Raw genomic sequence first — 54,955 nt, forward strand, 5'->3', positions numbered from 1 at the left:
AGAAGACCAACACCATGGTCATCTTCATCAACCAGATCCGCATGAAGATCGGCGTCATGTTCGGCAGCCCCGAGACCACGACCGGAGGCAACGCGCTGAAGTTCTATGCCTCGGTGCGGCTGGACATCCGCCGCATCGGCAGCATCAAGAAGGGCGAAGAGGTCATCGGCAACGAGACCAAGGTCAAGGTCGTCAAGAACAAGGTCTCCCCGCCCTTCAAGACGGCCGAGTTCGACATCCTGTTCGGCGAGGGTGTGTCGCGCGAAGGCGAGATCGTCGACATGGGCGTCGAGGCCAAGGTGGTCGAGAAGTCCGGTGCCTGGTACGCCTACAACGGCGAGAAGATCGGCCAGGGCAAGGACAACGCGCGCGAGTTCCTGCGCGAGAACCCCGACCTCGCGATCGAGATCGAGAACAAGGTCCGCGAGTCGCTGGGCATCGCCCTGCTGCCGACCGTCGAGGTCGAGGTGCCGAAGGCCGGCAAGAAAGCGGCCGGCGGCGAGTGAGCGTCGCGGTGTCGCGCGAGATCGACCTGGTTCGCGGCCTGTGGGCCGCCTACCAGGCGCGCGACTGGGCCGGGGCGCAGTCGCTCTTCGCGCCGGCCGCGCGCTGCACCTGGTGGACGAGCGGCGAGCGCTATGTCGGCGCCGAAGCCATCGTCCGGGTCAACGCCACCTACCCCGAGGGGTGGCAGATCCATGTGATCGCCGTCGAACCGCTGGTGGACGGTCGCGTCCTCAGCCTCGTGCGGGTCGATCATCCACCGGCGATGCACTACGCGCATTCATGGTTCGGTTTCACCGGTGACGACCGTCCGCGCATTGCCTCGATCGACGAGTTCTGGGCCGAGGTCGTGGCGCCCGAGGCTTGGCGCGACGGCTTTCCCGGTCGCGAACGCGAGGCCGAGCCGTGCCACGCGCTCTCGCCACGCTGAAGGCCAAGGCACTGGCCTGCATCGCGCAGCGCGAGCACAGCCGGGTCGAACTGCGGCGCAAGCTGCTCGCGCATGTCGACAAGCAGCGGCGCCAGGCCGATGACGCATCGGACATCGCACCGCACCACGACCTGCCGCCCGAACAGGCGGTCGACGAACTGCTCGACTGGCTGGTGGCGAAAGACCTGCTGAGTACCCCGCGCTTCGTCGAGACGCGCATCCAGGTGCGTGCATCGCGCTTCGGCAACCTGCGCATCCGCCACGAGCTGGCCCAGCACGGTGTCGAACTCGACGTCGCCGCCGCGGCCGACCTGAAGCGCAGTGAAGTGGCGCGTGCACGCGTCGTATGGGCCAAGCGCTTCGGTGCGGTCGCCGCTGATGCCGCTGGCCGTGCGAAGCAGATGCGGTTTCTGGCGGCGCGAGGCTTCAGCACCGAGGTCGTGCGCCGCGTCGTCGCGGGTGGCGACGACGCGCTCGAAACCTAGGCACCCAGGCCGAGCATCAGACGAATGTTCTGCACGGCGGCGCCCGACGCGCCCTTCCCCAGGTTGTCCAGCCGCGCGACCAGCACGGCCTGGCCGCGTGCCTCGTTGCCGTAGACGCGCAGCTCCAGCCGGTTGCTGTCGTTCAGAGCCTCGGCCTCGAGCTTGCCGCCCGGCTCGGTCGGCACGACGCTGACGAACTCGCAGCCCGCATAGCGCGCGGCCAGCGCCGCTTCCAGGTCACCGGGGCGCGGCTGGCCCTTCAGCAAGTCGAGATGCAGCGCGATCTGGACCAGCATGCCCTGACGGAAGTTGCCGACGCTCGGCACGAAGATCGGCCTGCGCGCCAGCCGGCTGTACTGCTGCAGCTCGGGCAGGTGCTTGTGTTCCAGGCCCAGACCGTAGAGCTCGAAGGCCGGCGCCGTCCCGGCCTCGTAGGCTTCGATCATCGTTCGACCGCCGCCTGAATAACCGCTGACCGCATGCACCGCCACCGGGTAGTCGGCCGGCAGCAGCCCGGCATCGACCAGCGGGCGCAGCAAGGCGATTCCACCGGTCGGATAGCAGCCGGGATTGGCCACTCGCCGCGATGCCGCCACTGCCGACGCCTGCTCGGGCACCAGCTCCGGAAAACCGTAGACCCAGCTGGGTGCGACGCGATGGGCCGTGCTGGCGTCGACGATCCTCGGTCCGCCGCCAGGCAAGCCATCGGCGAGCGCGACCGACTCGCGCGCCGCCTCGTCGTGCAGGCACAGCACGACCAGATCGACCCCGGCCATCAGTTCGCGCTTGGCACCGGCATCCTTGCGTCGGGCGGGGTCGATGCTGACCAACTCGACGCCAGCCAGGCCCGACAGCAGGTCGCGGATCCCCAGGCCGGTGGTGCCGGCTTCACCGTCGATGAAGATGCGGGCGGGGCGAGCGCTCATGACCCGATGGTAGCGTCGCGGCGCCTGCGGTCGTCGGCATTGGTGCAATGCACCATGCTAAAGTCTCTGCGCCTTTTCTCCCGGCGCATCGGCCTCGACCCGCCGCGATCGCATGGCCCTCCCGCCCGCCTCCCCCGACCGCCAGCCCAAGCACCGCCGCTGCATCGACGTGCAGGTGTTCGCGCGCGGCGACGGCCTCTGGGAGGTCGACGCACGCATCACCGACACGAAGGCGCGCGACTGGCCGCTGTCCAGCGGCATCCGGCCGGCCGGCACGCCGGTGCACGACATGCTGCTGCGCCTCGTGGTCGACGAGCACCTGGTCATCCAGGCGGCCGGTGCGCAGACCGACTGGATGCCCTACCCAGGGCTGTGCAACGCCTACGGAGACGCCTACGAACGGCTGGTCGGCTTGTCGCTGGTCAAGGACTTTCGGCGCGCCGTCCAGCAGCGCCTGGGTGGGGCCCAGGGCTGCACCCACATCACCGAGATGGCGCAGGTGCTGCCGACCGCGGTGATCCAGGCCTTCGCCGGCGAAGTGATCAACACGCAGGAAGGCGGGCAGGACCCTGCCCACCCGGGACGCGACCTGCCGCCCTTCCAGCTGGACCGCTGCCACGCTCTCCGCCGCGAGGCCGAGGCCGTGCGGCTCTATTACCCCCGCTGGCATCGCCCGGCGGCGGAGCACAATCCGCAGCGCCCGGCAGGCGCCGGGCAACCGGGCTGAGCGCTCGCCCGACCCGCCCCTGGCTCCGCCAGCCCCGATCCCTTCCCCACCTCACAGCGTCACCATGAAGATCCACGAATACCAAGGCAAGGAGATCCTGCGCCAGTTCGGCGTGCCGGTGCCGCGCGGCTACCCCGCCTTCACCACGCAGGAAGCCGTCGAGGCGGCCCAGAAGCTGGGCGGCCCGGTCTGGGTCGTCAAGGCGCAGATCCACGCCGGCGGCCGCGGCAAGGGAGGCGGCGTCAAGGTCGCGAAGTCGCTCGACGACGTGAAGGCGTTGTCGAGCCAGATCCTCGGCATGCAGCTGAAGACCCACCAGACCGGTCCCGAAGGCCAGAAGGTGCGGCGCCTCTACATCGAGGAAGGCGCGGACATCAAGAAGGAGTACTACGTCTCGCTGGTCACCGACCGCGCGACGCAGAAGGTCGCGTTCATCGCCTCCAGCGAGGGCGGCATGGACATCGAGGAGGTCGCGCACAGCACTCCCGACAAGATCATCACCGAGGTCATCGATCCGCTGACCGGCCTGGGCGACGCGCAGGCGAAGAAGATCGCCGCAGCGGTCGGCCTGCCCGAGGGCTCGCACGCGCAGGCCACGACGCTGTTCCAGAACCTCTACCGCTGCTACATGGAGACGGATGCCTCGCTGGTCGAGATCAACCCGCTCAACTGCGACAGCAAGGGCAAGCTGGTCGCGCTGGACGCGAAGTTCAACTTCGACGCCAACGCGCTGTTCCGCCACCCCGAGATCGTCGCCTACCGCGACCTCGACGAGGAGGACCCGGCCGAGGTCGAGGCCAGCAAGTTCGATCTCGCCTACATCCAGCTCGACGGCAACATCGGCTGCCTGGTCAACGGCGCGGGCCTGGCGATGGCGACCATGGACACCATCAAGCTGTTCGGCGGCGAGCCGGCCAACTTCCTGGACGTCGGTGGCGGCGCGACCGCCGAGAAGGTCACCGAGGCCTTCAAGATCATGCTCAAGAACCCCGAGGTGAAGGCCATCCTGGTCAACATCTTCGGCGGCATCATGCGCTGCGACACCATCGCCGACGGCGTGATCACCGCCTCCAAGGCGGTCGGCCTGAAGGTGCCGCTGGTGGTGCGGATGAAGGGCACGAACGAGGACCTCGGCAAGAAGATGCTGGCCGAGAGCGGCCTGCCGATCATCGCGGCCAACACGATGGCCGAGGCCGCGACCGCCGTGGTCGCCGCCGTCAAGAAGCAGTGAGCCGAGGACACGACGCATGAGCATCCTGATCAACAAGGACACCCGGGTCATCACCCAGGGCATCACCGGCAAGACCGGCCAGTTCCACACCCGCGGCTGCCGCGACTACGCCAACGGCAAGGCCTGCTTCGTCGCGGGCGTCAACCCGAAGAAGGCCGGCGAGGACTTCGAGGGCATCCCGATCCACGCCACCGTCAAGGACGCGGCCCGGGCCACCGGCGCGACCGTCAGCGTGATCTACGTGCCGCCGGCCGGCGCCGCCGCGGCAATCTGGGAGGCGGTCGAAGCCGACCTGGACCTCGCGATCTGCATCACCGAAGGCATCCCGGTCCGCGACATGCTCGAGGTGCGCAACAAGATGAAGGCCAAGGAGGCCGCCGGCGGCAAGAGGACGCTGCTGCTGGGCCCCAACTGCCCCGGGCTGATCACGCCGGAGGAAATCAAGATCGGCATCATGCCGGGCCACATCCACCGCAAGGGCCGCATCGGCGTGGTCAGCCGCTCCGGCACGCTGACTTACGAGGCGGTGGCCCAGGTCACCGAGCTGGGCCTCGGCCAGTCGAGCGCGGTCGGCATCGGCGGCGACCCGATCAACGGCCTGAAGCACATCGACGTGATGCGGTTGTTCAACGACGACCCCGACACCGAGGCCGTGATCATGATCGGCGAGATCGGCGGTCCCGACGAAGCCGAAGCGGCCCGCTGGTGCAAGGCGAACATGAAGAAGCCCGTGGTCGGCTTCATCGCCGGCGTCACCGCCCCCCCGGGCAAGCGCATGGGCCATGCCGGCGCGCTGATCTCGGGCGGCGCCGATACGGCCGACGCCAAGCTCGCGATCATGGAAGAGTGCGGCTTCAAGGTCACCCGCGATCCGTCGGAGATGGGCAAGCTGCTCAAGGCGCTGCTCTGACGCCGGTCGCGGCCCGCGCGCCGGCCGGGGCGGCGGCGCGTGAGTAGTCTCCGCAACGCCCGGCCCGGCGCCGCCTCCTACACTGCCGTCTTCCCGCCCGGCGGGCTCGCAGCGCAGCACGACAAGGACGCCTCATGGAAACATTGATGACCCCGGAGTTCTGGGTCGCGGTCGGCCAGATCATCCTGATCGACATAGTGCTGGGCGGCGACAACGCGGTCGTCATCGCGCTGGCCTGCCGCGGGCTGCCGCCGCACCTGCGCACGAAGGGCGTCCTCTGGGGCACGGCCGGCGCGATCATCCTGCGCGTCATCCTGATCTTCTTCGCGCTGACGCTGCTGGCGATCCCCTACCTCAAGATCGTCGGTGCGCTGCTGCTGGTCTGGATCGGCGTCAAGCTGCTGGTGCCTGACCACGACGATGCGCACGGCGACATCCAGGCCAGCGACAAGCTCTGGGGCGCGATCAAGACCGTGGTCATCGCCGATCTGGTGATGAGCATCGACAACGTGATCGCGATCGCCGGCGCCGCCGAGAGTGCCGGGGGCGACCACAAGATGCCGCTGGTGATCTTCGGCCTGCTCGTCAGCATCCCCATCATCGTCTGGGGCAGCCAGCTGGTGCTCAAGCTGATGGACCGCTTCCCGATCATCATCACGGCCGGCGGCATGCTGCTCGGCTGGATCGCCGGCACGATGGCGGTCACCGATCCGGCCGCCACGTCGCTGGTGCCGCAGACCGACGTGGTCAAGTACGGGGCCGGCCTCGCCGGTGCGCTGCTGGTCCTGGCCATCGGCAAGTGGATCCAGAGCCGGCGCTCCACGGGCGAACCGGCTGCCGGCGCCTAGCGGACCCCGGCGCAAGCCCCGCGACCGAGCGGTGGCTGCGCCGTGCCGGCGTGCTACCGTCATGGGCATGCCTGTTGACGCTGCCTCTCGCCCGACGTCCTCGAAGCTGGCGCGGCGCGTAGCGGCCTCGCTGGCCACCGCCACGCCCTTCGCGCTGGCCGACGGGCTGGGGCCGGCCACCGAGTCCGGCGGCAACTCCCTCTGGGTCGGCGTGGCCTTCGTGCTGGCGGCGATCGCCGGCCTGGCCTGGCACTGGCGCCCACGCACCACCGTGCCGCCCGAACTGCAGCGGCGCCGCCGCACCGATCGGCAACGCTCGCGCTCCGGCTTCAACAGCACCTTGATCGACTCGACCGTCGACACCGTGCTCGATCCACGCATCGCCGAGCCGCAACGCCGCATCGGCCCCTACCTCGTCGAGCGCGACATCGGCCGCGGCGCGATGGGCATGGTGCTGCTGTGCCGCGACGAGCGCACCGGCGAGTCGGTCGCGCTCAAGACGATGGCGCTGGGCCGCGAGTTCCACGGCGACGCCCTCGAGGAGGCCCGCGAACGCTTCTTCCGCGAGGCCGAGACCGCCGGCCGGCTGCAGCATCCGGACATCGTGGCCATCCGCGAGCACGGCGAAGAAGACGGCATCGCCTACATCGCGATGGAGTTGCTGTCGGGCCGCGACCTGAGCGAGTACGCGCAGCCGACGCGGTTGCTGCCGGTGCCGGTGGTGCTGGGCATCACGGCGCGGGTCGCCCAGGCCCTGGCCTATGCGCATCGCCAGGGCGTGACGCACCGCGACATCAAGCCGGCCAACATCATGGTCGAGCTGGTCAGCGGCATGGTGCGGGTCACCGACTTCGGAATCGCACGGATCATCGACTCGACGCAGACCCGCACCGGCCTCGTGCTGGGGACCCCGTCCTTCATGTCGCCCGAGCAGATGGCCGGTTCGCGCACCGACGGCCGCAGCGACCTGTACGCTCTGGGCGTCACGCTGTTCCAGCTGCTGACCGGCACGCTGCCCCACAAGGCCGAGTCGATGGCCGAGTTGATCCGCTCCATTGCCAACGACGTGGCGCCGGACGTCCGCAGCCTGCGGCCCGAGCTGCCGGCGGCGCTGGCCGACATCGTCGCGCTGGCGCTCGAGAAGCATCCCGAGGTGCGCTACGCCGACGGCGACCAGATGGCCGCCGACCTGCACGCGGTGCTGGTGCAGATGCGCAACGACGGCCGCCCCGCGGCCTCCGGACCGGCGGGCGCCGGCGGGGGTCCGACGGCCGCCGCCCCGGCCGAAGCCGGGCACAATCGCTGACGACTGCGCGCCGCCGCGCGTTCCCCCTGCTCGCCGATGCCCACGCTGCCGTCCACGCCTGCCCTGCGCTTCGAGTTCATCGGACTCACGGACACCGGCCGTGCGCGCAACAACAACGAGGACTCCGTCGTCATCGACGAGACCGCGGCCCTGGCCGTCCTGGCCGACGGCATGGGCGGCTACAACGCCGGCGAAGTGGCCAGCAGCATGGCCACCAGCTTCATCAAGGCCGAACTCGGCCGCTGGCTCAGCGAGGCCAGCGCCCAGGCCACCGACACCGACGTGCGGCGCGCGATGGACATCTGCGTCGACAACGCCAACCGGGCGATCTTCAACGCCGCCAACTCCAATCCGCAGTACGCCGGGATGGGTACGACGCTGGTGGTCGCGGTGCTGCGCGAGGCGCGGCTGCTGCTCGGCCACATCGGCGATTCGCGCGCCTACCGCCTGCGCGACGGCGAGCTCAGCCAGATCACGCGCGACCACTCGCTGCTGCAGGAGCAGATCGACGCCGGGCTCATCACGCCGGAACAGGCCGCCGTGTCCAACCACAAGAACCTGGTGACTCGCGCGGTCGGCGTCGAGGACACGGTCCTGCTCGAGACCCACCTGCACCAGACCCAGCCGGGCGACCTGGTGCTGCTGTGCTCCGATGGCCTGTCGGACATGATCGACGACGCGCAGATCGCCGCCGTGTTGCGCCAGCACGACTCTTTGTCGGACGCCGCCCAGGCCCTGGTGCAGGCTGCCAACGACGCGGGCGGACGGGATAACATCTCCGTCATCCTGGTGCGCGCCACGGGGACGGCGCCTGCGGCACGGGCCTGGTGGCCGTTCCGCCGCTGACAGCCGACGAGGGGCGGCTGGCCATCGGTTTACCAAGACAGCAGAACACAAGCACGGGGTCACGCATGGGCAAGCTGGTCGTATCGCTGGACGGAGTGGTCATCAAGGAGGTCCAGCTCACCAAGGACAAGACGACGCTCGGCCGCCGCCCGTACAACGACATCGTGATCGACAACCTCGCCGTGAGCGGCGAGCACGCCGTGCTGCAGATGGTGGGCCAGGACGTCTTCATCGAAGACCTCAACAGCACCAACGGCACCTACATCAACGGCAAGGCCGTCAAGAAGCAGCTGCTGCAGCACAACGACACGGTCGAGATCGGCAAGTACAAGATCAAGTACCTGAGCGTCGAGAGCTCGGACTACGAGAAGACCATGGTGATCAAGCCCGGCGCCCCGGCCGCCGCGGCGCCCCCGGCCTTCGCGCACACCGCGCCGATGGGCAGCGGCAGCAACTCAGGCTTCGGCGCCCTGTCCGGGGCGACGGCCGCGTCGATCCGGGTGCTCAACGGCGCGGCGGTCGGCCGCGAGGTGGCGCTGACCAAGGTCGTCACCACCGTCGGCAAGCCCGGCGTGCAGGTGGCCTCCATCACCAAGCGACCCGGCGGCTACGTCTTCGCCCACGTCGAGGGCGGCGGGCGGCCGATGGTCAACGGCAACCCGGTCAGCAGCGACCCGGTGCACCTGAAGAACGGCGACGTGATCGAACTCGCCGGGACGCAGATGCAGTTCGTCCAGACCTGACCCACCGGGCATAGTGCCGCCGCCGGCGCTGCGGCCGGCACGACGATGCAGCCAAAGGCGTGACGCGTGAGGCTTCGCACACGGCGCCGCTTGCCGCTCCCGCAGCCCGCAGGCACCATCGTGGAGTAACCGTTCACGTGCCTTGCGCGCTCCCCTGGCCGCCATGAGTTCTCCGCGCCTGCAGGTGCTCGGCTGTTCCGGGTCGATCGCCGCCGGCAGCCGCACCACCGCTTTCCTGCTCGACGACAGCGTACTGATCGACGCCGGCACCGGCGTGGGCGATCTCGCGCTGGACGCGATGGCCCGCATCGACGACATCCTGGTGTCGCACTCCCACCTGGACCACGTCCTCGCGATCCCTCTGCTGGCCGACAGCGTGATGAAGCTGCGGCTCGCCCAGCCGCACCGCGGCCCGATCCGCGTGCATGCCCTCCCCGAGACGCTGGACGCGCTGCGCGCCCATCTCTTCAACGGCCTGCTGTGGCCGGACTTCACCAGCATCCCCAGCCCGGCGCGGCCGATCCTGAAGCTCGAGCCGTTCGCCGTGGGCGACACGCTGAGCTTCGGCGCCGGCCCGCAGCAGCGGCGCGTCAAGGTCCTGCCGGCCGCACACACCGTACCGGCCTGCGGCTTTGCCGTCGAGACGCCGGCCGGGTGGTGGGTCTACAGCGGCGACACCGGCGCCAATCCGGCCCTGTGGGCGGCACTGAAGGGCAAACGCATCGCGCACCTGATCATCGAGACGGCGTTCGGCGACGACGAGCGCTGGCTGGCCGACCTGAGCGGCCACCTGGCACCCAGCAGCCTGGCCGCCGAGCTGGCCCAGCTGGACGGCAGCGTGCCCGTGCACATCACCCACCCCAAGCCTGGTGAGGTCGCCGCGGTCGTGGCGCAGATCCGCGCCATCGACACCGCGCACCGCGTCGAGCCGCTGGTCAAGGGCCTGGTGTTCGAGTTCTAGCCGGTCCATGGCCAAGAACCCGCTGCCGCACGACGCGGCCTTCGAGCTCGACCGCCATGGCGTGCTGCGCGTGCCCGCCTTGCTGTGGGTGGCGTTCGCCCTCATGGCGCGGCACTGGGTGCTGCTGATCGTCATCGGCGCCTCGGCGCGGCGCGAGGGCTCCTCGGTGCTGCTGCTCGGCGATGGCGGCATTCCCTGGGTCGCCCTGTCGATGGAAGTGCCCATCGTGCTGCTCGCGCTGGCCGCCTTCAACCGGCAGCCCGGTGCCGGCGCCTGGGCCCGCGGGCTGTGGAAGCGCGGCCGCGAGATCGTCGCGCTGACGGCGGCTCTCAACGTCGGGTGGACCGCGAACCTGCTGATAAAGTCAGACTACTGGACGCCGTGGCCCGAGCTCTTCCTGGCAAGCTGCTCGCTGATCGACGCAGCCATCGCGCTGAGCATGTACACGACGCCGTACTACCGGCAGCTGTTCGACGAATTCCCCGCGCGGCCTTGGGCCGAGCCGCCGACACCATGATCCGCGTCTTCATCGGTTTCGACGCCCGCGAGACAGCCGCCTGGCACGTGCTGTCGCACAGCATCCTGGCCCGCGCCTCCCAGCCGGTGAGCCTGATCCCGCTGGCGCTCGACAACCTGAAGGACGTGTTCCGGCGCGAGCCCAATCCGCTGCAGTCCACCGACTTCTCGTTCTCGCGCTTCCTGACGCCGCACCTCAGCGGCTACGAGGGCTGGTCGTTGTTCATGGACTGCGACATGCTGATGCGCGAAGACATCGCCAAGCTGTGGGCGCTGCGCGACGAGCGCTACGCGGTCATGTGCGTGCAGCACCAGCACCAGCCCACCGAGACCACCAAGTTCCTCGACAAGCCGCAGACCACCTACGGCAAGAAGAACTGGTCCAGCGTCATGCTCTTCAACAACGCCAAGTGCAAGGCGCTGACGCCCGACTACGTCAACACCGCCAGCGGCCTGGAACTGCACCAGTTCAAGTGGCTGGCGGGTGACGACCTGATCGGCGCGCTGCCGCACCGCTGGAACCACCTCGTGGGCTACGACGCCCCCGATCCGGAGGCGGCCAACGTGCACTTCACGATCGGCGGGCCGTACTTCACCGAGTACGCCGGCTGCGAGCATGCGGCCGAATGGTTCGCGGAGCGGGAGGCGATGCTGAGGGTGGATCAGCGACGGGCTTGAGCGCAAACGTCCATTGGACTCGCGACCGGCCAGAGGCCGAAGTGCTGACTCCTCGACGGCGCTTTCTGACTCCCGATCTGCCTCTCGGAGCGCGCCTCGCGAAGGCCCGCTATCGTCCGACTCTGCCGACGGAGTGTTGGCACTACAACGGTGAGGGCATTGCTCGCCGGCAACGCAGACTGGTCTCTGCGCTGAGTTCTATGTGGCTCCCACTGTGCTCGGGTCTCGTGTGCGACGAGAGGGGCACCATCTTATCCATCATGTAGGCATTGACCACGCGGCAACAGACAGCGGCGCCCAGAGTTCGCGAGTCGCCTCAATTGGCGCATCGTCTCTCACGAGTTCATCCGAATCCCGAGCAGCTCGGCCACCACAAAGCACCTCTGAAGAGGCATCACCGAGTTCAATGTGTGACCGAGTTCAACACCCGAATGTTGTTGATGAGCAGCGGGCGGTTGACTCCGGTACGTGTGATCTCGGGAACTCCGTGGAACGACCGTTCGGTCTTGGGGAAGGACAGCAAGCGGTTCGGCAAGAACTCGACCATGCCCACTCTCTCGAACAGCTCGAACTTGTGGTGTGGTCCCCCCCAGCACACGAAGTCAGGATCCTTCGCGCGGTAGATCGACGTGCCGAGCTCGCGCATCGAGTCGTCCTTGGGCAGATAAAACAGGAATGTCACCAGTCGATGCGGCGCATCGGTGTGGGGGCCAATCGCATAGTTGGTCTGGTCGTTGACCAACAAGGCGTCGCCGCGCGCCTTGAGGATCTCGTCGGCCGCGAGAATGCGCTGCAGGCGTGGTTCGAGAGATCGGGCGAACTTCTGCACGAAGAAGCTCAGAAAGGCGTCGCTGTACATCCAACTCGAGAGGTTGCGCCAAAAAGTTTGCTGCTCGGTCGACATCCGGGCGAACTCCTCGTCGGTGAACAGCACGACGTTGCGCTCCTGATAGGCTTGACTAGACACCCGCCCAGTCTCGCCAATGGGCCGCAAGCTTCCCGGCGCTGGGAAGTGCGCCAGCATCTCTGCGTAGTAATCTTTCGGGAAGACCTCGTCGACAACAAGGTACGGGAACGGGTCCTCGACTATCTCGGCCCTCGCCACTCGCCCGAGCACATGCTCCAGCACCAGGCGACCTCGCCGGTCCGGAGGCAGACCGATCGAGAAGGTCTTCTTGAAATCGATGCGCTCTGCAACACCACGGCGGAAAATGAACTCGCCGACGCCCTCAAAGGCGCCAGTGCTGCGCAGCGCGCCGCGCACCTGCTCCGGGTCGTACGCGAAACCCAACGATTGCAGCATCTTGATCACTGCATTGTGTTCGGCGAGATGCGTATTCAGTTCGACCAGCACCTCACGAACGCGCGAATCTGCTAGCGTGCGGCGCGCGCCCTGCAACACCTTGTGTTCGATGCCGTCGACATCGAGCTTGACGTAGTCGGGTACCGGGACGGCGCCGCTCTCCACCAGCTGGTCAAGCGTCACGCTGAACGCACCCTGCGTGAAGGCGGCCTTACGCGGCTTAAGGTCGAAGCCGACCTGCTCGCCGAACGAGTGGCACGACCCGCCACCCGAGAACTTTGAAAGGTAAAGCTTGTCGAGCTGCATCGTGTCCGAGAGCGCCAGGGGGAAGGCCAGCACTTGCTCGGACATGCCGTTGTCGGCGATATTGGCATTAAGCAGAGCGTAGTTCTGCGACTCGGGTTCGAAGGCAAAGACCTTGATGCCGAGCGTCACAGCCGAGAACAGGCTGTACATGCCGACGTTTGCGCCGATGTCGATCAGCGTGCTGCCCGGCGCCATCTGCTCGATCCAGCGGATCGTGTCGGGCTCTTTCTCGAACAGAGTCCGTACCCGCCAAGCAGTCATTTCATTCGGCGTGTTGAACACGATACGGCGACCGTGGTACTTGAGCACGGTCTGGGGGGGGCCTTCCGCGACGTCAGCCATCGAGGCTGATTCACCGGCGCCGGCTTGTGCCGAGGTCGCAGTTGCCGAGACGCGCGTGACAACGGCCGCCGCGGGCGCCGGAGCGAGTGCGAGCCGCGACGGCCTCGGGAGCTCTGTATCCGACTGCAGCGACCGAACCACGACCACGAAGCCGCTTGGAATCGGTTGCCTGTCAATGACTTCGAAGCGCTGCTGGAGCCGAGGCAGCCACCAACTCGGGCCTTGCTGGGTCAAGTGAGCGTTCCGCCCGTCGCTCAGCACCTTCACGGCCGGCCCTGAGTGCACGGTGAAAAAGCCATAAGGGTCGCAGAGCCGGGCAAGATGGTCCAGCACGTTGTCTAGAAATGTCGGCTCGATGTGCTCGAGAACGTCGATGCAGCACACCAACTCAGCCGGCATCGGATCGCCAGCGTAGTCAGGTATGGCTGGGTCGTATCCCTCGTAGACGATGTCGTCGGGCAGGTTCAGCGCTTGCAGCAGGCTGCGCTTGCTGCCGCAGCCGTAATCGAGGATCGATCGCGCGCCCGTGCTGTGGAGCAAGCCCGCGACGACCTCGCCGTACTGGAGTGCGGCTGTGCCGTAGTTGCCCTTGGCATGCAGTGCGGCCTGCTCGGCCCGGTACTGTTCTGTGATCAACATCGAGAACCTCTAACGAATGGCTCACCCAGTCGGAGCGGAGTCCAGTTTCAACGATACGTCCAAGTGTAGGGCGGTCCCCGACTGATGCCAGCGGCCATAGTGCACACCAAGGCGCCGCGGCTTCGCGCCACAATGGCACCATCTCCAGCGCCCACTGCTTTCCGGGCGGCCCCCAGCGGCCCGGACGCATAGGACCCGAGGGTTCATCGATGAAGAGCATCCTGCGCAAGATCACCAACGCCCAGGGACAGGAGTTGACCGTGTCAGTCCACGTGCCTGCACGGCTCGCGTCGGGCTCGGGCGTCGTAGCCGCTAGCCCCGAGGAGCGAGACGCTGTGGCCGCGGCGCTGCGTGCCTTCAAGGCAAGCCGCTTCGACGAGGTGCTGACGCTTCTTGCCGCATTTGCGTCGGCGCCGACCCAACCGCAAACGTTGGTGACGCTTGCCCGAACCCGCATCGCCGAAGGTGATTTCGGTGCCGCCGAGCAGCATCTTCGGCAAGCAGAGCGACTCTTTCCGCAGGAGCCGCAGGTCTGGAAGGCGCTGGCGATTGTGCTTCGTCTGCAACGTCGACCTGCCGACGAACTCGTCTACCGGCGAAACCTGATCTTCCTGGTCCCGCGTCCCGCCGCCGGGGCCTATTTGGCCTTCGCCCAGGCCTACGTCAAGGCTTACCGCAAGGATCCGGCGCCGCCGATGGCGGAGCTCCAGTTTGTCGCCGCGAAGCTGGCCGCGCACGCGCCGGATGATGACGCTGCGCGACGCGAGCGCCTCGAGTTCGCCCAGCAACTTTACGAACTGAAGCCGTTGCAGGGCAAAGGGATCGGCCACTACAAGGCCGTAAGTCCATGTCCGGAAGACTCGCGCGACGTCAGTATCGCGTGGCTGTCCATGGCGACTTGGTGCAAACGCAACGCCATCGAGTGCCGGCGCGCGACCGAGCTGGGGCGGACGGGCCATCGCCCGACATTGGCCGAGCTGACCCGCGTGGCTGTGCTGCCGAGCTTCCAGTGGGCTCCGTTACTGGACGAAGAGATGGTGGCGATCGACGGCTTCCTCATACACCGAGTCAAGCTGCAGACCGAAGTGGCGAGCAGTCCGATACTGCTCAACCGTCCTGGGCAGCGGGCCGAGTTGCGGATACCGCGAGAACTTCCAGTGGTCGATACACCTGCGCTGCTGCTGGGAGGAATGGCGCAGTACTACCACCAGACCATCGACTTCCTGGGTACCCTGGCCATCGCCGAGGCGCTGGGCGCTCCCGACGACCTGCGGCTGGTCGTGAACGACGATCTCTCCCCCTTCCAGCAGGAGCAGTTTGCGCTGCTTGGCATTGCTGAGGAACGACTGCTGCGAGTCAAAGTAGACGAGCCGCAACGCTTCGCGCGGCTGTGGGTGGCGTCGCGCCCTGTGCTTGGCGGTCAGTGGATCGATCCTCTAGTGCCCCGATGGCACCGGCAGCGGCTCGTCCCTGCCGGCCTCCAGCCGGTGCGCAAGCTCTATCTCTCCCGCAGCGCCGTCGGCCGTCGGCGTGTGATTAACGAAGATGCCGTTGTCGCGTTGCTGAGCGAGCGCGGATACGAGGTGGTCCGCCCGGAAACGCTGAGCGTGGCCGAGCAGATTCGTCTGTTCGCCCAAGTAAGCCACATCGTGGCGCCAACCGGCGCCGCCTTGACCAACATGGTCTATGCGGCCCCTGGAGCGCACGTCGTCGTGTTCTACAACCGATACAGCGTCGCCGGCGGCAGTGACCGCTACTTCGACGCGCTCGCGGAAGCCTGTGGTCACTCATTTGCGCAGATCGACTGCAGACCTGTCGAGCTGCACCGTGTGCAACGGGAGGCTGATGCCGACATCGAGGTCAACCTCGAAGCCTTGCGCGCAGCGCTCGACTGAGTACAGCTCAGGCCTTGGGTGCCTTCCGACTCACGTGCACGATCACCGCTTCCGTGGCGAAGTCGACGAAGTCTCTCTGGTAGCCCATCTCCGTCAGCTCCCAGCGGAAGCTGTTGCCGAGCCTGGCCTTGCCCAACCACCCGAGGCGGTTCGCTTCCTGGAATTCGACCGCCTTCTTGCAGGCGTCCTCCATGATCCGCGTCAGTCGGTTGACCGACGGGCGCTTGCCGGGTTGTTGATCTAGCGCCGGGGGATAACGCTTGCCGATGTCCTGTGCCAGCGACTTGGCAAAGGCGGTCACCGGCGAACTGGACCCGAAGGTGGAAAGTAGTCCCATACGCTCGTTCATAGTTTCTCGGCGCGAGTGTGCCCCAATAGAAAGAGGCGCCGAAGCGCCTCTCGGACCGAATCGGGCTCGATCAGCCGCGGCAGGAAGCTGGCATCAGGCGCAACGGGGCGCCGGTGCAGCTCCAGTCGGCCGTGTTGCCGTTCCAGCTGGGCGACAGCACGACAGAGACGCCAACCGTACCGACGGCCGACGTGCCCGTCACGTTGATCGTGCCGGTGGCATCGATGGCGGCGCTGGCGATGAACTTCGTGGTCGAGATCACGATGGCCGCGGTGTTGATGCCCGAGCAGCCGTTGTTGTTCTGGCAGACCTCGGTGATCGAAGTGCGCGCCGACGACCCGCCGAGCAGGATCTCCGAAACGCGGGCCCGGATCGTGTAGTCCTGGTACGCCGGCAGCGCAACGGCTGCCAGGATACCGATGATGGCGACCACGATCATCAGTTCGATGAGCGTGAAGCCCTGTTGCAGCGATCTCTTCATTCAGTTGCTCCTTTGGATGGGGATGTGTTGCGACAGAACTTTCGCAAAGCCTGTGCCGCCACTCGAAGCGACAAGAATGGTCACTAGTTGCCAAGGAGTTGTGCGCCACGTCACGGGTGTTGACCCGCCTGTGATGTCTTGCTGGACCTTCGGCGTGGTGGCGCCTGCCAATGTTTGGCAGTCCGGGTGCCAACCACAGCAGGTCGTAGCACCAACAAAAAGAGGCGCCGAAGCGCCTCTCGGACCGATCGGGCTCGATCAGCCGCGGCAGGTAGCCGGCATCAGGCGCAACGGGGCGCCGGTGCAGCTCCAGTCGGCCGTGTTGCCGTTCCAGCTGGGCGACAGCACGACAGAGACGCCAACCGTACCGACGGCCGACGTGCCCGTCACGTTGATCGTGCCGGTGGCATCGATGGCGGCGCTGGCGATGAACTTCGTGGTCGAGATCACGATGGCCGCGGTGTTGATGCCCGAGCAGCCGTTGTTGTTCTGGCAGACCTCGGTGATCGAAGTGCGCGCCGACGACCCGCCGAGCAGGATCTCCGAAACGCGGGCCCGGATCGTGTAGTCCTGGTACGCCGGCAGCGCAACGGCTGCCAGGATACCGATGATGGCGACCACGATCATCAGTTCGATGAGCGTGAAGCCCTGTTGCACGGATTTCTTCATGGCCTAGCCCTTTGCGGTAGTTGAGTTGCGGAATGCGAGATTAAGACCGCAAGGAACGTGCCCTTCGGAATCCGACGGGTTTCGTCGCTCCCTCAGGCTCAACCGTGAGCTTGATCACGCTTCCGCCTCCACGCCTTGAACTCGTCGTCTATCGTTTCGAGCACTCTTTGCCAGTTCTCGGTCTCGTCTTGGCGGAAGACCCGAGATGATGGGTACCACGGCAGAACCTTGGAATGAAGGCCGTAACGCCACTCCGGAATCCGCGGCGCCATGATCCAGACTGGACGGTTCAGGGCGCCCGCGTAGTGGACCGTCGTGTTGCAGACGGTGATCACAAGATCAAGAGCCGTGATCAGGGCGGCGAAGTCGTCGAGAACCTTGATGGACTCCGCCCAGTAGTGGAGCGGCATACCGTGGGCAGCGGTGCGCGCCAAATCGTCCTTGACATCGCCGTACTGCAGGCACACCCACTCGGCGCGCTTGCCCTGAACCAGCGGCGCCAGCTGCAGAACGTCCATTGTTCGCAGTGCACGCCGCGTCGCTTCATTGCCACCGCGCCACGACACACCGATGTACGGGCCCGGCCCGCGCGCGGCCAGCTGCTCGCGCCAGTAGCGCACGCGGTCGGGATCGGCGCGCAGATAGCCCTGGTGGGCGGGGAAGTCTTCATGCCGGCGCCGGAACAGGCGGGGAAGATCGCCGATCGCGATGAAGTAGTCGATGCGGCCCAGCCCGACCACCCAATCAAAACTGTTGTCCTGCCGGGTCGCCACGATCTCACAGGTCGGAAAGGACCGAGCGATGGTCGGCGCCACGCGATCGACCACTTCGACGATCACGCGGGTTGGACTACGCGCCAGCAGATCTGGCAGGCACGAGGCAAACATCACCTGATCGCCAAGGCCCTGCTCAGCGAGGAGGAGGATGGTCTTGCCCTCGAGCGGCTCGTGCCCCTGCCACATCGGGAACGGAAGCATGCGCAGGTGCTTCACGGAGCTTAGCGTGCGCATGGCGTAGTCGTCCCACCCTTCGGCGTAGCGCTCGTGCAGCAGGTGGATGGTGGCGCGCGGGAAGCGTCTGATGGGCTCCCTGGGCGCCTCGGCGATCGCCCGGTCGAGGATGGGCAGCGCTTCGTCATGTCGGCCGGCGTGCGTCAGAGCGTGCACACGCATGGCCAGCAACTCTTCAGCCATGTGCGGCCATTCCGCGAGCAACTCGTCGATCAACTCGATGGCTTCCCGGTACCTGTAGCGCGCCACTAGGCTGGTTGCCAGATGTGCGCGGTTGGTCGCGCTGGGTTCGATCTCGCAGGCCTTCTCGATCAGCACTCCAGCGTCGGCAAAGCGATCCTGCTCCTGCCGGATGTCGGCCATCGCAAGCAGCAGTCGCACATCGTTCGGCCACTGCTGGAGTGCCGACTCGACCAGAGGTTTACCCTGTCTGTACTCCTTCTCCTTCACAAGAGCCCGACCCAACACCGAAACAACGTTGGTGTCATCGGGATGCACTGACAAGTAGGCCCGCAAGGCGTCGATCCCCGTCTGCGTGTCACCTTGTTCCCGGTACAGCTCGAACAACTCGATCGCCGTCAAGCCATCGTCTGGGTGAGCCAAGTAGATCGCCTCACACTCCTCGATCGCACGCATCAGGTCGCCAGTGGCGCGCAGGCGCCTTACCTCCTCGAGGTGGGGACTACTGTCCGAGTCTGCCGCTTGCTCGTCTTGCGCAACCGGCTTCCCGCCCGCTGCGACATCGGCCTCGAGTGCTTCCAGGTTGCTGCGCGCGGTCGTGAAGCCAGGGTCGATTTCGAGCGCCCGCCGGAGCGCCGCGCGCGCGCCACCGACGTCGCGTCGCGCGCGCAGCGCTATGCCCAAGTTGCTCCACGAGGCCTTGTCCAGCGGGTCGAGCCGGGTCGCTCTAGTCAGGGCGGTCGTCGCGAGTGCGTAACTTCCCCTTCGAACATGGCAGAGACCGAGCTGGGCGCTGAAGCGCGGCTCGGTGCCGTTATTGGCCGCGAACTGAGCATGCAGAACTGCCAGCTCTTCTTGCCCCTGCTCCACCAGGACAAGCGCGAGCCCGTAGTGGGCGTCGGGTAGGCCAGGCGCTCGGCTCAGCGCCTCGCGGAACATGCGCTCGGCATCCGCATCTCGATGCTCGTGAAAGGCGACTTCGCCCTTCAGGCACAGGGCCACGAGTGCTCGCTGAGCAATAGTCTCGTGCAAGGCCTCGGCGGCCAGCGAGGCTTCCGTCAGCTTTCGGCGCGAGATGAGCTCGCGCACCTCCGCCGGTGTCCAACGGCGCTTGGCAATTGAGCCAGACGTCAGGCTACGCAGCACGCTGCCGATCATCCCCATTACGGTCCTTCCGTAGCCCGACTTGACGGGCACTCTGGCGAGGATAGCGGGAAGACACCCGACCAGTCGTGTCGTGCTGCGCGGTATGGGCCCCTCTGTCGAGTAACGTCTAGCCGCCTGCTTCCGCCTGCCACCGCACCGCCCCATGCCTCCCGCAGCAACCCAGTTTCCTGCGCGCGACGTCTCCGCCTTCTTGGCTGTTGCACTGCCCCTGCTGCTGGCCCGCAGCGCCGTGCCCGACTCGGTCTTCTACAACCAGGTCGCCGCCTGCGCCGGCTGGGCCTTGTGGCTGCTGCTCGGGCGCGGCGCGGGCGCGGGCCGGATCGCGGGGCTCGAGCCGGCCGTCGCCGCCTTGGCGCTGTGCCTGGCGTTCGCGGGCGTCGGGCTCGATCGCGGCCAGGCCGCACCCGCCCTGCTGCTCGCAGCCGCGCTCGCCGTGCTGGTGGCCAGCGCCCGGCGCGGCAGCGGCTCGACCGAAGCCATGGCCTGGGCCTGGCTTGTCGGCGGTCTCGCCTGCGTGGTCGTGGCGCTGCTGCAGTACTTCGCGCCGTCACTCGCCGACGGCTGGTTGGTGGCTGTCAACGGCTCGCCGGGCCGCGCCATCGGCAACCTGCGCCAGCCCAACCACCTGGCCACGGCGCTGCTGTGCGCGATCGTGATGACCGCCTGGCTGTGGCATGCGGGCCGGCTGCGATCCATCGGGGCCGGCGCGGCCATCGTTGCGATGGTGCTGGCCGTTGCGCTGAGCGCCTCGCGCACCGGCGCGCTGTCGCTCGGCGTGCTGCTGCTGTGGGCCTTGCTGGACCGCAGCCTGCCGCGCGCGGCGCGCTGGACGCTGGCGCTGACGCCGCTGGCCTACCTGCTGTTCTGGGGCGCGCTCGCCGAGTACGCGCTGTGGCAGCAGGCGCACTTCTATGCGGCCGAACGATTGCAGAGCAGTGGCGACATCAGCAGCTCGCGCTTCGCGATCTGGCGCAACGCGCTGTCGCTGGTGGCCCAGAACCCCTGGACCGGCGTGGGCTGGGGCAACTTCAACTTCGCCTGGACCTTCACGCCCTTCCCGGACCGGCCGGTGGCGTTCTTCGACCACACCCACAACCTGCCGCTGCAGCTGGCCGTCGAGATCGGCGTGCCGGCCACCGCCGCGGTGCTGGGCCTGCTGGCCTGGGCCCTGTGGCGCGCACGCGGTGCGCTGCGCGTTGACGCGCAGGCGCCGGGCCACCCGGGGCGCGCGGTCTTCGTGATGCTGGTCGTGCTGGCCGTCCACAGCCTGCTGGAGTACCCGCTCTGGTATGCCTACTTCCTGCTGCCGGCGGCCTGGGCGCTGGGCGTGCTGGTCGGGTCGGCGGCCCCGGCGTCCGCAGCGACCGACCCGCGCGCACGCGCCACCGCGCAAGCGCCGGCGCGGTCGGCCGGGGAGGCCTGGGCGTCCGGCCTGGCCGGCGTGCTGATGCTGGCCGGCGCCGTCTACGCCACCTGGGACCACCTCCGCATCGAGGCCATCTATGCCCCCGCGCCCGGCGCGCCGCCGCTCGGCCTGCGCATCGCGGAGGGCCGCAGCAGCCTGCTGTTCGGCCACCACGCCGACTACGCGGCCGTCACCAATCCTCCGCGCGACCCGGCGATCTCGAGCTTCCGTCGTCCGCTGCACCAGCTGGTCGACGTGCGCCTGCTGATCGCCTACATCGAGGCGCTGCGGGCCGAGGGTCGCACCGATGCAGCGCTGTACGCCGCGCAACGGCTGCGCGAGTTCCGCCGCGACGACGCGCAGGCCTACTTTGCCGCGTGCACGCCGCAGAACCCGGCACTGCCCTTCCAGTGCGAGACGAAGCCCGTGGCCTTGAACTGGCGGGATCTGGAGCCCTGAGCGCAGCGCGCCGCTCAGGCGCCCGCGACGAAGGACCCCGACTTCCCGCCGTGCTTCTCGAGCAGCCGCACGCCGTCGATGACCATGCCGCGGTCGACGGCCTTGCACATGTCGTAGATGGTCAGCAGGCCGACCTGAACGGCGGTCAGGGCTTCCATCTCGACGCCGGTCGGGCCCAGCGTCTCGGCCGTCACGCGGCAGGCGATGCGCGCGCCGGCGGCGTCGAGTTCGAACTCGGCCGCCACGCGCGTCAGCGGCAGCGGGTGGCACAGCGGGATCAGCTCGGCGGTGCGCTTGGCACCCTGGATCGCGGCGATGCGCGCGATGCCGATCACGTCGCCCTTCTTCGCGCTGCCCTCGGCGATGAGCTTCAGCGTCGCCGGCAGCATGCGGATCCAGCCTTCGGCGACGGCGATGCGGTGGGTCGGGGCCTTGGACGAGACATCGACCATGTGGGCCTGGCCCTGCGCGTCGAAGTGGGTCAGCCCGCGGGGGTCGGTACTCATGGCAGCAGCAACATCGGGAAACAAGGCTGCGGCATCATAGTCGCAGGCCCTCCGGAACCGCAGCGCTGCGTCAGTGTCCGACCCGGGCCGTGCCGCACACTCCCGCGATGGAACAGACCCTCCCCCCCGCTGCGTCGCCCCCGCCGGCGCGCGGCTTCGGCCTGCGCTCGCGGCTGCGCGCCGCCGGCATCCACCTGGGGCTCAGCGCCCTGGTGGCCGCCATGGCGGCGGCGCTGGTGTTCGGGCTCTGGTACCCGACCCCGTTCCGCGAGATCTCGGGTGGCCGCGAACTCTTCCTCCTCGTCGTCGCGGTCGACGTGGTGCTGGGGCCGCTGATCACCTTTGCCGTGTTCGACCGTCGCAAGCCCTGGGGCGAACTGCGTCGCGACCTCGCGGTCGTGGCACTGCTGCAGCTGGCCGGCCTGGGCTACGGGCTGCACACCGTCTTCGAGGCGCGGCCGGTGGTGCTGGCCCTCGAGAAGGATCGCCTGCGCGTCGTGCGCGCGATCGACATCGAGCCCGCCGAGTTCGCCAAGGCGCCGCCCGAGTGGCAGCGCCTGCCCTGGTGGGGTGTGCAGACGCTCGCGGCGCGCATGCCGACCGAGGCCGAGAAGCTCGAAGCCATCGACCTGGGCCTGCAGGGCCAGGACATCGGCATGCGGCCGCAGTTCTGGCTGCCGGCCGCCGCCACGGCGCAGGCCTTGATCGACGGCAGCAAGCCGGTGGCCGAGCTCAACCAGCACTACCCGGCGCGTGCGCCCGAGCTGCAGGCCGTGCTGGCCGCCACGGGGGTCGCCATCGATCGGCTCAAGTACCTGCCGCTGCTGGCGCGCCGCACCGACTGGATCGCGCTGGTCGACGGCAGCAACGGCCGCATCGTCGGCTACGCCCCCTTCGATGGCTTCTAGCGCCCGCACCCCCAGGCCGAAGCGCCGTGCGCTGCCGCTGGCCCTGAGCCTGGCGCTGGCGGCGCAGTCGCTGGCGCCGGGGGCGCTGGCGCAGCAGCCCGCGCCCCTGCCGCGCCCCGCCGACAACCGCAACGCCCTGCCGGCGCTGGGCGATACCGCGTCCGAGGACGTGTCGGTCGGCACCGAGCGTCGCGTGGGCGACCGCATCATGCGCGACATCCGGCGCGACCCGGACTACCTCGACGATCCGCTGCTGCTCGAGTACCTGCAGCGCATGTGGAGCGGTCTGGTCGACGCCGCCCGCGCCCGCGGCGAGATCCCGGCCGAGCTGGACGAGCGCTTCGCCTGGGAGCTGTTCCTGGTGCGCGACCGCAGCGTCAACGCCTTCGCGCTGCCCGGTGGCTACATCGGCGTGCACCTGGGCCTGGCCTCCGTGACCGCCACGCCGGACGAACTGGCCTCGGTGCTGGCGCACGAGCTGGCGCACGTGACGCAGCGCCACATCGCGCGCAGCGTCGGCGCCAGCAAGACGACCTCGCTCGTCAGCCTGGCCGGGCTGATCCTCGGCGTGCTGGCGGCCAGCCGCAGCCCCGACGCCGCCAGCGCGCTGATCACCGGCGGGCAGGCGGTCGCCGTGCAGGGCCAGCTCAACTACTCGCGCGACGCCGAGCGCGAGGCCGACCGCGTCGGCTTCAACGTGCTGACCGGCGCCGGCTACGCGCCCAGCGGCATGGCCGCGATGTTCGAGAAGCTGCTGCAGGCCTCGCGCCTCAACGACAGCCAGAACTTCCCCTACCTGCGCAGCCACCCGCTGACGACCGAGCGCATCGGCGACGCGCGCTCGCGCCTGGGCGTCAACGTGGCGGTTCCCGCCCAGCGGCCGGTGCTGCACGCGCTGATGCAGATGCGCGCCCGCACGCTGATGGACCCGCGCGATGGCTCACTGCAGCGCATGCAGGATCTCGACTCGGAGCGCGCCCTCGGTGCCGTGGCCACGCCGACCGACCGGCTGGCGGCGCTCTACGGCAGCGCGCTGGCGTCGATCGTGCGTCGCGACTTCGCGCGGGCCGATGCGGCGCTGGCCGTCGCGCGCCCGCTGGCCGACGCCGACCCGGCGGCGCGCGATGCGCTGGCCATGCTGACGCTGCAGGGCCTGATCGCCCGCGGCGACGCGGCGCGCGCCGGCGTGCTGATCGACGGCCTGCTGGCCTCGCCGGATGTCGCTGCCTCGCGCCCGCTGCTGCTGGCCCAGGCGCAGCGCGCGCTGCTGCCCGGCGGCAATGCCGAGGCGCAACGCGCTGCGGCGGATCGGCTGCAGACCTGGGTGGCGGTGCACAACGGCGACGCCGCTGCCTGGTCGAGCCTCGCGCAGACCTGGGAGCGGCTGGGCCAGCGGCTGCGCGCCGCGCGCGCCGCCGCCGAGGCGCGCGCCGCGGTCGGCGACGTCCAGGGGGCGGTGGAGCGCCTGCGCATCGCGCAACGCCTGGCGCGCACCGCGACCGGCGCCGACTTCATCGAGGCCTCGGTGCTCGATGCCCGGCTGAAGGACCTGGAGGCGCAGCGCCGCCAGATCATGATCGACGAGCGCGGCGGCGGCTTCTAGGCCGCGCCGGCGTTCAGCGCCTGCGGGCGAACAGCGCTTCGAGCGCCGCGTCGATGACCAGCCCGCACAGGCTGTAGATCAGCGAGCCGATCAGCGCTGCGACGAAGCCGCGCACGCTGAAGCCGTCCAGCACGTTGGCGGCAAAGTAGAACATCAGCGCGTTGATGACGAAGAGGAAGAGCCCCAGCGTCAGCAGCGTCACCGGCAGCGTCAGGATGACCAGCAACGGGCGCAGCACCGCGTTGAACAGGCCCAGCACCAGGGCCGCGATCATCGCGCTGGTGAAACTGGCCACCACCACGCCCGGGTAGAGGTGCGCCACCAGCAGCAGCGCGGCGGCCAGCAGCACCCAACGGATCAGCATCTTCAGCATGCCGTGCAGGATACACGGCATGCCCCCGGATCACGCTCGGGCATCGCCCCGCCGCCACAATCGCGCTTGTCGAAAGGGGAGTAGCAGGTCACGCCCGTGACCGCGGCCCCCCGTCAGTACGGCGACCGCCGCCCGGTGGTCGCCCGGGACCGCAGAGGAATCCTTCCCTCCGCAAGACCTTTCGGCGCTTGGCCCTCGTTCCCTTCCTCTTCAGGAGAGTTCATGAGCACCATGGCGCCGCAATGGCTCTGGTTCGTCTTTGTCGCGACTGTTCTCGTCGCGCTGTTCGTCGATTTCGTCCTGCTCAGTCGCCGCGGCGCCGCCGAGGTGACCGTGCCGCAGGCCGCGCGCTGGTCGGTCGTCTGGGTGCTGATCAGCCTGGCCTTCAACGCGCTGTTCTGGTGGGCCATGCAGGCCGAGCACGGCAACGCCGTCGCCAACGTCAAGGCGATGGAGTTCCTGACCGGCTACCTGATCGAGAAGTCGCTGGCAGTCGACAACATCTTCGTCTTCCTGATGATCTTCAGCTACTTCGCGGTGCCGCCGGCCTACCAGAAGCGCGTGCTGATGATCGGCATCGTCGGCGCGATCGTGCTGCGCACGGCGATGATCCTGGTCGGCGCCTGGCTGATCGCGCAGTTCCACTGGCTGCTCTACCTGTTCGGTGCCTTCCTGCTGGTCACCGGCATCAAGATGTGGTGGGCCGCCGGGCAGGAGCCCGACCTCGAGAGCAACCCGGCCCTCAAGCTGCTGCGCCGTCTGTTGCCCGTCAGCAAGGACTTCGACGGCGAGAAGTTCTTCACCGTCGAGAACGGCAAGCGCATCGCCACGCCGCTGCTGATGGTGGCCGCGCTGGTCGGCATCACCGACGTGATCTTCGCCGTCGACTCGATCCCGGCGATCTTCGCGATCACCGAGGACCCGTTCATCGTGCTCACGTCCAACATCTTCGCGATCCTGGGCCTGCGTGCGATGTACTTCCTGCTGGCCGCGATGGCCGCGAAGTTCCACCTGCTGAGCTACGGGCTGGCGGTGGTGCTGGTCTTCATCGGCGGCAAGATGCTGCTGATCGACGTCATCAAGATCCCGGTGCTGCTGTCGCTCGGCATCGTCGTCGCGATCCTGGCCGTGACCATGGTGTGGAGCCTGCGCACCGCGCGGCCCGAGGATCGCGGGCCCGCGCGGCGGCTGACGGGCTGAGCGCCCGCCCGCCGCGACCGGGCGTCAGATGACGCTCAACACCTCTTCGTCGGCGGCCGGGCCCGCGGGTGCCTTGCTTCGCGACGGCCGCCGCGACCAAGCGTCAGATGACGCTCAGCCGCACCTCGATGTTGCCCCGGGTCGCGTTCGAGTACGGGCAGACCTGGTGGGCGGCGTCGACGATCTGCTGCACCTGGGCCTTGTCCATGCCGGGCACGTTGACCGCCAGGTCGACCTCGATGCCGAAGCCCTGCGGGATCTGGCCGATGCCGACCTTGCCGGTGATGTTGGTGTCGGCCGGCAGGGCGATCTTCTTCTGGCCGGCGACGAACTTCATCGCGCCCAGGAAGCAGGCCGAGTAGCCGGCGGCGAACATCTGCTCGGGGTTGGTGCCGACGGCGCCGTTGCCGCCCAGTTCCTTGGGCGTCGTCAGCTTGACGTCGAGCACGCCGTCCGAGGACTTGGCGCTGCCTTCGCGGCCGCCGGTCGCGGTGGCCTGGGCGCGGTAGAGGACCTTCTCGATCTTGTTCATCGTGTTTCCTTTCGGGGGGTGGGAAGGGTCGCGGCCGTTCAGGCCGCAGCGGGGGCAGGGGAATCGGGCGCGGCCAGCGCGTCGCGCAGGCCCTGCAGCGCGCGGGTCAGTGCCGCCAGCTCGTCGAGCGCGCAGCCGGTCGCGCCGGCCAGCATCGCCGGGACGCCGAGCGCGCGGCGGCGCAGCGCGCGGCCGGCCGGGGTCAGGCCGACGACGACACGGCGCTCGTCGTCGGGCGCGCGCTGGCGCTGCAGCAGCTGCGCCGCCTCCAGCCGCTTGAGCAGCGGCGTCAGCGTGCCGGAGTCGAGGAAGAGGCGTTCGCCGAGCGCCGAGACGCCGAGGCCGTCCTCTTCCCACAGCGCCAGCATCACCAGGTACTGCGGGTAGGTCAGGCCCAGCGCGTCGAGCACCGGCCGGTAGCGCTTGGTCATCGCCAGCGAGGTGGAGTACAGCGCGAAGCACACCTGGGCATCGAGCCGCAGCGACGGCCCGGCGCGCCGGGCCGCCGGCCGGGCCGGGGCCCGGGCGGTGGATCGGGCAGGGGAGCGGATCGCAGCCATGAGGGGACTGTAGCGGTTTTCAGCAATCCTATTGCACACAATCAAATTGCCAGCAATCGCGTCAGGGGCATGCTTTCCGCCGCCACCGGTGATGCCTTGCAGCGACACCGGGTGCGCGAAGACGTGCGGCGGCGTGATTTCCATGGAGAAACTGCTTCTCAATGCAGCACCTGCGCAGTACCATCCGCGCCGCAGGGTCGCTGTGAGAAAGAGAGTCCATGTGGCTGTCGCCCGGGACCCGGCACATCAACAACTCTTGATGGAGTGATTCAAATGGCAACTGCGAAGAAGGCCGCCAAAAAGGTGGCAAAGAAGGCTCCGGCCAAGAAGGCCCCGGCCAAGAAGGCGGCACCGGCGAAGAAGGCGGCTGCCAAGAAGGCGCCGGCGAAGAAGGCTCCGGCCAAGAAGGCGGCACCGGCCAAGAAGGCCGCCGCCAAGAAGGCCCCGGCCAAGAAGCGCACCCCGAACGCCGCGTTCATGAAGGCGATGACTCCCAGCGCCGCGCTGGCCGCGATCGTGGGCAGCGCCCCGCTGCCGCGCACCGACGTGACCAAGAAGGTCTGGGAATACATCAAGAAGAACAAGCTGCAGGACGCCGTGCAGCGCCGCGTCATCAACGCTGACGCCAAGCTGAAGGAGATCTTCGGCAAGGCCAAGGCCGACATGTTCGAGATGACGAAGATGATCAACGCCCACCTCAAGTGATCCCTTGAGGCGCTGAGCGATCGGCCCTCCGGGGTCGACGAGCATCGAGAAAGGCCCGGCACCCGCCGGGCTTTTTCTTTGGGCCGGCCGGATCAGTCGGCGCCGAGCAGGCTGTCCAGCTGGGCCAGCACGCGCCCCACGTCGATCGGCTTGGTCCAGTAGTCGTCGAAGCCGGCCGTGCGCGCCGCAGCGATCTGCGATTCCATCGCATCGGCCGACAGCGCGATGCAGCGCAGGCCGCGCGTCGCCGGGTCGGCGCGCAGCGCCGCCACCAGCGCCAGGCCGTTGGTGTCGGGCAGGTTCATGTCGACCAGCACCAGGTCGGGCGTCAGCTCTCGCACCCGGCGCAGGCCGCTCGCGCCGTCGTCGGCGACGTGCAGCCGCCAGGCCGGCCGCGCGCGGAACACCTCCTGCAGCAGCATCTGGTTGAGCGGCTCGTCCTCGATGTAGACGACGCGCCGCGGCGCGTCGCTGGTCGGACCGCCGTCGATCGCGACCGGCTCCTCGGCATCGGCCGCGCGCGCCGGCGGCGCCGCGACCGCCGCGGTCGCCGCCAGCCGCAGGCTGAAGGTCGACCCGCTGCCGGGCCGGCTGCGGACGCCGATGCGGCCGTCCATCAGCTCGGCCAGCTGGCGCGCGATCACCAGGCCCAGGCCGCTGCCCTCGATGCGCCGCTGCTCGGCGCCGAGCCGGTCGAAGGGCTGGAACAGCCGCGACTGCTGCTCGGCGCTGAGGCCGGCGCCGTGGTCGCGCACGTGGATCGCGACCTCGTCGCCGAGGCTTTCGACCTCGATCGCGACCGCGCCGCCTTCGGGGCTGTACTTGATGGCGTTGGACAGCAGGTTCACCAGCACCTGCTCGACCGCACGCGCATCGCCGCGCACCCAGGCGCCGCTCGGTGGCGCCGGGCGCAGGCTCACGGCGCGGGCCGCCGCCAGCGGCTGCACCAGCTGCAGCCCGGCGCGCAGCACGGCGTCGACCTCGACCGGCACCGCCTGCACCGACTGCACGCTGCTCTCGATGCGACTGAGCTCCAGCACGTCGTTGATCAGGTCCAGCAGGTGGCGCCCGGCACGCTGCACGCTGGCCAGGCGCTGGGCCTGCGCGCCGGTCAGGGCGTGCTCGCGGTCCAGCGTCATCAGCTGCGCAAAGCCCAGGATGCCGTTGAGCGGCGTGCGCAGCTCGTGGCTGACGCGCGACAGGAACTCGCTCTTGGCCCGGCTGGCGCGCTCGGCCTCCTGCTTGCCGCGATGCAGGTCGGCCGCGATCTGCTGCTCGTGCACGTCGCGGCAGATGCCGATGACGCCGGTCGCGGCGCCGGCGTCGTCGTGCGTCGCGCGGACCAGGAACTCGAGCCAGCGCAGGCTGCCGTCGGGCTGGTGGATGCGGTAGCGGCCGTCGAACGGCACGCCGCTGTGGATCGCCCGCTCGATGCCGGCCCGGGCCACGTCGCGGTCGACCGGGTCGATCTGCGCGATCCAGTCGGCCAGCGTGAACTGCAGCTGCGGGTAGCTCAGGCCGTGGTTCGCGCAGGCGCGCTGGTCGAAGCGCACGCGACCATCGGCCAGCGTCAGCTGCGCGATGCCGATGCCGGCAGCGTCGGCGGCCATCTGCCAGCGCTCCTCGTGGGCCTGCAGCGCCTCGTCGGCGGCGCGGCGTGCGCTGACGTCCGCCGTGAAGCCGTGCCACAGCGTGCCGCCGTCGGGCAGCCGCGTCGGTGCGGCGCGCGTCTCGACCCAGCGCAGCGACCCGTCCGGCGGCTGCAGGCGGTAGGTGTGCTCCAGCGGCATCGCGCGCCCGGCGGCCTGGCCGATCGCCTGCACCAGCTCCGGCAGGTCCTGGGGATGCACCCGCGAGAAGAAGGCATTGGCGTCGGTCTGCAGCAGGGCGGCCGGCATGCCGAAGTGGCGCTCGGCGCCGTCGCTGACGAAGGGATAGGCCGCGCTGCCGTCGGGACGCTGCTCGAAGATGAACAGCACGCCCGGCACCTGCTCGGCGAGCTGGCGCAGCGTCAGGGCACCGCGCCGCGCCTCGACCGCCGCGGTGATGACGGCGGTCACGTCGCGCACCGTGCCGCGGTAGCCGGCGAAGCGGCCACCGGCGTCGAACACCGGCACGGCGCTGCGCGACAGCAGCCGCACGCCGCGCGGCGTGGCCTTGGGCGTGACGACGCGCGCGAACGGCTCCTGGCGCTCCAGCAGCTGCCGGTAGCGCAGCGGCGGCGTCCGCGGTGCGCCGTCGGTGTCCAGCAGCTCGGCGTCCGAGATCTCGCGGCCGACCTGTTCGGCCGCACTCATCCCGGTGGCGGCCTCGAAGGCGTCGGAGATCCAGCGGTAGCGATGCTCGGCATCGCTCTCCCACATCCAGTCGCCGCCGGCCCGCGCGAAGTCGACCAGGCGCCCGCGCTCGCGCTCGACGTCGCGCAGCCGCTGGCGCGACAGCAGCAGCTCGACCGCGGCGCGGCCCAGCTGCACCAGCGCCTCGCGGTCGTCGTCGCTCAACTCGCGCGGCGTGAGGTCCAGCAGGCACAGCGAGCCGACGGCCAGGCCGTCGATCGCCAGCGGCTGGCCGGCGTAGAAGCGCACGTGCGGGCGGCCGGCGACCTGCGGGTTGTCGCGGAAACGCGCGTCGCGGCGCAGGTCGGGCACCTCGACCAGCGTGTCGCCCAGGATGGTGTGCGCACAGAAGGCGTGGTCCCGCGGCGAGTTCTTCAGGTCGACGCCGTAGCGGGCCAGCACGCGCTGCTCGTCGGCGCCGACCAGCGTCACCAGCGCGATCGGCACGCCGGTCAGCCGCGCCGCACCGGCGGCGATCGCGTCCAGACCGGGCTGGGGCACATCGGCGTCGAACAGGTCGAGCTCGCGCAGCAGCGCCAGCCGTTCAGCTTCTCGCGGGTGCAGGGGGAAGCTCATGGTGCGGCGGCCATTGTCGCCGCCGGGTGCGCCGCTGGTGCGTCTATCGTGGCGCCGGTCAGCGCGCCGCCAGGCCGAACAGCGCCGCGCCGTTGTCCCAGCCGATGCGGCGCGCCAGCGGCGCCGGCAGCTCGCCGAGCCAGCGCCGCGCCTCGTCCATCAGCGCCTCGTACTGCTGCCAGCGGCCGTTGACCCAGGTGTCGGAGCCGACCACGAAGCGCTGCGGAAAATCGGTGAAGAGCTGTCGCCACTCGGCCGCGAGGCGACCGTCGTCGGTCAGCCCGGGCCGGTAGGACAGCTCGCCGACCAGCGTCGGGTGGCGCTGCAGCAGCTCGCGCACCCGGGCCGCCGGCACGCCGCCGATGCCGGTGTGGGCCCAGATCAGCTTCGCCTTCGGCGCGTGCGCCAGCAGCTTCTCGATCGCCACGTCGTCGCAGTGCGCCAGCACCACCAGGTCGCGCGCCTCGGCCAGGCGCATCAGCGTGCGCGCGGTCGGGTTGTCGGCGAAGGCGCTGTCGTAGAGATGGAACTCGCCCAGGCCGCGATAGGGCCCGGCGGCGGTGCCGCGCGCCAGCTCGGACTCGACCATCGTCACGATCGACGGGTCGAGGTGCCAGGTCACGTAGTCGTTGCGGTTGCGGTACAGCCGCACGAAGGGCACGACCGTGACGCCAGCCGCGGCCGCCTGCTCGCGCGCGTCGGCCAGCGTGCGCGTGCCGTCGTTCGGCCGGCTGTTGGCGACGATGGCGCGCACGCCGCTGCGCTGCATGCGGCCCAGCACGTCGGGCAGCGGATGCGCCTGCCAGGCCTCGTCGTTGTAGTGCAGGTGGGCGTCGAACAGCGGGCCGTCGTAGCGCGCCTGCGCCATCGCAGCACCGACGCCCAGGAGCATGAACACGAACGCCAACGAGCGCCATCCAGCAGCCGCCGCGGATCCGGCTTCGCCGGTCCGCCAGCGGCGCCCCCTGGGGGGAGGCGCAGCAGGCGCTTCGGGGGGGTTCATTTCAGCTTGCGCTCCAGGAAGTCGAGGCGATCCTGGCCCCAGAAGATCTCGCCGTCGACCACGTAGCTCGGCGCGCCGAAGACACCGGCGTCGATCGCGGCCTGCGTGTCGGCCTCGTAGCGCTCGTGCACGGCCTGGCTGTGCGCGGCCTCCAGGCGCGACGCCGGCAGCTCGCGCTCGCGCAGCAGCGCCGCCAGCACCGCCTCGTCGGCGATGTTGCGGTCCTGCGTCCAGACGGCGCGCAGGATGCTGTCGGTCAGCGCCATGGCGGCATCGGCGCCGTCGTGCAGGTCGACGGCGATGATCAGCCGCGCCGCGTCGTCGCCGCTGACCGGAAAGTACTTCGGTTGCAGCTTCAGCGGCACGTGCAGCCACTCGCTGAAGCGCTGCAGCTCCACCAGCCGGTAGGCCTGGCGCTGCGGTGCGCGCTTGCCCAGCGGCAAGCCGCCCGACACCGGGAACACCTTGCCGCCCAGGTCCACCGGCATCACGCGGATCGCCGCGCCGGCCTTGCGCGCGATGTCCCAGAAGCGCAGGTGGCCGAGGTAGGTGTAGGGCGACTGCGGGGCGAAGTAATAGTCGATGCTGGGGCTCATGGGGTCTCCTCGTGCGGGTCAGTCTAGCCAGCGCTGCCGATCCTTACCGCCAGCGGGGGCTGGTCCGAGTTGAGCATCAGCCGTCCGGCGCCATTGTCTGTGCTGAAATCCACCGCGGGAGGCGGCGCAGACGGATGAGCCAGGTTCTGATCAACCAATACCTTGCCGAGCTCGATCGTCTCAAGAAGGTCGGCGGCACGCACCGTGAATCGGTCGTCCGCGAGGCCTTCAAGGACCTGCTGAAGGGCTGGGGACGCAGCCAAGACCTCGTCTTCCTGGCGGAGTACCCCATCAAGACAGCCGCCAAGAACAACATCGCAGTCGATGGCGCCTTGCTCCACAGCATCCGCACGCCGCTCGGGTACTGGGAGGCCAAAGACGAGAAGGATGACCTCGACGCCGAGATCGAGACCAAGTTTCGCAAGGGCTACCCGCGCGACAACATTGTCTTCACCGACGATCGCGTAGCTGTGCTGTGGCAGGACGGCGACGAGGTCAAACGCTGCGCCGTTGCGGACACCATCGAACTCGCGCGCGTCCTGAAGCTGTTCTTCGGCTACGAGCGCCGCGAGATCGCCGACTTCCGCCAGGCCGTCGCGCAGTTCAAGACCGACCTGCCAGCCGTGCTGGAGGCTCTGCGCGACATGATCGAGGCGCAGCACGCCGGCAACGCCGCCTTCCGCGATGCATCGAGCGCCTTCCTGAAGCACGCCCAGGAGGCCATCAACCCCGCGCTGACCGCCGCCGACGTGCGCGAGATGCTGATCCAGCACATCCTCACCGAGGAGATCTTCTCCAAGGTCTTCGACAGCGAGTTCCACCGCGACAACAACGTCGCCAAGAAGCTCTACGAGCTGGAGGCCACCTTCTTCACCGGCGGCCTGAAGAAGAGCACGCTCAAGGGCCTGGAGGCTTACTACGCGGCGATCCGCGCGGCGGCCGCGCAGATCGGCAGCCACCACGAGAAGCAGACCTTCCTGAAGGTCATCTACGAGAACTTCTACAAGGTCTACAACGCCAAGGCGGCGGACCGGCTGGGCGTCGTCTACACGCCCAACGAGATCGTGCGCTTCATGATCGAAGGCGCCGACTGGCTGTGCGAGAAGCACTTCGGCCGCAACCTGATCGACAGGAACGTCGAGATCCTCGATCCGGCCACCGGCACCGGCACCTTCGTCTGCGAGCTGCTGGAGCACTTCCGCGGTCAGCCTGCCAAGCTGAAGCACAAGTACGCCGAGGAGCTGCACGCCAACGAGGTGGCGATCCTGCCGTACTACGTCGCCAACCTGAACATCGAGGCGACCTACGCCGCCATCACCGGCGAGTACGCCGAGTTCAAGAACCTGTGCTTCGTCGACACGCTCGACAACGTGGGCCTGCACACCGCGGCGGCCGGCGTCACGCACGACCTGTTCGGCAGCGTGAGCGAAGAGAACGTGGCGCGCATCAAGCGCCAGAACGGCCGGCGCATCAGCGTGGTGATCGGCAACCCACCGTACAACGCCAACCAGGCCAGCGAGACCGACAACAACCCCAACCGCAAGTACCCGGCGATCGATGCGCGCATCAAGCAGACCTACATCGCCGAGAGCACGGCGCAGAAGACCAAGCGGTACGACATGTACAGCCGCTTTCTCCGATGGTCCACCGATCGGCTGGCAGCAGACGGAGTGCTTGCGTTCGTGACTAACCGGAACTTCATTGACGCTCGCGAGGCGGATGGCTTTCGCAAGACCGTGGCGCGCGACTTCACCGAAGCTTGGATCGTTGACCTGGGCGGGGACGTGCGCGCCAACGCGAAGCTGAGTGGCACGAAGCACAACGTCTTCGGCATTCAGCTCGGCGTGGCGATCAGCTTCTTCGTCAAGCGTCAGGGAGCGGTGGGCAAGACCAAGAAGGACAAATCAGCTTGCCGCGTCTTCTACGTGCGGCGGCCGGAGATGGAGACGGCTGAGGAGAAGCTCGCCTTCATCGGAAGCGCGCGGGCGTCGGCGCTGGCGTTCGAGGAAGTGAGGCCGGACAGCAACCACAACTGGATTGGCGAACGACAAGACGAGTCGATGCTTCCGTTTGCAGCTAAGGCCGTGAAAGCCGGGACGGCCAAGGGCGCACTGTTCAAGTTGTTCGCCTGGGGAAACTCGTCGAATCGAGACGAGTGGGTCTATGACATCGACGAAGACGCAGCGCTGACGAAGGCGTCGTACTTGAGCAGCAAGTACAACGAGCTTCTATCGTCGTCTGATCGATCGTTTCCTGCTGAGGTGAAGTGGAGCGCCGATCTGAAGACGCGATTCCTGCAAGGAAGGGTGAGTACCTTTGACAAGCGCCTGCTGGTTAGGGCGCACTGGCGGCCCTTCGCGCGTGCTTATCTCTACGCCGAGAAGCTTTTCAACGACCGACTTACCGAGAACCATGTCTCGGCATTTGGCCCGTCGTTCAGGCAGCCAAACGAGGTCGTTATGGTTTGCGGCCACCCCCAGTTGCCGTTCACCGTGCATGTAGTCGATGCGCTTCCCGACGCTGGGTATTCATCGAGGGCAACGCAGATGTTTCCGCGGTGGGTCTACGCCCCCGACGGCACCCGCCTCGACAACATCACTGACTGGGCCCTCAAGCAGTTTCAGCAGCACTACCTGCCCGGCCTCGGCAGGAAGGCCGCCGAGCCGATCACCAAGGAGGCGATCTTTCACTACGTCTACGCGGTGCTGCACGACCCGGTCTACCGCGAGACCTACGCGCAGAACTTGAAGCGCGAGTTCCCGCGCATCCCGCTCTACGGCACGGGCGCCGACGACTTTGCGCGCTGGGCCGGCTGGGGCGCCGAACTGATGGCGCTGCACCTGGGCTACGAGAGCGTGACGCCCTTCGCCCTGCAGCGCACCGACACACCCGACGAGAAAGTGCGCGCCGCCGGCCAGCAGCCGAAGTGCGTGCTGCGCAGCGAGCCCGAGCATGCGGCCACCACGGGCCGCATCGTCATCGACAGCGAGACGGTGCTCGACGGCATCCCCCGCGCCGCCTGGGACTACCGCCTCGGCAACCGCAGCGCGCTCGACTGGGTGCTCGATCAGCACAAGGAGAAGAAGCCCAAGGACCCGACCATCCGCGCCCGCTTCGACACCTATCGCTTCGCCGATCACAAGGAGCGCGTGATCGACCTGCTGGCCCGCGTGGCGCGGGTGAGTGTGGAGACGGTGAGGATCGTGGGGGCGATGAAGGAGGGCTTGCGGTGAAGGTGCCGACGAATCACGCGACGCTTCTAAACGCCAAGGCGCTGTTCGGCGCACTGCATAAGCTCAAGCTGCAGTACGGCAATCGACCGGACACCGTCTGTGAGCTGTTCACCGCGGGCGGCTTCTTGGTCTTGAAGACCAACACCGGCGACTACAAGGCGCTGGCCGAGGGCGAGCTGTGGCCGCCGGTGTCGATCACGATGAAGCGGGTGAAGCAGCTGGCGACGATCTACGCCAAGTCTGAAGGACCCGTGAAGTTCGAACGACTCACCACCGGGCTGAGGGTCGACTCGACGCTGATTTCAATCGTCCCACTGGAGCGATGACGGCGGGTAGTACGTCATGCAGGGACCGCCCAGAAACAGCCCTTCGGCCGAGGACTCGGTCAACGGTCGGATGTCCGCGGGGCCCCACACGCAGCCCTTCGAGGCGACGGCTTTCTCGAAGCCGTCGAAGTCGATGACCTTGAAGACCTTTTGCTGGCACTGACTACAGAGTTTGACGTCTGGATCTTCGGTATCGCCGAGTTCGTCGAGACGAAGCTTGCAACGATAGACGGCCGTGATGCGTCGGTCGTCGGCGGGCTGACCATTGAGAGAGACGATGGTGGGTACGGTGTCCTGAAGCATGGGCGGCCTCCTGTCGAACAACCATGCTAGCGGGCGAACAGATCGAGTTGGCGGCGGCTAGGCGGCAGCTGCCACGGTTTTGGCGCAGTTTATGTAAATTATCAGATATCGGTAAATCAACTAAACTTCGCCAAAACATGGATCCGATCCGCAATCCTTATGCACCGGGCGCAGGAACTCCTCCTCCGGAGCTGGCCGGCCGTGACGATCTGCGCGAGCAGGTTCGCATCGGTATCGAACGCTTGCGCCTAGGCCTGCCGGCCAAGAGCGTACTGATGGTCGGTTTGCGCGGCGTCGGCAAGACCGTGCTGCTGGACCGAATGCGCGACGATGCCGAAGCGGGCGGCGTGCACACCGTGCGTATCGAAGCGCCCGAGGGGCGCTCGCTGCCGGCGCTTCTGGCGCCGCAGCTCCGGCAGGCGCTCCTCCGGTTGAGTCTGCAGACGCAGGCCCGCGATGTGGCACAACGCGCTTTGCGCGCGCTTGCGGGCTTCGCCAAGTCACTCAAGTTCAAGTACCAAGACATCGAGGTCGGCTTGGACTTCGACCCCGAGCCAGGCCTGGCCGACAACGGCGACCTCGAACATGACCTGCAGGCGTTGCTTGAACTCGTCGGCGCCGCAGCCCAGAAGGCCGACACCGCGCTGGTCATGTTCATCGACGAGATGCAGTACGTGCGGGAGGAGGAACTGGCGGCCCTGATCACTGCCCTGCACCGCTGCGCGCAGCGCCGCGTGCCCGTGGGGTTGGTCGGCGCCGGCCTGCCGCAACTGCCAGGGCGCATGGGACGGGCCAAGTCGTATGCCGAACGATTGTTCGACTTCCCGACCATCGGGCCGCTGATGCCGGCAGCGGCCCGATTCGCCATCGCGAAGCCCGCAAGAGATCAGAGCGTGGACTTCGATGACAAGGCGCTTGAACTGATCCTGGAGAAGACCCGCGGCTACCCCTACTTCCTGCAGGAGTGGGGCAAGCATGCGTGGGACCACGCCGCCGTCTCGCCGATCCGGGAGCGGGACGTCAAGGCGGCTTCGACCTTGGCCATCGCTGCGCTGGATGAAAGCTTCTTCCGCGTGCGCTTCGATCGCCTGACCCCGGCCGAGAAACGCTACCTGCGGGCCATGGCCGACCTGGGCCCTGGCCCGCATCGCTCTGGTGACATCGCGGAACGCCTCGGCGCCAAGGTGACATCGCTCGGCCCGATGCGCAACAAGCTGATTGCCAAAGGCATGGTCTGGAGTCCCAGCCACGGCGACACCGCGTTCACCGTGCCGCTGTTCGACGAGTTCATGCGTCGAATCATGCCGGGCGAGGAATGGCGCTCGCCCTGAGCGACTCCCGGTTCAAACTGCCAGCAGCGGCTTCAGGTAGCGCCCGGTGTGACTCGCCGGATTGGCCGCCACGTCCTCCGGCGTGCCGACCGCCACGACCTGCCCGCCGCCGGCGCCGCCCTCGGGCCCCATGTCGACCAGCCAGTCGGCGGTCTTGATGACGTCGAGGTTGTGCTCGATCACCACCACGGTGTTGCCGGCGTCGCGCAGCTGGTGCAGCACCTTCAGCAGCAGCGCGATGTCGGCGAAGTGCAGGCCGGTGGTCGGCTCGTCCAGGATGTAGAGCGTGCGGCCGGTGTCGCGCTTGCTCAGCTCCAACGCCAGCTTGACGCGCTGCGCCTCGCCACCGCTGAGCGTGGTCGCGCTCTGGCCCAGCGTGATGTAGCCCAGGCCCACGTCCAGCAGCGTCTGCAGCTTGCGCGCGATGGTCGGCACGGCGCTGAAGAAGGCGTGCGCGTCCTCGACGGTCAGCTCCAGCACCTCGGTGATGTTGCGGCCCTTGTAGAGGATCTCCAGCGTCTCGCGGTTGTAGCGCGCGCCGCGGCAGGTGTCGCAGGGCACGTAGACGTCGGGCAGGAAGTGCATCTCGACCTTGAGCACGCCGTCGCCCTGGCAGGCCTCGCAGCGCCCGCCCGGCACGTTGAAGGAAAAGCGCCCCGGCCCGTAGCCGCGCTCGCGCGCCGCCGGCACCTCGGCGAACAGCTCGCGGATCGGCGTGAACAGGCCCGTGTAGGTGGCCGGGTTGCTGCGCGGCGTGCGGCCGATCGGGCTCTGGTCGACGTTGATGACCTTGTCGAAGTGCTCGATGCCCTCGATGTCGTCGTGCGGCGCCGGGTCGAGGTGGCTCTGGTAGAGCTTGCGCGCCACCGCCGCGTAGAGCGTGTCGTTGACCAGCGTGCTCTTGCCCGAGCCCGACACGCCGGTCACGCAGGTGAACAGGCCGACCGGGATCTCGACGTCGACGCGCTGCAGGTTGTTGCCGCGCGCGCCGCCGATGCGCAGCGCCGTGATGCTGCCGCGCTCGGCCCAGGCGATCTGGCCCGGCGTCGGCGCCTTGGTCTTGCCGCCCTTGCCGCTCTTGCGCGGCGGCGTGCCGGGCGCCGGCTCGGCCGTGCCGAGATCGAGTTCGATGTCCTCGCGCCAGGGCGTGCGCCGCTTCGGCAGGCCGATGCGCAGCGCGCGGCCGAGGTACTGGCCGGTCAGCGACTCGGGCGCGGCCATCAGCTCGTCGACCGTGCCCTGCGCGATCACGCGCCCACCGTGCACGCCGGCACCCGGGCCGAGGTCGATCACGTGATCGGCCGCGCGGATCATGTCCTCGTCGTGCTCGACCACCAGCACGCTGTTGCCCAGGTCGCGCAGGTGCTTCAGCGTCGCGATCAGGCGGTCGTTGTCGCGCTGGTGCAGGCCGATGCTGGGCTCGTCCAGCACGTACATCACGCCGGTCAGGCCCGAGCCGATCTGCGAGGCGAGCCGGATGCGCTGTGATTCACCGCCCGACAGGGTTTCGGCGCTGCGGTCCAGGCTCAGGTAGTTCAGCCCCACGTCGTTGAGGAACTTCAGCCGCGAGCCGATCTCGCGCACCACCTTGTCGGCGATGCCGGCCTTCGCGCCCTCGAGCCTGAGGCCGTCGAAGACCTGCTGCGCCTCGCGCAGCGTGGCGTGCGCGATCTCGTAGATCGGCCGTGCGGTGCCGCTCGCCACGTCGACCAGCTTGACGTGGCGCGCCTCGCGCCGCAGCCGCGTGCCGTGGCAGTCGGGGCAGGGCTTGGCGGCCTGGTAGCGCGCCAGGTCCTCGCGCACCGCGACCGAGTCGGTCTCGCGGAAGCGCCGCTCGAAGTTCGGCAGGATGCCCTCGAAGGCGTGCCAGCGCTTCACCGTGCGCTTGCGGCCGCTGGCGCCTTCGCTGGTGTAGACGAAGGGGATCTCGGTCTCGCCCGACCCGTGCAGCAGCACCTGGCGATGCTCGGGCGCGAGCTGCTCGAAGGGCGTGTCGGTGTCGAAGCCGTAGTGCGACGCGACGCTCTCCAGCATCGAATGCGTGTAGGCGTTGCGCCGGTCCCAGCCCTTGACCGCGCCGCTGGCCAGGCTCAGCGTCGGGAAGGCGACCACGCGCTCCGCGTCGAACACCGTGACCTGGCCGAGGCCGTCGCAGGACGGGCAGGCGCCGACCGGCGAATTGAAGGAGAACAGCCGCGGTTCCAGCTCGGCCAGCGACCAGCCGCAGCTCGGGCAGGCGAACCGGGCGCTGAACAGATGCTCCTGGCCGCTGTCCATCTCCCAGGCGATCGCGCGCCCGTCGGCGAAGCGCAGCGCCGCCTCGAAGCTCTCGGCCAGGCGCTGGGCCATCTCGGGCCGCACCTTCAGGCGGTCGATCACGACGTCGATGTCGTGCTTCTCGTTCTTCTTGAGCCTGGGCAGGTCGCTGAACTCGTGCACCTGGCCGGGCTTGCCGTTCGAGCCGATGCGAAAGCGCACGTAGCCGCGCGCCTGCATGTCCTCGAAGAGCTCGGTGTGCTCGCCCTTGCGTTCGCGCAGCACGGGCGCCAGGATCATCAGCCGCGTGTCCTCGGGCAGCGCCAGCGCGGCGTCGACCATCTGGCTCACGCTCTGCGAGGCCAGCGGCAACTCGTGGTCGGGGCAGAAGGGCGTGCCGGCGCGCGCGTACAGCAGGCGCAGGTAGTCGTGGATCTCGGTCACCGTGCCGACCGTCGAGCGCGGGTTGTGCGAGGTCGCCTTCTGCTCGATGCTGATCGCCGGGCTCAGGCCCTCGATCACGTCGACGTCGGGCTTGTCCATCAGCTGCAGGAACTGCCGCGCATAGGCCGACAGGCTCTCGACGTAGCGGCGCTGGCCCTCGGCGTACAGCGTGTCGAAGGCGAGGCTGGACTTGCCCGAGCCCGACAGCCCCGTGATCACCACCAGCGCGTGACGCGGGATGTCGAGGTCGATGTTCTTGAGGTTGTGCGTGCGCGCGCCGCGGATGCGGATCGCGGGCGTGCCTTCCAGGGCCGGCCGGCGGACCGCCGCCGGCGGCGCAGCAGGGGCCGTCGCGTCGGGCGCTTCGGGGTCGGGGGTGGGGGGCGTCTCGAGCATGGGCCGGGCGCGCCCTGCGCGGAGCAGGGCAACCCGCCATTATGCGAGCCGGACCGTGCCCGCGCCCAGGCTCAGGGTCGGCCGGACGAGGACGGCGCCCAGCCGGCCATCGCCTCGCGCAGGCGCGCCAGGGCCTCGGGCGGCAAGGCCGCTCGCCAGGTGCGGCCCGCGACGTCGGCCGCGTCGGCCGCGGCGCCGGGCTGCCACCACGCGGCCTCGCCGTCGAGCGCGACGCGGCCCGGCAGCAGGCCGGCGTCGGCCGGCACCGCGACCCAGGCCAGGCCTGCCAGCGGCGGCGTGGCCTGCCAGCGGCCGCGGGCCAGGACGCGCAGCTCGGCCAGCCAGGCGGCCGCCGGATGCGGCAGCGGGCGTGTGGCACTCGCGAGCGCGGCGGTCGACCCGCTCCGCGACGGTGCCAGCACCGCCGCCAGCGGATCGGCCGGCGTCTCGCGCGATGTCTCGCGCGAGGTCTCGGACGACAGGCCGGCGACGCGACCCGGTGCGGCCGGCGCCGCCGCCTTGCTGGCCATCCGCTCGCGGGCCTTCAGCGCCCCTTCGGCGATGGCCGACGCCGCAGTGCGGGCCTGGGCCCCGGCCTGCGCGTCGGCCATCGCCGCCGCGGCCGCAGCCGCCGGCGCCGCGTTCTCGGCGCGTGCATCGGCCCGCGTGTCGGTCGGTGCGGCGTCCGGAACCGCGGCGACGGCGCTCGGCTCCAGCGGCGCAGCAGGCTCCGTGCGCGTCGGTGTCTGTGTCGGCGCAGGCGCAGGCGCAGGTGCCGGGGGCAGGGCGCGTCGCGCCTCGAGCTCGCGGCGCGGCGCGGCGGGGGTCGGCTTCGCGATCGCCTTCGCCGCTGCAGGCGCCTCGGCCGGCGCTGCGTCGGCCTGCCGCACTTCAGCCTGCGCCGCCACGGCCGGCGCTTGTGGCACCGATGCCGGCACCGATGCCGGCACCGATGCCGGCACCGCGGCGGTCGCCGCCGGCGCGTCGGACTGCGGCAGTGCCTCGGGCGGCGGGCCGTCGCGCCACATCAGCACGATCACGCTGCCGAGCATCACGCTCGCCAGCGTGCCGGCGACGGCCGGCCGGCGCGTCGCCTCGAACGCGGCGCTCGCGGCGCCCAGCAGCCGCTGCCACATCGAGGGCGGTGCGACGCTGCGCCGCGCGGCGTCCAGGATGGCGGCGCTCAGCGCCCGCGGCGGCCGCAGCTCGCGGTCGGGCGCGTGGCGCAGCGCGGCACGCAGGAAGGCGTCGGGGCGGGAGTCGTCGTCGCGTTCCATGGTGGTCATCAGCCCAGGGCTTCGCGGCCCGGCAGGTAGGCGCCCATGCAGGTGCGCAGCTTGGTGATCGCGTAGCGCAGGCGGCTCTTCGCGGTCTCGAAGCCGCACTCCAGCGCGGCGGCCAGCTCGGCCAGCGATAGCCCGTCCTCGTGGTGCATCAGGAACACCGTCTTCTGCGCCGCCGGCAGGCCGTCCAGGCAGTCCAGCAGGCGCTGGCCGGCGGCGCGCCAGAAGCTGCGGTCCTCGGCGCTGCCGGCGTCGGCCGCGGGCCACGCGGCCCAGGGCTCGCCCTCGGGCTCCCAGGGCGGGCCGCCGGCATCGACCGAGATCTCGCGGCCGCTCTTGCGCAGGCAGTCGACCGCGCGGTGGTGCGCCAGCGTGAACAGCCAGGTGCGAAAGCTCGCGCCCTGCGGCGCCCAGCGCTGGCGCGCGTCGATCACGCGCAGCCAGGTGTCCTGGAAGACCTCGTCGGTCTGCGCCGCGCAGGCGCTGCCCAGCAGCCGCCTGACGAAGCGGTACAGCGCCGCGTGGTGGCGCGCGTAGATCTGCTCGAAGGCGCGCGCCTCGCCCTGCGCGAAGGCGCGCATCAGGCGGTCGTCGTCGGGCTCGGTGGCGTCGTTCATCGTCGGCGATCCAGTCTGCCATCGCGGCAGCTGATGTCTTCTACGCGCGAGCCGCGCGAACGGGGTTAACCCCTTTCTGCGCCCTCGGCCGTATCAGCCTGCGTCATCCACTCCCGCAGGAACTGCCATGCCCTCGATCGGTCCCCGTCTTTCCACGGTCATGCGTCACGGCTGCCTGGCCCTGACCGCGCTGCTGTGTGCCTGCAGCGTCGGCTGGAGCCAGGCGCACGACTGGGTCTCGCCCGTGCCGGCCGACGATCCGCCGCCGCGCCCGCAAGGGCAGCCGCCGGTCTCGGGCTGGGCCGAGTCGCTGTGGGCCGGGCCGCGCTCCGGGCCGCCGGCCGCGCCGAACGCGCGCGACTGCCAGCGCGCGCCGCAGGCCATCGAGCTGTGGGGCCCCGACGGCGCGCCGCAGCAGGGCGCGCGCCGCGGCCGGGCCGACGACGAGCCGCGGCTGCTGAAGGAACGCTCGCGCGAACTGCTGGCCTCCAAGGCCGCGGCGCCCGAAGCGCGCGGCGGCGCGCGCGGCGAAGTCGCCGCTGCCGATGCCGCGGCGCCGGCCACGGCCGATGCTCCTCGCGAATCACGCGCGCCCGGCTTGCTGCCGCAAGCGCTGCCACGGCCGCAGCGCCCGCGCGACGAGCCGGTGTCGGCCGGCGTGGTCGACGACAACGCCGACTTCGGCGCCTACCTCGCCTACCGCGGCCGCAACACCCACCTGCCGGTGCGCCATCGCGACGTGCAGGAGCGCTACCTGCTCAGCGTGCACGACGCCGCCGGCCGCCCGGTGCCCGACGCGCAGGTCAGCCTGCACGCCAGCGGCCGCAGCCTGCCGCTGTGGGCGCGCACCGACAGCGGCGGCCAGGTCTGGCTGCACCCCGCGGCGATGGACGGCGGCGCGCCCGGGCTGATCGAGGTGCAGGTGCGCAAGGCCGGGACCACGGGCCGCGCGCTGCTCAAGCGCGGCCAGCGCGACGGCCTGCAGGTGCGACTCGACGCCAGCCTGCCGGCCGAGCGCACGCGCCTGGACCTGGTCTTCCTGGTCGACGCCACCGGCTCGATGGCCGACGAGATCGACAAGCTCAAGCGCTCGATGCGCCAGATGGCCGACCAGATCGCGCGCCTGCCCAGCCAGCCCGACATCTGCTGGGGTCTCGTGGCCTACCGCGACCGCGGCGACGCCTTCTTCGTGCGCGCGCACGACTTCAGCAACGACCTCGGCGCCTTCCAGAAGAGCCTGGGCGCGCTGCAGGCCGGCGGCGGCGGCGACTATGCCGAGGCGCTGAACGAAGCCCTGCACACCGCCGTGCACCGCCTGTCGTGGCGCGGCGACGGCGCGACGCGGCTGGTGGTGCTGGTGGCCGACGCGCCGCCGCACCTGGACTATGGCGCGCCCTGGTACGACGACGACATGCAGGGCGCGCTGGCGCGCGGCATCAAGCTGTTCGCGGTCGGCGCGAGCGGGCTCGACCCGACCGGCGAGTACGTCTTCCGCCAGGCCGCGCAGTACACCGGCGGGCGCTTCGTCTTCCTGACCTACGCAAAGGCGGGTGACCCGAGCAGCGGCCCCGGCCGCGAGACCTCGCACGACGTCGGCAACTACTCGGTCGAGTCGCTCGACAAGCTGGTGCTGCGCCTGGTGCGCGAGGAGCTGGCGAAGCGCCCCACCTGAGCGGTGCGACAGGGCATTCGTTGTGGGGACATGCCGGCCGCGCTAGGCTGCCGGCATGTCCTTGCGCCCCTTCCTTGCCCTGGCCCTGTCGCTGGGCCTCGCCGCCTGCGGCGGCAGCATCTCGCTCGGCTTCGGCCACTACGACGACGACGCGCCGAACGTGTCGCTCGTCGTGTCGCCGACCAGCGCCGCGCGCGGTGACACGCTGCGGCTGGTGGCGGCCGCGAGCGACGACTACGCGGTGGTGGTGGTCGAGTTCTACCGCGTCGACCCCGGCGGCACGACGCTGCTGGGCAGCGATCGTGCCCCGCCCTACCAGTTCGACACCGTGGTGCCGGCCGGCGCGGGCGCGAGCCTGCAGTACGTCGCCCGCGCGGTCGACGACGCCGGCCAGCGCACCGACAGCGCGGCGGCGGTCGTCGTCGTCACGCCTTGAGCGGCGTTCGCCTCACTCCGGCACCGCCAGCGAGTCGCCGACGAAGCCGATGCGGTCGGTCGCGGCCGGCGTCGCGCTGATCGCCGGCAGCTGCGCCCGCGTCACCGCCGGCGCCGCGCCGGGCAGGCCGCCGCGCGGCACGGTGCGGACCACCTGGCTGGGCGGCAGCGCCTCGCCGGTGCTCAGCTTCGCGTACATCGCGTTCATCGCCTCGACGAAGTAGACGTGCAGCGGCACGTAGCGCGTGTCGAAGCCCGTCAGCGCGTTGAAGGCGTCGAAGTGCTGCGCGTTCTCGACCTCGATGTAGCGCAGCTCGCTGCGCTTGCCCTCGCGGTCGCGGTTGAACGCGGTGTAGGCGCGCGCTGCGTGATTGACCGGCAGCAGCGCGTCGTTGCGGCCCGCGACGATGACGGTCGGCGTGCCGCGCAGCCTGCCGTTCAGCAGCACCTCCTCGACGCCCTGGCGCGCGGCCTGGCTCTGCGCCTTGGTCGGCACGCTGCTGGCGGTCAGCGCCGCGCCGGTGCGCGGGTCGCGGCCGGTGGCCAGCGCGCGCTGGCACATCGCCACGTCGAAGCCCAGGTCGGCCGTGCCGGTGCCGGGCGAGACGGCCAGGTCCCAGCGTCGTGCGCCGCCGACCGAGTCGTTGACGATCACCGCCGCCGGGCTGCCGTTGGAGGTGCCGTTGCCGGTGGCGTAGCTCGCGGCCTTGGTCGCCGCGGCCAGCGGCGCGGGCGCGGCGGTCGCATCGACCCCGGCGACGCTGGCGCCGCACAGGTTGTCCAGCACCGAGGCGCGCGCATAGGCGTTGGCGTACATCGTCGAGATGATCACCGCGTTGCCCAGGCCGAAGTGCGCGTTGTGCATCGTGTCGTTGAAGCGCGTCCAGCCGTAGTGGCGCAGCCGGTTCAGCGCGTCGGCCGACTGCTCGGCCAGCGTGCCGCCGCTCACCAGGCCGGCCGCGGCCAGCGCCGTGCAGCGGTTGACGGCGCGCGGGTTCATCGCCACCAGCGTCATGTAGTTGTGGATCGACAGCTCGCCGGTCATCTGCGCCTCGGCCGCCTGCGCCGCGCAGGGCTGGTAGAGGTTGGCGAAGGTGAAGTAGTCGAACAGCGGCTTGCCGAAGTTGGCGACCGGGACGCCGCCGAAGCTGATGCCGTAGCCGCGCGTGCTCTCGGGCTGGGCGTTGGGCTCGCTGGCCACCACGCCGTCGATCAGGCCGTGGCGGTCCTGCTCGGCGGCGCGCAGCACCGCGGCGCCGCCGTTGCTCACCGCGCCGGCGATCACCAGCGTGTTGTCGGCGTGAAAGCGCTGCGACTTGCCGTGGCGTCGGGGCAGGTCGGCGCCGTGCTCCTCGTTCAGCGCCCACAGCGCGTAGCGCACGGCGGCCAGCGTGTCCGTGCCCCAGTCGGCCTCAGGGTTCTGCTGCGAGTGCACGTGCTTGAGCGACAGCCGGTTCGGGAAGGCCGCATTGAAGGCGATGCGCTGCGTGTCGTCGATCGCGGGCGCGAAGTGGCTCGCCTCGCCGGCCGCCGCGCGCGTGGCGCGCGTGCCGTCGATGCGGTGCACCGTGTCGTCGGCCGGGTCGTACAGGCCCATGCCCTTGCCGGCATCGGTGAGGGCGACCGCGCAGCCCTTCTTCAGGCCCCATTCGCTGGACGCGCCGATCGCGCCGTAGACGCCGCGCGAGCCCGACGAGGGGCCGACGACGATGCAGGGCTTCTTCGGGTCGAAGCTGGCGGGGATCTGGATCGCCATCGTCACGCGCTTGCGGCCGGCCTTGTCGTCCAGCACGCCCAGGTACTCGACGCCGGGCACCAGGCCCTCGCCCAGCGTGTCGTTGCCGGCCAGGTCGATGTTGGGACCGTAGAGCCGGCCGTAGCCTCCGCCCACCGTCGGGTCGACGAGGCCGCGGTAGTTGGAATACAGCGCGTTGCGGCGCAGCTCCAGCGCGGTCGGGTTCAGCGGGTCGGCGTAGACCGGCGCGGCCGCGGCGCCGATGCCGGTGCGGCCCAGGCCGCCGGTCAGCAGGTCCTGCGTCGCGGCGGTGGTGCCGGCGCCGGGCGCGGTGGCCGGGTACTCGGTGCGCGTCAGCGAGGCGACGCCGCGCGGCAGCTCGTTGCGCGGGTCGGCGTGGTGGCCGCCGTCGGTGGCGCAGGCGGGTTGCAGGGCCAGCACGGCGGTGGCCAGCGCCACCGGCAGCAGGCGGGGGGAGGTCAGGACGACGGCACGCATGGGGGGTCTCCTCGTGGTGTTGTGATCGATCGCCGGGCGGCCGGTCGCCGCACGGCGTCCGGCAGCGTAGGACGCCGGCCGCGCGCTGGGGAGTTGCGTGATCGCCTAGGCGCAGACCCGATGAGGGGCAACCCGGGCCTGCGGACTAGGGGGCGGCTTCCAGCACCCGCAGGATCTCGCGGCCGTAGGCCTCGAGCTTCTTCTCGCCGACGCCGCCGACCTCGCCCAGCTCGGCCAGGCTGGCGGGCGCGCGCCGCGCCATCTCGGCCAGCGTCGCGTTCGAGAAGACGATGTAGCTGGGCAGGTTGTGCTCGCGCGCGACCTCGCTGCGCCAGGCGCGCAGCGCCTCGTAGCGGGCTTGCGCGGCGGCGTCCAGGTCGGCGGGGGCGCCGGCCGCCTTGCCCGACGTTCCGCCACCGCGCGGCTTGCGGCCCCGCGCCGGCGCCTCGCGCGCCACGCGCAGCAGGATCGGCACTTCGCCCTTCAGCACCGCGCGGGCGCTGTCGGTCAGCGCCAGCGTGTTGTATTCGCCCTCGCTGACCACGTGGCCCAGCGCCACCAGCTGGCGCAGCACGCTGCGCCACTGCGGCTCGGCCAGGTCGGCGCCGATGCCGAAGGTGCTGAGCGAGTCGTGCCCGTACTGCGCCACCTTCTCGGTCGCCTTGCCGCGCAGCACGTCGATCAAATGGCCGGCGCCGAAGCTGCGCGGCCCGCGGCCGTGCTGGCCGAAGCGCAGGATGCAGCTCAGCAGCTTGCGCGCCGCTTCCGTGCCGTCCCAGACTTCCGGCGGGCTCAGGCAGTTGTCGCAGTTGCCGCAGGGCTGGCTGTGCTCGCCGAAGTAGCCCAGCAGCCGCACCCGCCGGCAGTCGTGGGCCTCGGCCAGCGCCAGCAGCGCGTCGAGCTTGCCGCGCTGCAGGCGCTTGAACTCGTCGCCGGCCGGGCTCTCGTCGATCATGCGGCGCTGGTTCACCACGTCGGCCAGGCCGTAGGCCATCCAGGCCTCGGCCGGCTCGCCGTCGCGGCCGGCGCGGCCGGTCTCCTGGTAGTAGCCCTCGATGTTCTTCGGCAGGTCGAGGTGGGCGACGAAGCGCACGTCGGGCTTGTCGATGCCCATGCCGAAGGCGATGGTCGCGACCATCACGACCGCATCCTCGCGCAGGAAGCGGTCCTGGTGCTTCTGGCGCACCGCCGCGTCCAGCCCGGCGTGGTACGGCAGCGCGCGGACGTTCTCGGTGGCCAGCCAGGCCGCGGTCTCGTCGACCTTCTTGCGCGTCTGGCAGTAGACGATGCCCGCCTCGCCGTCGTGCTCGTCGGCGATGAAGCGCAGCAGCTGCTTGCGCGGGTCTTCCTTCTCGACCACCCGGTAGCGGATGTTGGGCCGGTCGAAGCTGCTGATGAAGAGGCGCGCCTCGTCGAGCTGCAGGCGGTCGACGATGTCGGCGCGCGTGTGCGTGTCGGCGGTGGCGGTGAGCGCGATGCGCGGCACGCCGGCGTAGCGCTCGTGCAGCACGTTCAGGCCGAGGTAGTCCTCGCGGAAATCGTGGCCCCACTGGCTGACGCAATGCGCCTCGTCGATCGCGAACAGGCTCAGAAGACCGCGCTCGTGCAGCGAATCCAGCTGCGCCAGCATGCGCGGCGTGGTCAGCCGCTCGGGCGCGGCGTACAGCAGCACGAGGCGGCCGCTCATCATCTCGCGCTCGATGCGCTGCACGTCGGCGAGTTCGAGCGTGGAGTTGAGGAAGGCCGCGTGCACGCCGGCTTCCTCGAGCGCGCCGACCTGGTCGTGCATCAGCGCGATCAGCGGGCTCACGACCACCGTCACGCCGCGGCCGGCGCGGTGGCGCGCGATGGCCGGCACCTGGTAGCACAGGCTCTTGCCGCCGCCGGTGGGCATCAGCACCAGCGCGTCGCCGCCGGCCACGACGTGGTCGACGATCTCGGCCTGCGCGCCGCGGAAGCTGCCGTAGCCGAACACCTGCTGCAGGATCGCCTGCGGGTCGGTGGAAGCGGCGGTGGGAGCGGCGGTGGAAGCGGCAGCGTCTGTCATGGAAGGGCGGCATGGTAAGCGAGCGCCCCAGGCCCACAATCGGGCCATGTCTGCCGCCGACGGCCCTGGCACCCCCTACGACCCGCTGGCGGCACTCGACCGCGAGGGTGCGCTGCTGAAGGCGGCCGCGCGCATCGCCCACATCGGCGCCTGGGACTACACGCCCGACCCGCCGCTGCTGCGCTGGAGCGTCGAGACCGCCGCCATCCACGGCATGTCGGCCGGCGAGGAACCCGAGCTCGCCGCCGCGATCGCCTTCTACGACGACGACTCGCGGCCGCGCATCACCGCGGCGATCCGGCGCGCGCTCGACGACGGCACGCCCTTCGACCTGCAGCTCGGCTTCATCTCGCGCAACGGCCAGCACCGCTGGGTGCGGGCGCTCGGCAGCGCCGAGCGCCAGGGCGACAAGGTCGTGCGCCTGGCCGGACTCTTCCAGGACATCACCGAACAGCGCGCCGCCCAGCTGGCCATCAGCGAGCTGAGCGAGCGCCTGCGCCTGGCCACCGACGTCGCCGGCATCGGCGTCTGGGACTGGGACTTCGCCACCTGGCGCGTCCACTGGAGCGAGCAGATGTACCGGCTGCACGGCCTGACCGCCGGCGCCGGGCCGATGGACACGGCGCGCTGGCTGGCCCTGATCCACCCCGACGACCATGCGCGCTGCAACGACGGCGTGCGCGCCGCCCACCGCGCCGGCAAGCCCTACGACACCGAACACCGCATCCTGCGGCCCGACGGCGCGGTGCGCTGGATCCATTCGGTCGGCCGCATGCTCGAGGGCGCCGGCCAGGGCCGCCGCATGATCGGCACCTGCATCGACGTCACCGACCGCCGCCTCGCCGAACAGGCCCGTCTGGAGAAAGACGCCGCCGAGCGCGCCAGCCAGGCCAAGAGCGAGTTCCTCTCGCGCGTGAGTCACGAGCTGCGCACGCCGCTCAACGGCATCATCGGCTTCACCCAGCTGCTGCGGCGCGGCCCGGCGCTGCCGACGATGCAGCGCTACCACGTCGACCTGATCCACGACGCCGGCGAGCACCTGCTCCAGCTCATCAACGACATGCTCGACCTGGCCGCGATCGAGGCCGGCCAGCTGCGCCTGTCGCTCGAGCCGGTCGCGCTGGCCGAGCTGGTGGAGGCCACCGTCGCGCTGGCCCGGCCGCAGGCGCTGGCGCGGCGCATCGCCATCGAGGTCGACGCCGGCGAGGCGGGCCTGCATGTGCGCGCCGACCGCGTGCGGATGCGCCAGGTGCTGGAGAACCTGCTGTCCAACGCCATCAAGTACAACCGCGAGGCCGGCCTGGTGCGCCTGGCCTGGCACCGCGGCGCCGACGGGCGCATCGCCTTCGAGGTCACCGACACCGGCCTGGGCCTCGACGCCGAGCAGCGCGCCGGGCTGTTCCAGCCCTTCAACCGCCTGGGCGCCGAGCAGCGCGGCGACCAGCCCGGCACCGGCCTGGGCCTGGCCATCACCCAGGCGCTGGTGCTGCACATGGGCGCCAGCATCGACGTCGACTCGCAGCCCGGCCGCGGCACCACCATCCGGCTGCGCCTGCCGGACGCCGAGCCGGCCGCCGCACCGCGGCAGGCCGACCCCGCCGAGGCGCCGCCGGCTCCGCGCCGCCGCGGCGACGGGCGGCGCCTGCGCCTGCTGTACGTCGAGGACAACCCCGTCAACGTGCTGCTGATGCAGGAAGTGATCGCCCAGTGCGGCCCGCGCTACCAGCTGAGCGTGGCCCACGACGGCGAGCAGGGCCTGGCCCGGCTGGCCGAGGGCGCGCCGCCCGACCTGCTGCTGCTGGACATCAACCTGCCCGGCATCGGCGGCCACGAGGTGCTGGCCCGCGTGCGCGCCGACCCGCGGCTGGCCCGCCTGCCCTGCGTGGCCGTGTCGGCTGACGCCATGCCGCACGAGGTGGCGCGCGCCCGCGCGGCCGGTTTCGACGACTACTGGACCAAGCCGCTGGACATCAGCCGCCTGGTCGAGCGCATGGAGCAGGTGCTGGCGCGCGCCGCCGCGACCGCCCCCGAAGCCGCGGCCGGCGGGGACCGCTCGGCATAATCGGTGCCTGCCCGTCAAAAGGCCCCCATCACCAGCAGGAAGCGGCCATGGCCTCCATCAACAAAGTCATCCTCATCGGCAACCTCGGCCGCGACCCCGAGGTGCGCTACACGCCCAGCGGATCCGCGGTGTGCAACATCACCGTGGCCACCTCGCGCAACTGGAAGGACAAGAACACCGGCGACAAGGTCGAAGAGACCGAATGGCACCGCGTGGTCTTCTACGACCGCCTGGCCGAGATCGCCGGCGAGTACCTGAAGAAGGGCCGCCCCGTCTACGTGGAAGGGCGCCTCAAGACCCGCAAGTGGCAGGACAAGGACGGCGCCGAGAAGTACACCACCGAGATCATTGCCGACAACATGCAGCTCCTGGGCGGCCGCGAAGGCATGGGCGGCGGTGACGAAGGCGGCGGCGGTGGCGGCTACAGCCGCGGCGGTGGCGGCGGCCACGACGACGACGGCGGCGGCCGCAGCGCGCGCGCGCCGGCCCAGCGGCCCGCGCAACGGCCGGCCCCGGCCGCGCAGAAGTCGGCGACGGGGTTCGACGATCTGGAAGACGACATTCCGTTCTAGCGGAAGGTCGAATCAGACGACAAAGGCCCGCATCCGCGGGCCTTTTTGCGTTTGCCTGGGCTTCAGCGATCACGGTGCAGGAGGTGGCAGCGATCGCACCTCTTGCGCGACAAGCCTGCAAGCTCCGATCAGGTCTGTCACCAGGCGCTGGTCGATGTTCTGGGCGCCCTCGTACTCGCTGCGATTGCGCAGTTCGTGCGCCTTGGCGAGCACGCGCCACACCTCGGGGCCGAGGCCCAGCGTATCGGGCAACACCTGGAAGACCAGGTAGCGCTTGTTCGCCGGCCGATAGCCGTGCCAGCGCATGGCGGCCAGGCACAGGGCATGGGCCGCGTTGTAGGCCAGATCGAAACGACTCTCCGGTGCGAGCGCGGCATGGCCCGCATCGGTCAGGCGCGCGAGGCCCGAGCGCAGCAGGCCGGCGAACTCCTCGGCCGCCGGTGGTTCCGCGTGAAGCATCCCCGTCGTGACGAGCCGATCAAGATTCGGCAAGGGCATCGTCACTCCCGATCAGCCAGATCCGAGGCTGCGCCAGTACGCGCTTGACGAAGCCATCGCCGCGTGCGGCGCGCTCGGCCCACTCCTGTCGTGAGTAGATCGTCGGCTTGACCTCGCGGCCCAAGCGCTGGCTTGCCACTTCCAGTGCACCGAAGACGTCCGGATAGCTCAGGTCGTCGCTGACCAGCATCAGGTCGATGTCGCTGCTGGCCGTGTCCTGGCGCTTGGCCACCGAACCGTAGACGAAGGCCGCCCGGATGCGAGACCCCAGCGGCATCAGCGCCTGACGCAGCGGATCGGCCAGGCCCATCGTCTTGCCCGCGATGCCGCACAGCTCGGCGAACACGGGCGAGTCGGGGTTGGCCTGGTAGTGCTTCTGCCGGCCGAGCACGCGCACGGCAACGAGGCCGCTTTGCGCCAGCCGCGCCAGCTCGCGCTGCACCGCGCCGGAGCCGCTGCCGGTCAGTGCGATCAGTTCGCTGGCGTAGAAGCTGCGGCCGGGCTGCCCGAACAGCAGACCCAGTACGCGTTGCTGCGTCCTGCTGAACAAGGCATCGGCCAGACTCGTCCGACCTGCGTCCGGCGTGACGGCAGGCTGCAGCGTGAGAGCGTCGTTCGTGCCCATATTGGGTTGGATTATGCCCAATTTGGGCTTTGACGTTCCCACTCTGGGTATGAGACCGAGAGCCCCCTCAGGCCCTCCCCGACCTCCGACTCCTCGGCTGCAGCTTGTCCAGCTCCGCCACCTGCTGTTTCAGCAGGATCAGCAACGACCTCGCGTGTTCCACGGGCAGCCGCAGGCTGCTGCTGGGGGTGCCGTCGTCGCGCGCGGTGCGCGGCAGCACCAGCGCGTCCAGGCCGATCTCCAGCACGCCCTTGTCGTGGCGGATGGACTTGAGGCGCTGCACTTCGATGTCGTAGGTCTTCACGCGTCTGCTCCTGCCGGATGGCCCGGCAGGATTGTCCGCGCTGCGGGCGGCCGTGGCCGCCGACTGGCACAGCTAGTCTTTCTGATAGTTCGGAGAGCGCGGACCGTAGAGGATTCCGTTCTTCTGAGGTGATAGCAGCCGGTTGTTGGCAGTCCCTGCAAATCCGTAGGAAGCGTCGCTGACCGTACCGACAATCTGCTGGATCACAGCTTTGACCAGCAGTCCAACCAACCCACCTTGATTGGCGCTGTCCCCCTCTTTGGACGACGCCACAGCATTGCCTTGCCAGAGAAGTTGCCCACTGCGCAAATCAACGATGCGCCCCTCTACGGCAACGGTTGTCTCGCTGGAGATCACCGCGTACGTTGTGCCGTAGCGCTTCACCTTGATGAGCACGGCTGCGTCGGCGCCGAAGATCTCGCGTAACTTGTGCGCGGATACTTCCTGAATCTCGGCAGCGTTGGAGAGTCCGTTCTGCTTGAACGTCTCGTCCATCAGCGAAACAGGCACAACGTAGTAACCGGCCTCGGCCAACGGCAACGTCACTTGCGAAAGCACGCCATAAGTTGCCAGCACATCTGGTGTCTCGTTCACGGGCGGAAGTACCAGCATCGACGTTGGTCGTGCTAGCTTGTAAGCCGTGTAGTCATACGGCTGTGGGGTAGCACAGGCGGCAAGACTTGCGACTCCAAATGCGGCCAGAAGTAGACGCGCCACGCGCGCAACCGGATCAGGCATAGAGCTCTTCATGATGTTCTTCATCCGTGTGCCAGCTCACTGGGCGCTGGCTTGCATGCGCTTAAGAATAAAGCTCATGTACTGCGCAGACTCAGGAAAGCTCGCCTTCTCTGCCTCAAGTGCACGTCGCGCATCATCGTCGCGCCCAAGGCGTAGATAAACCATCGCAAGATGGGCTCGGTAGCCCGGCGGCAGCGTTGCTCCCGTCGCCCGAGCCTTCTCGGCTTGAGTCTCGAGGATCTGCAACTGCTCTGCCGGGTTCGAACTATCAGCCTTGAAGTGCTCGTAGAGCTGTCGCTGATAGCCCTCCCAGTGGTACATAGGTTTCGGTCGCTGCGCACAACCACTCACGACGGCTGCTACAACGAGCGCGACTGTCAGTGCACTGCGGCGTTTGGATGCAAGAGCCGCCATGACTATCTCCCGGCAGGAACGGTCCACTGCTTGCCGTCGAGACCTGCAACCAGACTGTTCACTGCTTCGCGCACGGCCAGATCGAGCACCTTGCCGTTGAGAGTCGCGTCGTAGCCTGCTGTGCCACCGAAGCCGACCACCTCCCGGTTTGAGAGTTCGTACTCACCGGCGCCGCGTGCCGAGTACACCACTTCGGATGTGAGGCTGTTGACGATATTGAGCGTCACCTTGGCATACGCGATCTGCGCCTTTCCTCGACCGAGTAGTCCGAAGAGTTGCCGGTCGCCTACCTCTTTGCGGCCGAACTCGGAGATGTCGCCGGTGACAACAAAGTCTGCTCCACGAATCGTCTGGCTCTGCGACTTGAACTGCGCTTCCTGCTTGATCTCCTGGAGGTTCTCGCGGTCGAGCACGTTGAAGCGTTGCGATTGCTGCAGGTGCGCGATCAGAGTGGTCTTCGCTTGGCCGCCAAGCCGATCAACGCCATCTGTAAATATCCCGCGCATGAAGCCGGATCGGTTATCAAACTTTCCTACCGAGATTGGAACTCGTACGCCGCTGTACGGTGCCGCGGCAGATTGAACCTTCGCAACTTCCAGAGTTCGAGACGATTCCGTTGCGCAACCTCCAAGCATGAGGAGTGCGATCAACGCTGGTGCCACGGCGACGAAACGAATCATGAATACTTCTCCCTGAAGTTGGTTTGGCAGCATCACGGTGCTGAGCGATTCTCGCTGCGTCAAGGATTGGTTCGAACATGGACGGCCGTAGCATTGCGTGAAGCTGTACGCAGATTGGCTTTCCGGGCACGTCCTTCTTATCGCGTTGGGCTTTCTCCGACTTGGACTCCTTGTCTCGTGAATGCCTCTGCGCTTTAGCTGCTTGTCCGGTGCATCGTCAGTCGACGGACCTCTGTCACTCTATCGGTGGCCGAACGCTGCACACAGCTGAC

Annotated in this window: 50 protein-coding genes and 1 pseudogene; 26 read left to right on the forward strand and 25 right to left on the reverse strand. The window is 69.3% G+C overall.

Annotated elements, in window-relative coordinates; translation table 11 throughout:
- The 3 genes and pseudogenes from recA to QZV97_RS09235 all read left to right on the forward strand — a co-directional run.
- Positions 1–506, forward strand: a pseudogene (gene recA / locus QZV97_RS09225) (recombinase RecA); the annotation flags it as partial.
- A gap of 8 nt (positions 507–514) precedes the next feature.
- Complete coding sequence (locus tag QZV97_RS09230) at positions 515–934, forward strand: hypothetical protein (protein ID WP_295641468.1); 420 nt, start codon at positions 515–517, stop codon at positions 932–934.
- On the forward strand, positions 910–1,419 hold the full coding sequence (locus tag QZV97_RS09235) for a regulatory protein RecX (protein ID WP_295641470.1): 510 nt from the start codon (positions 910–912) through the stop codon (positions 1,417–1,419). Before QZV97_RS09230 ends, QZV97_RS09235 begins: the two co-directional genes overlap by 25 nt.
- On the opposite strand, the gene argC is transcribed toward QZV97_RS09235, so the two are convergent.
- On the reverse strand, positions 1,416–2,345 hold the full coding sequence (gene argC, locus QZV97_RS09240) for an N-acetyl-gamma-glutamyl-phosphate reductase (RefSeq protein WP_295641472.1): 930 nt from the start codon (positions 2,343–2,345) through the stop codon (positions 1,416–1,418). The genes QZV97_RS09235 and argC overlap by 4 nt on opposite strands.
- Positions 2,346–2,457: 112 nt before the next feature.
- On the opposite strand from argC, the gene QZV97_RS09245 reads away from it, so the two are divergent.
- From QZV97_RS09245 to QZV97_RS09290, 10 genes are all read left to right on the forward strand, one after another.
- Positions 2,458–3,072 carry a DUF2889 domain-containing protein gene (locus tag QZV97_RS09245; RefSeq protein ID WP_295641474.1) on the forward strand — a complete coding sequence of 205 codons (615 nt, stop codon included), beginning with the start codon at positions 2,458–2,460 and terminating at the stop codon, positions 3,070–3,072.
- Positions 3,073–3,136: 64 nt separating this feature from the next.
- Complete coding sequence (gene sucC / locus QZV97_RS09250) at positions 3,137–4,303, forward strand: ADP-forming succinate--CoA ligase subunit beta (protein WP_295641476.1); 1,167 nt, start codon at positions 3,137–3,139, stop codon at positions 4,301–4,303.
- 16 nt (positions 4,304–4,319) lie between these two features.
- Entirely contained in the window at positions 4,320–5,213 is an 894-nt protein-coding gene (gene sucD, locus QZV97_RS09255; RefSeq protein ID WP_295641478.1) for a succinate--CoA ligase subunit alpha, read from the forward strand.
- A 134-nt stretch (positions 5,214–5,347) separates the two neighbouring features.
- The gene (locus QZV97_RS09260; protein WP_295641480.1) at positions 5,348–6,061 is read left to right on the forward strand and encodes a TerC family protein; all 714 of its coding nucleotides are present in this window, start codon (positions 5,348–5,350) and stop codon (positions 6,059–6,061) included.
- A 67-nt stretch (positions 6,062–6,128) separates the two neighbouring features.
- The gene (locus tag QZV97_RS20915; protein ID WP_366558901.1) at positions 6,129–7,367 is read left to right on the forward strand and encodes a serine/threonine-protein kinase; all 1,239 of its coding nucleotides are present in this window, start codon (positions 6,129–6,131) and stop codon (positions 7,365–7,367) included.
- A 36-nt stretch (positions 7,368–7,403) separates the two neighbouring features.
- Complete coding sequence (locus QZV97_RS09270) at positions 7,404–8,213, forward strand: Stp1/IreP family PP2C-type Ser/Thr phosphatase (RefSeq protein WP_295641482.1); 810 nt, start codon at positions 7,404–7,406, stop codon at positions 8,211–8,213.
- Between the two features lie 65 nt (positions 8,214–8,278).
- Positions 8,279–8,956 carry an FHA domain-containing protein gene (locus QZV97_RS09275; RefSeq protein WP_295641484.1) on the forward strand — a complete coding sequence of 226 codons (678 nt, stop codon included), beginning with the start codon at positions 8,279–8,281 and terminating at the stop codon, positions 8,954–8,956.
- A gap of 163 nt (positions 8,957–9,119) precedes the next feature.
- Positions 9,120–9,917 (forward strand): 3',5'-cyclic-nucleotide phosphodiesterase, encoded by a 798-nt coding sequence (locus QZV97_RS09280; RefSeq protein WP_295641487.1) that lies wholly within the window; start codon positions 9,120–9,122, stop codon positions 9,915–9,917.
- A 7-nt stretch (positions 9,918–9,924) separates the two neighbouring features.
- Entirely contained in the window at positions 9,925–10,434 is a 510-nt protein-coding gene (locus QZV97_RS09285; RefSeq protein WP_295641489.1) for a DUF2919 family protein, read from the forward strand.
- Positions 10,431–11,111, forward strand: coding sequence for a glycosyltransferase (locus QZV97_RS09290; RefSeq protein WP_295641492.1), 681 nt, complete (start codon positions 10,431–10,433; stop codon positions 11,109–11,111). The genes QZV97_RS09285 and QZV97_RS09290 overlap by 4 nt, the downstream gene beginning before the upstream one ends.
- Before the next feature lie 403 nt (positions 11,112–11,514).
- Here the strand turns inward: QZV97_RS09290 and QZV97_RS09295 are convergent, their stop codons facing one another.
- Positions 11,515–13,701 (reverse strand): FkbM family methyltransferase, encoded by a 2,187-nt coding sequence (locus QZV97_RS09295; protein ID WP_295641494.1) that lies wholly within the window; start codon positions 13,699–13,701, stop codon positions 11,515–11,517.
- Between the two features lie 209 nt (positions 13,702–13,910).
- On the opposite strand from QZV97_RS09295, the gene QZV97_RS09300 reads away from it, so the two are divergent.
- Positions 13,911–15,596 (forward strand): glycosyltransferase 61 family protein, encoded by a 1,686-nt coding sequence (locus tag QZV97_RS09300; RefSeq protein WP_295641496.1) that lies wholly within the window; start codon positions 13,911–13,913, stop codon positions 15,594–15,596.
- A 7-nt stretch (positions 15,597–15,603) separates the two neighbouring features.
- Here QZV97_RS09300 and QZV97_RS09305 read toward each other — a convergent pair whose 3' ends face one another.
- The 4 genes from QZV97_RS09305 to QZV97_RS09320 form a co-directional block, all read right to left on the reverse strand.
- Positions 15,604–15,897, reverse strand: a complete 294-nt coding sequence (locus QZV97_RS09305) for a hypothetical protein (RefSeq protein WP_295641498.1) — start codon at positions 15,895–15,897, stop codon at positions 15,604–15,606.
- A gap of 118 nt (positions 15,898–16,015) precedes the next feature.
- The gene (locus QZV97_RS09310) at positions 16,016–16,426 is read right to left on the reverse strand and encodes a pilin (protein ID WP_295641499.1); all 411 of its coding nucleotides are present in this window, start codon (positions 16,424–16,426) and stop codon (positions 16,016–16,018) included.
- A gap of 258 nt (positions 16,427–16,684) precedes the next feature.
- Positions 16,685–17,095, reverse strand: a complete 411-nt coding sequence (locus tag QZV97_RS09315; RefSeq protein WP_295641500.1) for a pilin — start codon at positions 17,093–17,095, stop codon at positions 16,685–16,687.
- Positions 17,096–17,193: 98 nt separating this feature from the next.
- Positions 17,194–19,449, reverse strand: a complete 2,256-nt coding sequence (locus QZV97_RS09320) for a tetratricopeptide repeat protein (protein ID WP_295641501.1) — start codon at positions 19,447–19,449, stop codon at positions 17,194–17,196.
- Positions 19,450–19,594: 145 nt separating this feature from the next.
- Here QZV97_RS09320 and QZV97_RS09325 point away from each other — a divergent pair, with 145 nt between their 5' ends.
- Entirely contained in the window at positions 19,595–21,316 is a 1,722-nt protein-coding gene (locus QZV97_RS09325; protein ID WP_295641502.1) for an O-antigen ligase family protein, read from the forward strand.
- 14 nt (positions 21,317–21,330) lie between these two features.
- Here QZV97_RS09325 and moaC read toward each other — a convergent pair whose 3' ends face one another.
- Positions 21,331–21,822, reverse strand: coding sequence for a cyclic pyranopterin monophosphate synthase MoaC (moaC, locus tag QZV97_RS09330; RefSeq protein WP_295641503.1), 492 nt, complete (start codon positions 21,820–21,822; stop codon positions 21,331–21,333).
- Positions 21,823–21,929: 107 nt separating this feature from the next.
- Between moaC and tfpZ the strand changes: the two genes are divergently transcribed.
- Positions 21,930–22,730, forward strand: a complete 801-nt coding sequence (tfpZ, locus tag QZV97_RS09335; RefSeq protein ID WP_295641504.1) for a TfpX/TfpZ family type IV pilin accessory protein — start codon at positions 21,930–21,932, stop codon at positions 22,728–22,730.
- The gene (locus QZV97_RS09340) at positions 22,720–24,333 is read left to right on the forward strand and encodes a M48 family metalloprotease (protein WP_295641505.1); all 1,614 of its coding nucleotides are present in this window, start codon (positions 22,720–22,722) and stop codon (positions 24,331–24,333) included. Before tfpZ ends, QZV97_RS09340 begins: the two co-directional genes overlap by 11 nt.
- A gap of 13 nt (positions 24,334–24,346) precedes the next feature.
- Here the strand turns inward: QZV97_RS09340 and QZV97_RS09345 are convergent, their stop codons facing one another.
- On the reverse strand, positions 24,347–24,703 hold the full coding sequence (locus QZV97_RS09345) for a phage holin family protein (protein ID WP_295641553.1): 357 nt from the start codon (positions 24,701–24,703) through the stop codon (positions 24,347–24,349).
- Positions 24,704–24,928: 225 nt separating this feature from the next.
- On the opposite strand from QZV97_RS09345, the gene QZV97_RS09350 reads away from it, so the two are divergent.
- On the forward strand, positions 24,929–25,906 hold the full coding sequence (locus tag QZV97_RS09350) for a TerC family protein (RefSeq protein WP_295641506.1): 978 nt from the start codon (positions 24,929–24,931) through the stop codon (positions 25,904–25,906).
- A gap of 103 nt (positions 25,907–26,009) precedes the next feature.
- Here the strand turns inward: QZV97_RS09350 and QZV97_RS09355 are convergent, their stop codons facing one another.
- Positions 26,010–26,438 (reverse strand): organic hydroperoxide resistance protein, encoded by a 429-nt coding sequence (locus QZV97_RS09355; RefSeq protein ID WP_295641507.1) that lies wholly within the window; start codon positions 26,436–26,438, stop codon positions 26,010–26,012.
- Between the two features lie 38 nt (positions 26,439–26,476).
- Entirely contained in the window at positions 26,477–26,998 is a 522-nt protein-coding gene (locus QZV97_RS09360; protein WP_295641508.1) for a MarR family transcriptional regulator, read from the reverse strand.
- A 273-nt stretch (positions 26,999–27,271) separates the two neighbouring features.
- Between QZV97_RS09360 and QZV97_RS09365 the strand changes: the two genes are divergently transcribed.
- Positions 27,272–27,703 (forward strand): SWIB/MDM2 domain-containing protein, encoded by a 432-nt coding sequence (locus tag QZV97_RS09365; protein WP_295641509.1) that lies wholly within the window; start codon positions 27,272–27,274, stop codon positions 27,701–27,703.
- A gap of 92 nt (positions 27,704–27,795) precedes the next feature.
- On the opposite strand, the gene QZV97_RS09370 is transcribed toward QZV97_RS09365, so the two are convergent.
- The 3 genes from QZV97_RS09370 to QZV97_RS09380 all read right to left on the reverse strand — a co-directional run bounded on the left by QZV97_RS09370 (position 27,796) and on the right by QZV97_RS09380 (position 32,214).
- On the reverse strand, positions 27,796–30,615 hold the full coding sequence (locus QZV97_RS09370) for an ATP-binding protein (RefSeq protein ID WP_295641510.1): 2,820 nt from the start codon (positions 30,613–30,615) through the stop codon (positions 27,796–27,798).
- Positions 30,616–30,673: 58 nt separating this feature from the next.
- The gene (locus tag QZV97_RS09375; protein ID WP_295641554.1) at positions 30,674–31,507 is read right to left on the reverse strand and encodes an amidohydrolase family protein; all 834 of its coding nucleotides are present in this window, start codon (positions 31,505–31,507) and stop codon (positions 30,674–30,676) included.
- 107 nt (positions 31,508–31,614) lie between these two features.
- Entirely contained in the window at positions 31,615–32,214 is a 600-nt protein-coding gene (locus QZV97_RS09380) for a 2-hydroxychromene-2-carboxylate isomerase (protein WP_295641511.1), read from the reverse strand.
- Positions 32,215–32,348: 134 nt separating this feature from the next.
- Between QZV97_RS09380 and QZV97_RS09385 the strand changes: the two genes are divergently transcribed.
- Both QZV97_RS09385 and QZV97_RS09390 read left to right on the forward strand, forming a co-directional pair.
- The gene (locus QZV97_RS09385) at positions 32,349–35,447 is read left to right on the forward strand and encodes a type ISP restriction/modification enzyme (protein WP_295641512.1); all 3,099 of its coding nucleotides are present in this window, start codon (positions 32,349–32,351) and stop codon (positions 35,445–35,447) included.
- Positions 35,444–35,773 carry a hypothetical protein gene (locus tag QZV97_RS09390; RefSeq protein ID WP_295641513.1) on the forward strand — a complete coding sequence of 110 codons (330 nt, stop codon included), beginning with the start codon at positions 35,444–35,446 and terminating at the stop codon, positions 35,771–35,773. Before QZV97_RS09385 ends, QZV97_RS09390 begins: the two co-directional genes overlap by 4 nt.
- On the opposite strand, the gene QZV97_RS09395 is transcribed toward QZV97_RS09390, so the two are convergent.
- Positions 35,750–36,076 carry a hypothetical protein gene (locus QZV97_RS09395; RefSeq protein ID WP_295641514.1) on the reverse strand — a complete coding sequence of 109 codons (327 nt, stop codon included), beginning with the start codon at positions 36,074–36,076 and terminating at the stop codon, positions 35,750–35,752. The two genes, QZV97_RS09390 and QZV97_RS09395, sit on opposite strands and share 24 nt — an antisense overlap.
- Positions 36,077–36,213: 137 nt before the next feature.
- Between QZV97_RS09395 and QZV97_RS09400 the strand changes: the two genes are divergently transcribed.
- Positions 36,214–37,407, forward strand: a complete 1,194-nt coding sequence (locus tag QZV97_RS09400) for an AAA family ATPase (protein ID WP_295641515.1) — start codon at positions 36,214–36,216, stop codon at positions 37,405–37,407.
- A gap of 12 nt (positions 37,408–37,419) precedes the next feature.
- Here the strand turns inward: QZV97_RS09400 and uvrA are convergent, their stop codons facing one another.
- The 3 genes from uvrA to QZV97_RS09415 form a co-directional block, all read right to left on the reverse strand.
- A complete protein-coding gene (uvrA, locus tag QZV97_RS09405) occupies positions 37,420–40,503 on the reverse strand; it encodes an excinuclease ABC subunit UvrA (protein ID WP_295641516.1) in 3,084 nt (1,027 codons plus the stop codon).
- Positions 40,504–40,574: 71 nt separating this feature from the next.
- Entirely contained in the window at positions 40,575–41,789 is a 1,215-nt protein-coding gene (locus QZV97_RS09410; RefSeq protein WP_295641517.1) for a hypothetical protein, read from the reverse strand.
- On the reverse strand, positions 41,789–42,403 hold the full coding sequence (locus QZV97_RS09415) for a sigma-70 family RNA polymerase sigma factor (RefSeq protein WP_295641518.1): 615 nt from the start codon (positions 42,401–42,403) through the stop codon (positions 41,789–41,791). The genes QZV97_RS09410 and QZV97_RS09415 overlap by 1 nt, the downstream gene beginning before the upstream one ends.
- A gap of 127 nt (positions 42,404–42,530) precedes the next feature.
- Here QZV97_RS09415 and QZV97_RS09420 point away from each other — a divergent pair, with 127 nt between their 5' ends.
- Entirely contained in the window at positions 42,531–44,075 is a 1,545-nt protein-coding gene (locus QZV97_RS09420; RefSeq protein WP_295641519.1) for a VWA domain-containing protein, read from the forward strand.
- A gap of 55 nt (positions 44,076–44,130) precedes the next feature.
- Entirely contained in the window at positions 44,131–44,511 is a 381-nt protein-coding gene (locus QZV97_RS09425; RefSeq protein ID WP_295641520.1) for a hypothetical protein, read from the forward strand.
- A 12-nt stretch (positions 44,512–44,523) separates the two neighbouring features.
- Here QZV97_RS09425 and QZV97_RS09430 read toward each other — a convergent pair whose 3' ends face one another.
- Both QZV97_RS09430 and recQ read right to left on the reverse strand, forming a co-directional pair.
- Positions 44,524–46,743: a 3-hydroxybutyrate oligomer hydrolase family protein gene (locus tag QZV97_RS09430; protein ID WP_295641521.1), complete on the reverse strand. Its 2,220-nt coding sequence runs from the start codon at positions 46,741–46,743 to the stop codon at positions 44,524–44,526.
- A gap of 145 nt (positions 46,744–46,888) precedes the next feature.
- Complete coding sequence (gene recQ / locus QZV97_RS09435; RefSeq protein ID WP_295641522.1) at positions 46,889–48,790, reverse strand: DNA helicase RecQ; 1,902 nt, start codon at positions 48,788–48,790, stop codon at positions 46,889–46,891.
- 46 nt (positions 48,791–48,836) lie between these two features.
- On the opposite strand from recQ, the gene QZV97_RS09440 reads away from it, so the two are divergent.
- Positions 48,837–50,852 (forward strand): PAS domain-containing protein, encoded by a 2,016-nt coding sequence (locus QZV97_RS09440; RefSeq protein ID WP_295641523.1) that lies wholly within the window; start codon positions 48,837–48,839, stop codon positions 50,850–50,852.
- Positions 50,853–50,899: 47 nt separating this feature from the next.
- Positions 50,900–51,424 (forward strand): single-stranded DNA-binding protein, encoded by a 525-nt coding sequence (gene ssb, locus QZV97_RS09445; protein WP_295641524.1) that lies wholly within the window; start codon positions 50,900–50,902, stop codon positions 51,422–51,424.
- A 69-nt stretch (positions 51,425–51,493) separates the two neighbouring features.
- Here the strand turns inward: ssb and QZV97_RS09450 are convergent, their stop codons facing one another.
- The 6 genes from QZV97_RS09450 to QZV97_RS09475 form a co-directional block, all read right to left on the reverse strand.
- Positions 51,494–51,922, reverse strand: coding sequence for a hypothetical protein (locus QZV97_RS09450; protein WP_295641525.1), 429 nt, complete (start codon positions 51,920–51,922; stop codon positions 51,494–51,496).
- A complete protein-coding gene (locus QZV97_RS09455; RefSeq protein WP_295641526.1) occupies positions 51,903–52,547 on the reverse strand; it encodes a transcriptional regulator in 645 nt (214 codons plus the stop codon). Before QZV97_RS09455 ends, QZV97_RS09450 begins: the two co-directional genes overlap by 20 nt.
- Positions 52,548–52,614: 67 nt before the next feature.
- Positions 52,615–52,851 (reverse strand): hypothetical protein, encoded by a 237-nt coding sequence (locus tag QZV97_RS09460; RefSeq protein ID WP_295641527.1) that lies wholly within the window; start codon positions 52,849–52,851, stop codon positions 52,615–52,617.
- A 72-nt stretch (positions 52,852–52,923) separates the two neighbouring features.
- Positions 52,924–53,589: a DUF799 domain-containing protein gene (locus QZV97_RS09465; protein ID WP_295641555.1), complete on the reverse strand. Its 666-nt coding sequence runs from the start codon at positions 53,587–53,589 to the stop codon at positions 52,924–52,926.
- Between the two features lie 36 nt (positions 53,590–53,625).
- Entirely contained in the window at positions 53,626–54,003 is a 378-nt protein-coding gene (locus tag QZV97_RS09470; protein ID WP_295641528.1) for a DUF4810 domain-containing protein, read from the reverse strand.
- A gap of 2 nt (positions 54,004–54,005) precedes the next feature.
- Positions 54,006–54,683, reverse strand: coding sequence for a CsgG/HfaB family protein (locus QZV97_RS09475; RefSeq protein WP_295641529.1), 678 nt, complete (start codon positions 54,681–54,683; stop codon positions 54,006–54,008).
- Between the last annotated feature and the right edge of the window lie 272 nt (positions 54,684–54,955).

This window comes from uncultured Methylibium sp., assembly GCF_902826655.1.
In the GTDB taxonomy this organism is placed as follows: Bacteria; Pseudomonadota; Gammaproteobacteria; order Burkholderiales; family Burkholderiaceae_C; genus Methylibium.

What these genes read in the sequence shown, in the direction of transcription:
- QZV97_RS09340 (WP_295641505.1), top strand. Translation starts at nt 22,720, where the DNA reads ATGGCTTCTAGCGCCCGCACCCCCAGGCCGAAGCGCCGTGCGCTGCCG.
- QZV97_RS09425 (WP_295641520.1), top strand. Translation starts at nt 44,131, where the DNA reads ATGTCCTTGCGCCCCTTCCTTGCCCTGGCCCTGTCGCTGGGCCTCGCC.
- QZV97_RS09415 (WP_295641518.1), bottom strand. Translation starts at nt 42,403, where the DNA reads ATGAACGACGCCACCGAGCCCGACGACGACCGCCTGATGCGCGCCTTC.
- QZV97_RS09475 (WP_295641529.1), bottom strand. Translation starts at nt 54,683, where the DNA reads ATGATTCGTTTCGTCGCCGTGGCACCAGCGTTGATCGCACTCCTCATG.
- moaC (WP_295641503.1), bottom strand. Translation starts at nt 21,822, where the DNA reads ATGAGTACCGACCCCCGCGGGCTGACCCACTTCGACGCGCAGGGCCAG.
- QZV97_RS09290 (WP_295641492.1), top strand. Translation starts at nt 10,431, where the DNA reads ATGATCCGCGTCTTCATCGGTTTCGACGCCCGCGAGACAGCCGCCTGG.
- QZV97_RS09355 (WP_295641507.1), bottom strand. Translation starts at nt 26,438, where the DNA reads ATGAACAAGATCGAGAAGGTCCTCTACCGCGCCCAGGCCACCGCGACC.
- tfpZ (WP_295641504.1), top strand. Translation starts at nt 21,930, where the DNA reads ATGGAACAGACCCTCCCCCCCGCTGCGTCGCCCCCGCCGGCGCGCGGC.
- QZV97_RS09320 (WP_295641501.1), bottom strand. Translation starts at nt 19,449, where the DNA reads ATGGGGATGATCGGCAGCGTGCTGCGTAGCCTGACGTCTGGCTCAATT.
- QZV97_RS09360 (WP_295641508.1), bottom strand. Translation starts at nt 26,998, where the DNA reads ATGGCTGCGATCCGCTCCCCTGCCCGATCCACCGCCCGGGCCCCGGCC.
- QZV97_RS09385 (WP_295641512.1), top strand. Translation starts at nt 32,349, where the DNA reads ATGAGCCAGGTTCTGATCAACCAATACCTTGCCGAGCTCGATCGTCTC.
- QZV97_RS09370 (WP_295641510.1), bottom strand. Translation starts at nt 30,615, where the DNA reads ATGAGCTTCCCCCTGCACCCGCGAGAAGCTGAACGGCTGGCGCTGCTG.
- sucC (WP_295641476.1), top strand. Translation starts at nt 3,137, where the DNA reads ATGAAGATCCACGAATACCAAGGCAAGGAGATCCTGCGCCAGTTCGGC.
- QZV97_RS09440 (WP_295641523.1), top strand. Translation starts at nt 48,837, where the DNA reads ATGTCTGCCGCCGACGGCCCTGGCACCCCCTACGACCCGCTGGCGGCA.
- argC (WP_295641472.1), bottom strand. Translation starts at nt 2,345, where the DNA reads ATGAGCGCTCGCCCCGCCCGCATCTTCATCGACGGTGAAGCCGGCACC.
- QZV97_RS09380 (WP_295641511.1), bottom strand. Translation starts at nt 32,214, where the DNA reads ATGAGCCCCAGCATCGACTATTACTTCGCCCCGCAGTCGCCCTACACC.
- QZV97_RS09365 (WP_295641509.1), top strand. Translation starts at nt 27,272, where the DNA reads ATGGCAACTGCGAAGAAGGCCGCCAAAAAGGTGGCAAAGAAGGCTCCG.
- QZV97_RS09455 (WP_295641526.1), bottom strand. Translation starts at nt 52,547, where the DNA reads ATGGGCACGAACGACGCTCTCACGCTGCAGCCTGCCGTCACGCCGGAC.
- ssb (WP_295641524.1), top strand. Translation starts at nt 50,900, where the DNA reads ATGGCCTCCATCAACAAAGTCATCCTCATCGGCAACCTCGGCCGCGAC.
- QZV97_RS09315 (WP_295641500.1), bottom strand. Translation starts at nt 17,095, where the DNA reads ATGAAGAAATCCGTGCAACAGGGCTTCACGCTCATCGAACTGATGATC.
- QZV97_RS09450 (WP_295641525.1), bottom strand. Translation starts at nt 51,922, where the DNA reads ATGCCCTTGCCGAATCTTGATCGGCTCGTCACGACGGGGATGCTTCAC.
- QZV97_RS09400 (WP_295641515.1), top strand. Translation starts at nt 36,214, where the DNA reads ATGGATCCGATCCGCAATCCTTATGCACCGGGCGCAGGAACTCCTCCT.
- QZV97_RS09280 (WP_295641487.1), top strand. Translation starts at nt 9,120, where the DNA reads ATGAGTTCTCCGCGCCTGCAGGTGCTCGGCTGTTCCGGGTCGATCGCC.
- QZV97_RS09245 (WP_295641474.1), top strand. Translation starts at nt 2,458, where the DNA reads ATGGCCCTCCCGCCCGCCTCCCCCGACCGCCAGCCCAAGCACCGCCGC.
- uvrA (WP_295641516.1), bottom strand. Translation starts at nt 40,503, where the DNA reads ATGCTCGAGACGCCCCCCACCCCCGACCCCGAAGCGCCCGACGCGACG.
- QZV97_RS09470 (WP_295641528.1), bottom strand. Translation starts at nt 54,003, where the DNA reads ATGGCGGCTCTTGCATCCAAACGCCGCAGTGCACTGACAGTCGCGCTC.
- QZV97_RS09300 (WP_295641496.1), top strand. Translation starts at nt 13,911, where the DNA reads ATGAAGAGCATCCTGCGCAAGATCACCAACGCCCAGGGACAGGAGTTG.
- QZV97_RS09375 (WP_295641554.1), bottom strand. Translation starts at nt 31,507, where the DNA reads ATGCTCCTGGGCGTCGGTGCTGCGATGGCGCAGGCGCGCTACGACGGC.
- QZV97_RS09430 (WP_295641521.1), bottom strand. Translation starts at nt 46,743, where the DNA reads ATGCGTGCCGTCGTCCTGACCTCCCCCCGCCTGCTGCCGGTGGCGCTG.
- QZV97_RS09295 (WP_295641494.1), bottom strand. Translation starts at nt 13,701, where the DNA reads ATGTTGATCACAGAACAGTACCGGGCCGAGCAGGCCGCACTGCATGCC.
- QZV97_RS20915 (WP_366558901.1), top strand. Translation starts at nt 6,129, where the DNA reads ATGCCTGTTGACGCTGCCTCTCGCCCGACGTCCTCGAAGCTGGCGCGG.
- QZV97_RS09420 (WP_295641519.1), top strand. Translation starts at nt 42,531, where the DNA reads ATGCCCTCGATCGGTCCCCGTCTTTCCACGGTCATGCGTCACGGCTGC.
- QZV97_RS09310 (WP_295641499.1), bottom strand. Translation starts at nt 16,426, where the DNA reads ATGAAGAGATCGCTGCAACAGGGCTTCACGCTCATCGAACTGATGATC.
- QZV97_RS09325 (WP_295641502.1), top strand. Translation starts at nt 19,595, where the DNA reads ATGCCTCCCGCAGCAACCCAGTTTCCTGCGCGCGACGTCTCCGCCTTC.
- QZV97_RS09350 (WP_295641506.1), top strand. Translation starts at nt 24,929, where the DNA reads ATGAGCACCATGGCGCCGCAATGGCTCTGGTTCGTCTTTGTCGCGACT.
- sucD (WP_295641478.1), top strand. Translation starts at nt 4,320, where the DNA reads ATGAGCATCCTGATCAACAAGGACACCCGGGTCATCACCCAGGGCATC.
- recQ (WP_295641522.1), bottom strand. Translation starts at nt 48,790, where the DNA reads ATGACAGACGCTGCCGCTTCCACCGCCGCTCCCACCGCCGCTTCCACC.
- QZV97_RS09410 (WP_295641517.1), bottom strand. Translation starts at nt 41,789, where the DNA reads ATGACCACCATGGAACGCGACGACGACTCCCGCCCCGACGCCTTCCTG.
- QZV97_RS09395 (WP_295641514.1), bottom strand. Translation starts at nt 36,076, where the DNA reads ATGCTTCAGGACACCGTACCCACCATCGTCTCTCTCAATGGTCAGCCC.
- QZV97_RS09260 (WP_295641480.1), top strand. Translation starts at nt 5,348, where the DNA reads ATGGAAACATTGATGACCCCGGAGTTCTGGGTCGCGGTCGGCCAGATC.
- QZV97_RS09285 (WP_295641489.1), top strand. Translation starts at nt 9,925, where the DNA reads ATGGCCAAGAACCCGCTGCCGCACGACGCGGCCTTCGAGCTCGACCGC.
- QZV97_RS09465 (WP_295641555.1), bottom strand. Translation starts at nt 53,589, where the DNA reads ATGCCTGATCCGGTTGCGCGCGTGGCGCGTCTACTTCTGGCCGCATTT.
- QZV97_RS09275 (WP_295641484.1), top strand. Translation starts at nt 8,279, where the DNA reads ATGGGCAAGCTGGTCGTATCGCTGGACGGAGTGGTCATCAAGGAGGTC.
- QZV97_RS09270 (WP_295641482.1), top strand. Translation starts at nt 7,404, where the DNA reads ATGCCCACGCTGCCGTCCACGCCTGCCCTGCGCTTCGAGTTCATCGGA.